The following is a 57,671-nucleotide window of genomic DNA, read 5'->3' on the forward strand; positions in this document are numbered from 1 at the left end:
ACCGACCAAATACAGAAACACCCCATACAGTTTTCCGGGAACCGTGTCCGGCACGTAATCGCCGAATCCGACAGTTGTGACAGAGGTCATCACCCACCAGAAGCCATTAAACGGATTGCCGAATTCCTCAGGTTCTATGTAGTAAATTGCAAAGGAGCTGCCCCCAATTACCAGGGCAGTGATTAAAAAAATAACAGCTGTATTCACATTAATTAAACGCTCAAAAAATTTATTAAAAAACATCCTGTGGCCTCCTCCCTGCTAAAGTACTATTACCCCTATTAATGTCCGGAAAATCTCAAACTTACAAAGTAAAATTTTTAGTAAAAACTTTATTTCTGCTTTGCTTTCCGCTATAATGATGAAAAGACTAAAGGAGGAACTTCCATGAATAGAGCAGTACTGGAAGAATTTGAACAACAGTATTCCCGCCAGGCAGAACGGCTGTTTTTTGCTCCCGGCCGTATTAATGTGATTGGCGAACATACAGACTACAATGGAGGGTTTGTTTTTCCGTGTGCTATTACAAACGGGACATATGCAGCAGCGGCAGGCCGGAACGACCGACAGCTGCGGCTTGTGAGCGGTAATTTTTTGGACAAAGGAGTGATAGCGCTACCATTGGACGACCTTTCTTTTCAGCCGGAAGATGATTGGGCGAACTATCCAAAAGGAGTATTTGCCGTTTTGGCTGCAGAAGGCTATTACCCTGAAACCGGCTATGATATTTATTTTTCCGGAAATATCCCAAACGGTGCCGGATTGTCTTCTTCAGCATCGATCGAGCTGGCCACAGCGGTTCTTCTCAATGAGTGCGAAGGATGGGGACTTTCCATGAAAACTCTCGTTCAGTATGCTCAGCAGGTGGAAAACAAGTATATCGGTGTTCAGACCGGTATCATGGATCAGTTTGCGATCGGTTTTGGTAAAGACGGGCACGCCATGCTGCTTGACTGTGCGTCGCTTGAATATGACTACGCCCCGTTGCCAACAAAAAAATATACTATTTTGATTATGAATACAAATAAGTCCCGGGAGCTCGCAGGCTCAGCCTATAATGAACGGCGGGCAGAATGTGAAGAAGCGCTGGCAGAAATGCAGCAGCACCGGCCTATTACAGGCCTTTGTGAGTTATCGGTAGAGGAGTGGAACCAGCTCAGCCATGAGATCAACAATGAAACGGTCCGGAAAAGAGCCCGGCACGTCATTTACGAGCATGACCGGACAAAACAGGCAGTGGAAATGCTGAAAGCGGAAAATTATGAAGCGTTTGGCCGGCTGCTCAATGAGTCGCACCGCTCGTTGAAGGAAGACTATGAAGTGACCGGCCTCGAGCTCGATACGCTGGCCGAAACGGCCCAGCAGCAGCCGGGTGTCATAGGCGCACGGATGACCGGGGCCGGCTTTGGCGGCTGTGCGATAGCATTTGTCGAACATGACCAGGCGGAAGAGGCAGAGAAGATTATTGCTGCGGTGTATGAAAAAGAGACCGGCCGTAAAGCTTCGTTTTATAAAGCTGCCGCTGGTGGTGGGGCCCGGGAGCTGGCAGGGGCCGGGCAAAAGTAGAAAAGGAGAGGTTCTATGGCCATCCAGGTGGATTCAGTCATCATGTCGCTCGTCGACTGGGCAGAAGAGAATAACCTAATTCATGCAGAAGATAAGGCGTATGCACGTAATCAGCTGCTGCGGGAACTTCATCTCGAAGCGATTGATGAAAATGCAGCAGCCGGGCCACAGCCGTTTGAGGAACTGCTCGGGCAGCTCACCTCTTATATGGTGGAGGCAGGGATCGTGGAAGATTTGCTCGACAAGCGGGAACAGGCTAAAGCAGATCTCATGAACATCTTCCTTCCGCTGCCTTCCGAGGTGCAGCGAATCTTTGAAGAAAAGTACCGCCGAGACCCGGCTGAAGCTACCGATTATTTTTACTGGCTGAGCCGGGCCTCCAACTATATTCAGATGGACCGCGTGGCCAAAAACGTTCACTTCCCATACGTGTCTTCCTATGGAACGGTTGATATTACGATTAATTTATCCAAGCCGGAAAAAGACCCGCGCGATATTGAAGCAGAAAAGCAGAAGGGTGCGTCGGTTTCGTATCCGAAATGTGTGCTGTGTAAAGAAAATGAAGGATACCCGGGGCGGATCGGCCATCCCGCCCGTTCGAATCACCGGTTAATCCGGACAGAGCTTGAAGGGGAAACCTGGTATTTGCAGTATTCTCCTTACATTTATTACCCGGAGCATTCCATTCTTCTCAGTGAATACCACCGGAATATGAAAATTAACCGGGCCACCTTTACCCGGCTGCTTGGATTTGTAGAGCAGTTTCCGCATTATTTTATGGGGTCGAACGCTGATCTTCCGGTAGTGGGCGGATCGATTTTATCCCATGACCACTACCAGGGCGGAAGGTACACCTTCGCCTTGGAAAAAGCGGAACCGGAGGCCGTATTTGAGGCACCGGCACATTCCGGTTTGACTATAGAAATTATTCATTGGCCGATGAGCGTTCTGCGGCTTCGCTCCGAGGATCAAACAAGCGTCATCGAGGCGGCGGAAGTTGTACGGGAAACATGGCAGGATTATACTGATACGGAGCTTGGGATAGAAGCTTACTCCAACGGTGAACCACACAATACAGTAACGCCGATTGCGCGGAAAAACGGCAGCGCCTGGGAAATGGATATAGTGCTGCGCAACAACCGGAAGACAGAAGAGCATCCATACGGCTTGTTTCACCCTCATGAAGAAGTGCATCATATTAAAAAAGAGAACATAGGCTTGATTGAAGTGATGGGGCTGGCCGTGCTCCCGGAGCGGCTGCTCGGTGAGCTCGAGCAGGTTGCTGCATTTGCTGCAGGAGCAGCAGAGACTGTCCCCGGCCAGCATGAGGCGTGGGCTAAAGAGCTGCGTGAACAGCTTCAGGGACGGCCAGAGGCTGAAGTACGACAGGGAGTCGAGCAGGGCGTCGGGAGAAAATTCATGGAAGTGCTGCACCATGCCGGTGTTTTCAAACAAACACCAGAAGGGCGCCGCGGGCTCCGCCAGTTTTTGCAGGCCCTCCCTTTAAAGCTAAAAGAATAGTAAAAGGAAGCTGATGACATGGCAACGATAAAGGATATTGCAAAGGAAGCCGGTGTGTCGATAGCGACTGTATCCCGGGTGTTAAACTACGATAATACCCTGTCAGTAGCGGAAAGCACAAAGCAGCGTATTTTCCAGACCGCAGAAGCATTGAATTATACGAAGCACGCAAAACGTAAACAGGCTGTACAGGCGCTTACCATCGTTTACTGGTACACCGAACAGGAAGAACTCGAAGACCTGTACTATCTGTCCATCAGGCTGGGTATTGAAAAGCGTTGCGAAGAACTGGGAATCCGGGCCAGGCGCCTGCTTCTGGAGGAGTTTCTGGAGCAGGAGACATCCGAAAGCGAGCCGGTTATTGCGGTAGGTAAATTCAGCCCAGCGCAGGCAGGTCTTCTTCAGCAAGTAAGCACGCAGCTTGTTTTTGTGGATTCCAGTCCGGGGGAAGAAATGTTTGACGCTGTTATTGCCGATTTCCAGCGTGTCACAGAAAAAATTCTTTCATACCTTTGGGAGCTTGGGCATACACGCATCGGTTATCTTGGAGGACGGGAAACCTATCCATCGGAAACAGCCATCATTCCAGACCCCCGCGAGGAAACATTTAAACAGCTGATGGATGCACAGGGCCGGGACGCAGCTCCGTGGATACGCACAGGACGCTTTACTGTGCAGGACGGCTATGAATTAATAAAAAATGAGCTGGCCGCCATGAATCCGGAGGCCAGGCCGACAGCGTTGTTTGTGGCAAATGACACGATGGCCGTCGGGTGTCTGCGTGCACTTCACGAAGAGCAGATCAGAGTGCCGGACGATATCAGCGTCGTGAGCGTCAACGACGTCAGTGTAGCAAAGTTTGTTTACCCGCCGCTGACATCCGTGAAGGTTTACACAGAAGTAATGGGAGAAACGGCAGTAGATCTTCTGCTCGAAAGACTTGATGGAAGAAGAACGATTCCCAAAACGGTTCTGGTAGCGACTGAACTGCAAAAAAGAGAAAGCTGCGGCAGAGCTTAAACCTTTTTACACAAAAACGTATTTCAATTACAGAAAAAAGGGTATAGAACTAAAGTAAGTTTGCCATTAATCAAAAAAGGAGCGTGTACGATGAGTGCGAAAAAAGTATTGATCGTGGCCGGCGATGCCGTAGAAGCGCTGGAAGTGTACTACCCGTATTTTCGGTGTATGGAAGAGGGGTATCACGTGGATCTGGCGGCGGCCAGTGTCAAAAAGCTGCATACGGTGATACACGATTTTGAGGACTGGGAGACATATACGGAAAAGCCGGGATACGGCATCGAAGCGAATGTTGCTTTTGAAAATGTGAAGGCCTCTGATTATGATGCGTTAATCATCCCAGGAGGAAGAGCGCCGGAGCACATCCGGATGAACAATGACCTGCTTGAAATCGTGAAGCATTTCTTTGAAAAGGAGAAACCGATTGCGGTAATGTGCCACGGGAGCCTCGTACTGACTCCGATCGCTGAGGTGGCAAAAGGAAGAAAGATGACCGCTTACCAGGCCTGCAAACCGGAAGTAGAAAGCATGGGCGCGGAATACGTCAATGAAATGGATTATGTGGACAAAAACCTGGTCTCCGGGCATGCGTGGCCGGATCTGCCTGCCATTATGCGGGAGTTTGTGAAACAGGTGAACGAGGCTCCGGTGACAACGTAAAACGAGTGCTATGCCAGCCGGCTTTCACAAACCGGCTGGTTTTTTGCGTGCTGGGAGGCAGTCGGAGACATGTTCGTGCTAAAATAGAGCTGGATTACATAAAAGAAAGAAGGCACGGAGATGATGGAAGCTCTTTTATTACTGCTGACAGGTGTCTTAGCTGCTACTTGCGGTTCACTGGTCGGCCTGGGCGGGGCGTTTATTATAGTGCCGATACTTGCACTGTTTTTTCCAATGCAGGCCTCGGATATTGCCGGAACTTCGATGGCTGTCCTATTATTTACTGCTATTTCAAGCACATGGACGTATTCGAAGCAAAAACGGATTGATTATAAAAGCGGAGTCTATTTTGCGCTCGCCATGATGCCGGGCGCAGTTTTTGGCGCGTGGCTGACCCAGTTTTTCGATACCGACACATTTTATACCGCTTTTGGTATCTTTTTATTCTGTATGGCCCTGTTTTTGCTGTTCCGCCCGAAAAACAAACAGCGAAGCGCCGGCAGGCCCACGACCAGGCGGACATTTACAGACCTTAGCGGCCATACATATGAATACTCGTACAATCGATGGATCGGCCTGTCGATTGCTCTCGGTGTTGGCGTTATTTCGACATCGTTTGGCGTGGGGGGAGGCTCCGTCATGGTACCGACGATGGTAATGCTGCTCGCTTTCCCTGCCCATATTGCAACAGCAACATCGATGTTTTTAATGGTGCTCTCGGCGGCAGTGGGGACAGGAGCCCATGCTTATTTTGGCCATGTGCAGTGGGAAAGTGTGCTCTGGCTGGCAATTGGTGCTTTAATAGGCGGCCAGGCTGGTTCTGCGCTTGCAGCAAAACTGCCGGGGGCAATTATTCTGCGTGTATTGGCTGCCAGTCTCATAGTTGTTTCACTAAGGCTGATCTTCGGCACAGCGTAAAAAATCCCGGCTCTTATATAGAGTCGGGATTTTTACTATTCACTGTTCGTTTTCGGTCTTAAAGTGCGATACGATTGTGTTTAATTCCTTGGACATCATATTCAGCGCTTCTGCGAGAGCGTCAATCTCTTCTACTGACTGAAGCTGCGTTTCCGAAGCGGAGGCTACGCTTTGAGAGGTGCCGGCATTGTGCTCCGAAATGGCCGAAATTTCATCGAAAGAAGCAGTAATTTCCTGTGAGCTTGCTGCCATCTGCTCCGAAGTAGCTGCTACGCTTTCAAGGCGTACACTTACTTCATTCGTATAATCTGAAATCTCCTGAAAAGCAGCCTTAGCCTGTTCAGTCATCTGCAGGCCGTCCTGCACCTCGCCAGTGACCTGCTCCATGGAAACGGCGGAATCCTGAATTTCAGTTTGAATTGTAGTAATGATTGAGGCGATCTGGGACGAAGAATCCCTGGACTGCTCAGCAAGCTTTCGGACTTCTTCAGCGACAACAGCAAATCCTTTGCCGTGCTCTCCTGCCCTTGCAGCTTCAATAGCTGCATTTAAAGCAAGCAGGTTTGTCTGCTCTGCAATGGTGGTGATGACGTTCAAGATGTTTTCAATTTCCCTGGAGCGGGCGCTCAGCGTCTGATTTACTTCATTGGAACGTTCGACGGACGTATGAATGGATTGCATCTTGTCCAGCGCCTCGCTCATAGTAACAAGACCATCGTTCGCTTTTTCTGTCGTTGAGGCCGCATGCTCGGAAATGGAGGTCGTACTGCCTGCCACTTCCTGAACCCCTTTAGAAACTTCTTCCATGGCTCCTGTACTTTCTTTGATGCTTACAGACTGTTGTTCGGAGCCGGACGCCACCTGCTGCAGGGAAGCATTGACCTCGGTGATAGCCTGGCTGGATTTATTGGAATTTGACAACAGCTGCTCTGATGAATCCTGAAGCAGCCGGGAGCTCATATCAAACTGGCCGATCAGCTCCTTCAGCCTGGTGCTCATCCGGTTAAAATGTGTGGCGAGCTGGCCGATTTCATCCTGCTGGTTCAGCTCAATGTCTTCTCCGGTTAAGTCATCATCGGCTACCTGCTTCACCCGTTCAGTAATTAAACGGATCGGTTTTGTAATACGGCCGGCGATTAGGAAAGCGGCACCGGTAATTAATAGAACCGCCGCCCCAATAATGGTAAGCACCGTCCATTTCAGGCCGTCGGTTGCTGCGAGAACCTCCTCCATTGGGGTCAGGAAGAAAATACTGTAGCCTGCGTCCTGAACGGGAGAGGCGGATACGAGTAATTGTTCATTGCTGTTGTCCAGCGTGGTAGAGGAAGCTTCTTCGTGTTCTCCGGCAAGCAAAGCCTGCCACTCACTGCTGATATCAGCCTGGCCGACCGGCTGGCCGATCAGATCCTCCTGCGGGTGAAGCTGAATCACATTTTGGTTATCGACGAGAATTGGCACAGCGCTGCTTTCATCACCGCTCCCAGCATAGCGCTCCATTAAAGCGTCGAAATTAACAGAAGCGGACATGACACCGGTGATATCCCCGTTAGAGGCAGTCACCGGAGAAGCCACAACCACGATACGGTTGCCGGTGGAATTGGAGGTGAGAACATCTGAAATCGTCGTTTCGCCGTTCATGCCATTTTTAAAATAGTCTCTGTCGCTAAGGTCAAGCTCTCCGATATTTTCTTCGGTAGTGTGCGCTTCCACGATGCCATCCGGTTCGGTGAATACGACCGTTTCAAACGTTTCGTCGCGGTCAATGATTTGATTCATCAGGCTGAGACGGGTATCTGTGTCACCGCTTTGCATGTCCTGGGTTCCCGCAGCGAGCACAATTTCATCGAGCCGTTTAACGAGCCAGCGGTCCATCCCCTCTGCGGCGGCTTCCGAAGCCATGGTCAGTTTTTCTTCTTCTTCGGCAACGACGACACTGCTGCTTTCCTGAAAGACAAAAAAAGCGACAGCAGCAGCCGGAAGCAGGCCAATCGCTAACAACCAAATAAGTAATTTTTTTCGAAGATTCAGCTGTAATAATTTTTCCTTCATGTTTATCCACTCCCCAATATGTAAACAAATACCTTCTCTTATTCATATCGGGCGAATGAAAAAAAAGTGAAGCTTTTCAGGAAGGTAGAAAGAGAGAATTACACGCCTCTGCCCACCTACAACAAGCAGCTTGCCGGTCAATCCTTCAGCTGCATGCGGTCGTTAAAATACGTTTTGTAGCCGAGCTGGGTAAATAAAATTACGCTGAGAGCTACGGCTCCGGTAATGCCCAAAAGAATGGCAATCTGGTAGCCAATCGCTGTCACCGGATTGACGCCGGAAATAATCTGTCCGGTCATCATGCCGGGCAAAAACACGATTCCTGCGCCGACCATGTTGTTAATCGTTGGAAGAATGGCTGCATCGAATGACTGATTTACAAGTTTACGGGTAGCCTGGTTCGGCGTTGCCCCGAGCATTAGTGCAGCTTCCACCCGGGAGCGCTGGCTGTGCAGGTGTTCAGTGAGCGTCTGGACCCCAAGTGTAATACCAGTCATGGAATTGCCGATAATCATGCCGGCAATTGGAATAAAGTAACGCGGATTAAACCACGGTGCAAACTGGATAACGACAAAATTGAAGTAAAGCAGGCTCAGAATGGTGCCGATGCTCATCGATACAGCAATCGCCCGTTTCATTTCCCGGCTCAGAGGACCACGGACGCGCTGGAAAATATTCCAGATTGCAAAGCTGAGCATAAAAAGGACAATCAGCGATGTGAGCCAGGGGCTCGGGTTTTCAAATAAAAACATGAGCACGTATCCCATTAACAGCAGCTGAAACGTCATACGGAGCGAAGAAATCAGTATTTCTTTCTCCCGGGGGATTTTCCGCCAGCGCACGATGACGAGCAGAAGAACGATAAACACGTAGGCGGCAAGAATTTGCCAGAACGACAGCTCGATAATAGAGGTGTTTTCAGTCATGGTTTCAAGCCTCCCCCTCTGGTAAATGAATCTGACTGGATGGTATGGTCGGCAAAATGGTCAGCCATCGCCGCTGCATGGCTGACGAAAATAACGCCTTTGGCAGCACGCCGGGCCTCGGCCAGAAATCGTTCCATGACGTTCCATTCCATATCTTCATCAAGCGCCGACGTCGGCTCGTCCAGCAAATAGACGTCGGGCCCGGCAAGAAGCAGCCGGGCGAGGGAGAGACGCTGCTGTTCTCCGCCGGACAGATTTTCGGCAGAGTCACTGAGCTGTTTATTCAGCATGCACTGTTGCGCCGCAGCAGTGAGCTTTTCTTCAGAAACTTCCTCCCTGCCGCTGAATAGTCTTCCGGCCTGAAGGTTTTCAGCTACTGTTTCCCCGAACAGCACCGGCTGCTGCGGAAGCATCATCACCTGCCTGCGCAATTCTGTGGGCTCCCAGGCGGAGAACGGTTTTCCATGGTAGGAAACAGTGCCGCTGTCCGGGCTGACCAGGTAATTGAGCAGACGCAGAAGTGTTGATTTTCCCGAACCGCTTGGGCCCGTGACAGCGGTGATGGTGTCCGCGGGGATGGTCAGCTGTTTCGTGTTAATAATGTTTTTATACTTTACGTTGTCCAACTGAAACATAAAACGGCCCCCTTTCATTAATTTAGATTATTGCCGGGAAATAATCGATGCGTAAATAAAAAAGCACTCATGAATATTTCCATGAGCGCTTGGACAGAATGCCTGCTCAGACAAAATCGAGAATATATACGAGGCCGGTATATGCACTCAGCACAAACATACAGCCGAGAGCAAAAACGCTGAGCGGCGAGCGTCCGCGATGAAAGCTCTGCACCATCAAATATAAAAACCCGATGGATAACAGCACACTTAAAATGGTGATGGGATGCAGCTGCAGCTGGAAGGAAGCACTGTCGGGCACGGAAGCAGGGTAGAGCACATGAAATAAAAAGGCCGGGTTTTCATAATGCAGGCTGCCGCTTGGCTCCTGTTCGGTCATAAAAGCAGTAATAACAAAGATAAGTACGGCCGTCAGACTTTCTGCCCGCAGCCATTGTCGTGGATTATAATCTGTGACCTGCTGCAGGCGCCTGCGGATAAATATGCCATTAAAAAGTGCAAACATAAGGATAACTATATAAAACAAATGCTTCCAGACAAGGGCTTCGCCGTAAGGAAGAGCCCAGGAGCCGATAAATGGGTCTGTCAGCAGCTGCCCCATGATTACGCCAGTAAAGGCAATGATGATGACACACATGATAGCGATCAGTGTGAACCATTCCAAAAAAGAAGCCCATTGTTTATAGGAAATGGCAAACCAGCTGACCATTAAAAGCGTGCCAATCCACAGGCTCACCGCAAGCAGATGGAAAAAATGAAGCGTCCCGCCGATGAGCGGGATAGCGTTGGCGGCGTGGCCGGAGGCACCTAAAGCTCCGATCATACCCATGATAAGAACCAGGCCAACGATGGCAGAAGCTCTGGACATTCCGGTGGAATGAAAAAAAAGAATGAATATCCCGAGGAGGAAAAAGCTCAGGACAAACAGCACTACCCAGCTCTGGCCTACTTCGTACTGGAACAGTATGCGCTCGAGGGCGCCAAAAAAAGGCATGTCTCTACCTGCAGCCACCGTATGTGCGAGCATTGCGATAGGCACAAAAGAAACGACAGGAAGCAGGGCTGCGGCAACCGCCGGAACGAAAAATGGAATAGAAAGAGCCGGCCGGTGCGTTGCAGGGATAAGCTGAAGCACAAGCGTACCGGCGAGCACAGCAAAAAACAAATACTGCAGAGCGTTACCTGCTGCAAGAATCATGTCCGGCGCTTAAGGCGGAACAGGAATAGGGCCACAATGGCGACTACGAGACCGAGGCCGATTACTCCAATGGTTATGCCGAACCCGGAGCCGGCTTCTTCTTCATTAATGGCACTTTCGGTTTCACCGTCGGCGTTTTCCTCCGCTCCTTCCGCGTTGTTTTCAGAAGAGGAGGCATCATCAGAGGTGGCCGTTTCTTCTTCGGATGCTTCTTCTACAGTAAAGGAAGAGCTGTCCTCCATAATGTGGCCGTCTTCGCTGACAATATCAAAAGATGCTTCGTATTCTCCCGCATCGAGCGGATCTTCCATGGTCACATTCAATTGGTCTTCGGGCTCGATGAAAACGTCAGCAGTTTCCACATCATTTCCTTCTGCGTCTTTGACCGTGACTCCGTTGTAGTCTTCAATAGGGCCGTCAAAATAAAACGTGATTTCTTCCGGTGCTTCCACGGTGGCTCCTTCTTCAGGCTCGGAGCTTTCGAGGTGTGTATGGGCATCGGCCACTGCAGGAGAGAGCAGAAAGCCGGCGGCTAGGCAGGCAATTAATCGGCGCATAAATTTTCCTCCTTTTATATAAACGAGACCGTGATTATTAACTTCTTCTCCCTTTATACCAAAGAATAAGTTCGAAAAGGAGAAAAAGATGTGAATAATTTACGAAAATCGTTTTTCAGGCAGAAAAAAAGCAGGGCAAGGAATTTCTTTGCCTGCACAATTCAGGAGGAGGAAAGAAGCTGCAAAAATCCTTCGGCCGTTTCTGCTTTTAACAGTCGCTGGATTAACTTGGGCTGTTCAATAACCCGGCCCAGCAGCTCATACATTTCCTGCAGGTCTTCGGTGCTGTCTTTTTTTACATTCAGCAGGCAGACAAGCTGGACGGGACGCTCACCCCAGCGGACAGGTTTGTCGAGCGTGCAGAAGGCTAAAAAGGTTTCTTCGGTCTTTGGCGTAACTGGATGAGGGATGGCCACAAGATTCCCGAAGGCTGTCGGAGCCACGTTTTCCCGCTCAAGAACAGAATCAAGAAAACCATCATCAATTAAATTCCGCTCATCCAGCTCCCGTTCGAAAAATTGGAGTATTTGCTCTGTGGTGGAAAATGATTGATGCAAAAAGACGAGTGATTCCCGTAAATACATACGGATGGCGGGTTCTTTGGAAATAAACCCTTCAATAATACGAAGATCCGTTTCGCTTAAAATCGTATTGACCTGAAGCACGGGCACCGGCAGGTCATCATAAATGGGGACCGAGCTGATGATGACGTCGATATGATCAAAATCCATCTCCCGCAGACGGTAATATTCTGTCGTCCCCTGAATGTGAAGCCGCCTGCCGAATGTTGCCTGAAGCCGGTAGTAGAGGAGTTGGGCGCTTCCCCGGCCAGAGGCGCAGACGATCAGACAGCGTGCAGGAGCTGTTTCCATTTTACTGCGTTCCAGCGCGGCACCGATATGGAGGGCCAAATAGCCGATTTCGTTTTCATCAATACGAATATCGTAATGCTCTTCGAGAGCGATGCCGGCGATGACCCCGGCTTCAAAGGCGAGCGGGTAGCCAGCCTTAATATCAGCAAGCATCGGATTGCGCACATTCATATTGTAACGGAATCGGCTGATCGCAGGCTGCAGATGAAGGGCCAGGGCAATGACGAGCTCCTGGTCGTGCTGGAGTGTTAAATGCAGTTCCCTATCGATATGCTGGAGCAGAAAAGCGACCATTTTGTAGGTATCCGTATCAAGGGAATTTTTTACTGCTTCTGCTGTTCCTGCTTCATTGTCAAATAGACGGGTGCCAAGCAGATGAAGCGTAATATAGGCAATCTCTTCCTCCGGGAACGACACCTCCCAGGTTTGGTTGATTTCTGTGACCATATTTTTGGCTACCTGGTATTCACGCTTTTGCGTCAGTTCGTCAAATTCTGCGTGATACATCGATACGTAATACTCGTCCTGAATGCGCTGGTAGGCAATCAGGATATGGTTGAATAAATTGTGCAGGGCAATATCGGATAGGGATATATGCTGCATTTTTATCTGCTTTAAAATAATGCTCCAGATGCTTTTTCGTTCTTCTTCGGAAAGATGGAGAAACGGCAACGACTGGTCGTGGCGAGGCTGTTCGTTCTGGCGGTCAAAGATATACTCCGCGATACAAAACCGCATGCGCATCTCGCTTCCTTGAAGATGGAGACCGTCATTGGCCGTCCGCTCCAGGGCAATACTGTAATTCTTTAAAATGTCCCGTACCTTTTTCAAATCGTTCTGCACGGTGGACCGGCTGACAAACATTTCATCGGCGAGCTCATCCAGCTTGATGAAGGAACTGGCGAGAAGAAGCCGCTGTATCAAATACGCAACCCGCTCTTCAGGAAGATTAGGGAGAGTCTGCGAGTCGGGAGCTGCCGGCTGTAAATACTCCTTTACATATGCCCGGAACTTATCATTGTCTATAATTTTCAGCTGGTATCCTTTCCCCTTAATGGCTTCGATTTTTGCCCCATGGGACTCGAGCGTTGTCTGAAGTCCTTTGATGTCCTCCCGGATAGTCCGGCTTGACACCTCGTGCAAAGAAGCCAGATAGCTTCCAGTCACCGGGATACCGCTTGCAACTAATTCTCTTAAAATACTGTTGCTACGTGTAGTCATGTCTCTTTAACCCCCTTAAGGTAAACATGTATGTAAGCGCTATAGAAATTTTCATTATCTACAGCGCACAAGTAGGGATACTATAAAAGTAGCACAAAAGAAGCAGGAAAGAAGTACAAATCATTTCCGCTTCCTAGCGGAAGAACCTTCCCTATCTATGAAAGCGCTCTTTTATTATATTGAATATATCAACCGCACATCATTTTATCTTAATTGGAGGAATATCAATGAATATTTTATTAGCATGCTCCGCCGGAATGTCGACAAGCCTTCTTGTTTCAAAAATGAAAGAAGCCGCTGATGAGCAGGGGGTTCAGGCAGAAATATGGGCAGCAGCCCAGGATAAAGCACCGGAAGAAATTAAAAAGGCTGATGTACTTTTGATCGGTCCGCAGATGCGCTTTATGAAGAAAAAATTCGGCAAGGTTGCCGACGAGCAGGGGATCCCGCTTGATATTATTGATGCCGTTGCTTACGGACGTGTAGACGGAAAAGCTGTACTTGATCACGCCATGAAGCTGTTAAACGAGCAAAAATAGGGAGGAAGACACATGAATCGTTTTATGGAGGTATTGGAAAATATTCTGATGCCGATCGCGGAGAAATTAAATAACAACCGTCATTTGACGGCTTTGCGCGACGGGTTTTTGATTGCCCTGCCGTTAATCATTTTTGGCTCTATTTTAGTTGTTATCGCTAATTTTCCTTTTCTGGACCAGCTGATTGGGGAAGACGCCTATGCAGCCTATCAGGCAGCGCTTGGCCCGGCGTCGGCATCCACGCTCAGTATTATGGGGCTTTTTGTTATCATCGGTATAGGGTATAAATTAACAGCTTCTTACGGCGTGGAAGCACTTTACGGCGGGGTTGTAGCCCTTGCTGGTTTTATCATACTAACACCGCAGACCTTCGAGGGTGTAGAAGGGGTTATACCAACATCCACCCTCGGAGCCGAAGGCATGTTTGTTGGCATACTGACCGCGTTCCTCGCGGCTGAGCTGTACCGCTACTTCGTACAAAAAAACTTGACGATTAAAATGCCGGCCGGGGTTCCGGAGGCAGTGTCAAGATCGTTCAGTGCGCTGATTCCTATCGCTCTGACCTTATCAGTTTTTCTCGCTATCCGTATTTTGTTCAGCCTTACCCCGTTTGATTCTGCCCAGAACTTTATTTATACCGTTTTGCAGGAGCCGTTAACCGCGCTTGGCAGCGGACTCCCGGCGACGATCATTGCTGTTCTGATGATCCAGATCTTCTGGTTTTTCGGCCTGCACGGGCAGATTCTGGTTAACTCTGTGTTCGACCCAATCTGGTACGCGCTGAATGAACAGAACTTGAGTGCCTTCCAGGCAGGAGAAGAACTGCCAAACGTGGTCACCAAACAGTTCATTGATACCTTTATTGTAGGGATGGGCGGTTCCGGGATGACGCTTGCGATTGTGCTCTGGCTGTTTATGCTCGCCCGCAGTAAACAGGCGAAACAGCTCGGCAAAGTCGGCGGCCCTCCAGGGTTCTTTAACGTCAATGAACCGATTATTTTCGGTCTGCCGATCATCATGAATCCGTTAATATTAATCCCGTGGCTGGTAGCTCCGGTCGTTATTGCAGTCATAACGTATGTAACGATGTCGATCGGCCTGGTGCCAAAGCCGGCAGGTATCATCGTTCCATGGACCACCCCGATTTTCTTAAGTGGATTTCTAGCTACTGGAAACGCCTGGCAGGGAGCTGTGCTGCAGCTGTTTAACCTGGCCGTGGTGTTTATCATCTGGTTCCCGTTCCTTCGGATTCTGGACCGCCAGTATTTCCGGAACGAAGTAGAAGCAGAAAAAGAAACGACAAATGCAGACAACAAGCAAAAAAGCGGTTAAATCAGGATAGGAGTGGAAACTATGGAAGCGTTAACAGAAACGGCGTTTCAAATTATATTATACGCTGGCAACGGCAAAGCAAACGCCATGGAAGCGATCCAGGAAGCAAAGGCCGGCAATTTCGACCGTGCAGAAGAACTGATCAAGGAAGCAGGGGAAGAGCTCGGGAAAGCACATTCCTACCAGACCAACCTGCTCACGAAAGAAGCAAGCGGTGAGGATTTTTCCGTCAACGTCATGCTGATTCACTCGCAGGATCATTTGATGACCTCCATGACGGTCCGAGACCTGGCGGAAGAGATTGTAGAAGTCTACCGTACGCGTTAAGTATCCTGGGGACCCGGCAGAAAGAGAAAAGCCGGGGCCCTGCTTTTTGTGATAAACATACAGGAACGATTATTCTAGGAGGTACTAACCATGGCAGAACAGTTCACGTTTCCAAAAGGATTCTGGTGGGGGGCGGCCACATCCGCCACGCAGATTGAAGGCGCCGCGAAGGAAGGCGGCAAAGGAAAGAATATTTGGGACCAGTGGTTTGACGAAGAGCCGAATCGCTTTTTTGACGGGGTGGGCCCTGGCACCACATCCGATTTTTATCATCAGTACAAGGACGACATCGCCCGGATGAAGAACATTCATTTTAATTCCTTTCGCCTGTCGATCTCCTGGTCCCGGCTGATCCCGGACGGCTCCGGAGAAGTGAATCAGGAAGCGGTCGACTTTTATAACAACGTTATCGACGAAATGATCGACAAGGGCGTAGAACCGTTTGTCTGTTTATATCATTTTGATATGCCGATGGCGATGCAGGAGATGGGCGGCTGGGAAAACAGAGCTGTAGCGGAACACTTTGGCCGTTACGCCAGCATCTGCTTTGATCTGTTCGGCGACCGGGTAAAAAAGTGGTTTACCCACAATGAACCGATTGTTCCGGTGGAGGGCGGCTACATGTACGACTTTCACTATCCTAACGTGGTCGACATGAAGCGGGCGGCCCAGGTGGGCTATCATACGCTTCTCTCTCACGTGTTTGCGGTGAAAGCTTTTCGTGAAAAAGACCGAACCGGCGGGGAAATCGGCGTTATTTTGAACCTGACCCCTTCCTATCCAAGAAGCAGCCATCCGGCAGATCTGAAGGCTTCCCGGATTGCCGATTTATTTTTTAACCGGAGCTTTCTCGATCCCACAGTGCTCGGGGAGTATCCTCAGGAGCTGATTGACCTGCTCGGAGAGCACGGAGTGCTTCCGGATACCGAGAGCGGAGACAAAGAACTGATTAAAGAGGGGAAAGTCGACCTGCTGGGCGTGAACTATTACCAGCCGCGCCGGGTCAAAGCGAAGGAAAACCTGCCGAACCCGGGTGCTCCGATACTACCCGAATGGTTTTTTGACCACTACGAAATGCCTGGCCGGAAAATGAACCCTTATCGTGGATGGGAGATTTACCCGAAAGGTGTATACGACATTATGATCAATCTCCGTGATAACTACGGAAATATTCCGTCGTTCATTTCTGAAAACGGGATGGGGGTCCAGGACGAGGCCCGTTTTATGGAAAACGGCATGATTCAGGACGATTACCGTATTGAGTTCATCCAGGACCATCTTGAATGGCTGCACCGGGCTATCGAAGAGGGGGCTAATGCCAAAGGGTATCATCTCTGGTCGTTTATCGACAACTGGTCGTGGATGAATGCCTACAAAAACCGCTACGGCTATTTTTCCGTCAATATCGACACGCAGGAGCGTACGCCGAAAAAGAGTGCCTACTGGATCACTGCCGTCCACAAAAATAACGGATTTGAAAAATAGCATTACGGGCCGTCTGTCTATCCGCAGGCGGCCTGGTCTGTATAGAAACACGCAGAAAAAAGGAGCGAGACGATGAAGAAAGGTATTAAGATTGTAACGATCGGCGGGGGCTCGAGCTATACGCCTGAGCTCGTGGAGGGATTTATTAAAAGGCATCACGCACTGCCGGTGAAAGAGCTGTGGCTCGTGGATATTCCGGAAGGAAAAGAAAAGCTGGAGATCGTAGGAAAACTCGCCCAGCGTATGGCAGCTGAAGCGGGTATCGATATGACCGTGCACCTTTCCTACAGCCGGGAGGAAGCGCTGCCGGGCGCGGACTTTGTCACCACTCAGTTTCGGGTTGGCATGCTTGAAGCCCGGGCGAAGGATGAGCGGATCCCGCTTTCCTACGGCGTGATCGGCCAGGAGACGAACGGGCCGGGCGGGCTGTTTAAAGGACTGCGGACCATTCCAGTTATTATTGACATTGTGCATGACATCGAGCGGCTGTGCCCGGATGCGTGGCTTGTGAACTTTACGAATCCGGCTGGCATGGTGACAGAAGCGGTGCTGCGCTATACGAACCATGAACGCATTGTCGGCCTCTGCAACGTCCCGGTGGGAATGCAGATGGGAGTGGCTGAAGCGCTTGGAGTAGACGGCGACCGTGTACGTATTGATTTTGCCGGACTGAACCATATGGTTTACGGACTTAATATCTATCTCGATGGCAACGATATAAAGCAGCAGGCGCTCGAAGCAGTAGCGGATCCGGCGAACGTTTCCACCATGAAAAATATTGCGGCACTCGGGTGGGAGCCCGAATTTATCCGGGCTTTGCAGGTGCTGCCATGCCCGTATCACCGGTACTACTATAAAACAGAAGAAATGCTGGCCGAGGAACAGGCAGCTGCCGAGGAAACCGGCACCCGGGCTGAGGTCGTCCAGGGGGTGGAGGAGGAGCTGTTTGCCCTCTATGCTGATGAAACGCTCCGGACAAAGCCGGAGCAGCTGGAACAACGCGGCGGGGCCTATTACAGCGAAGCGGCCTGCAGCCTGATCAATTCAATCTATAATGACACCCGGGATATTCAGCCAGTCAATACGAGGAATCGTGGCGCTGTTGCCGGTATACCGGCGGAGTCAGCGGTGGAAATCAGCTCCGTTATTACCAAAGATGGCCCGAGGCCGATTGCTGTTGATGAGCTGCCGGTAGCTGTCCACGGACTGGTGCAGCAGATCAAATCGTTTGAACGGGTCGCTGCCGAAGCGGCGGTAACGGGAAATTACGAAACAGCTCTTCTGGCCATGACGATTAATCCTCTCGTTCCGTCTGATACAAAAGCAAAGCAGATACTTGATGACATGCTCGAAGCCCATCGGGAGCATCTGCCGCAGTTCTTTCAAAGCGAAAAGGTATGAAGCAGTGAAGGTCTCCTGAAGCGGGGGCCTTTTTTGTTAGAGAAAAGTTCCTGTTTTTAAAGATAAAGCACAAAAAGAACAAATGTTCGTGTATACTGAAACAAAGGGAGGCGTTATGGATGAAAGAAAACAAGTTGACCCCGGGGTCGAATATGCGCTGGGAATCCAGCCGGATGATTCTGCCGGAACACCGGGAAATGTGGCTGCGTCATCAAAAAGAAGACCGGATGAAGTTCAGGCCCGTTTGGGATGAGCAGCAGCTTGAAGAGTTTTCCCGCCGTCTTCAGGACGCTCTGGTGTCCGGCTCGACAGTAACGCTTCACGTGTTTGACCCTTATGCGGAAATAAAAATGAGGGGAAAGATCCTCCATCTTGATGCATTAAATAAAACAATAAAAATGAAAGCAGGCGGGGGCATCCAGTATGTAGGCGTGCAGGACATTATGGATGTGGAAACGTAAAAGCACGTTTTTGAAATAGGCGTAAGGGAAAGGAAGACAAGAAAAGAAACCAAAAGGGAGCGAATGAAATGAAGGATAAAAAATTCAGCAGAATTTCCTTAACGTCTTCCCTGGGAGGCGTCGGACTGATTGCTGTATCTGTCATTGTGTCTGCCGTATTTTCTCTTCCCGACAACAGCCCCTTTGTGCCGTTATTTGGGTCGCTGCTGACGATTGGCATTCTGTTGCTTGCGCTCAGTGCATTCATGAGCATGATTGCTTTTTCGCGCCGTGAGCCGGGATGGATGAAGCTGAGCGGCTGGATTATTATGGCAGTGCTGCTGCTCTGGTTTATGGTCAGCCCGGCACTTACCGGTGTGGTGTAGATCTTCAAAAAACGCTGGTTGCGCACGGTACTGGTTCATGGTGTAATGTAGAAAAAGATGTAGAGGACGGATGCTTAATGAGTACACCAGATTTTCGGGCCCGCTCGCCGTGGGCCTCATTAACGGATGTAGACAAGGTGCACGTGTCTCCAGTTTCGCCCGGCTCGATTCAGACCTCTTTAACAGTGCCGGGCAGTAAAAGCTTTACAAACCGGGCGCTGATTATGGCAGCACTGGCAGAAGGCACGTCCACGCTGGCCGGAATTTTAAAAAGCGATGACTCGTACTGGTGCCTTGGCGCTCTGCGTGCGCTTGGCGTGAAATCCGAAGTGGACGGAGATACGGTCACCCTTCACGGATGCGGGGGCCGGTGGCCCGAGGAGGAAGCCGAGCTCTATATTGGCGCAGCCGGCACCACGGCCCGTTTTCTTCCAGGCCCGCTTGCAGCAGCCGGAAACGGCGTTTACAAGGTTGAAGCGAGCAAGCGAATGAGCGAACGACCAGTAGAGCCGTTGATGGAAGCCCTTGAGGAGCTCGGGGCAGACGTTCATTACATAGATAAAAAAGGATTCTATCCGCTTGAAATTCACGCGGGCGGGCTGCCTGGAAAAGAAGTAACCATTTCCGGTAAATTATCGAGCCAGTTTATCAGCGGCCTGCTGCTGACGGGCGCTTGTACACAGGAAGGCCTGCGTATCCGAATCCCGGATTACATTGTGCAGCATGCCTACGTGCACATTACGCTCGATTTAATGAATCAGTTCGGCGTCCCGGTCACGTACAATGAGGATTTAACCGACATGCAGGTGCCGGCAAAGAATTTTCAAGGCCGGAGCATGGCGCTTGAAGCAGACGCTTCGACGGCCAGTTATTTTATGGCATTGGCAGCGCTGACAGCCGGAACGGTCCGTATTAATAATTTAACAATGGACACGAACCAGCCGGATATAGGTATGGTGGACGTGTTTGAAAAAATGGGCTGCCATGTGGAAAAAGGCAGCACCTACATCGAAGTTACAGGCCCGGAACAGCTGTCAGGCGGGTTTGAGCTCAGCATGAAGGAAATGTCTGATCAGACGTTGACTGTTGCGGCGCTCGCTCCGTTTGCTGACGCGCCGATTACCATCCGGGATGTGGAGCATATTCGTCACCATGAATCCGACCGCATCCACGCAGCGTGTACAGAGCTTCAGAAGATGGGCATCCGTGTGGATGAATACTCGGATGGGCTGAAAGTATATCCGGGCACCCCGATCGGCGTATCGCTTCATTCGTACGATGATCACCGGGTAGCTATGGCGCTTTCGCTAGTGGGAGCGAAGGTGCCCGGAATCTATATTGAAGACCCGGGATGCGTGTCGAAAACATGTCCAACCTTCTATGATTTGTTTGAAGCAGCCGGTGTTCCGATTAAATTTTCATAAAAAAGAAGCCCTCTCTGTTTTTGGAGAGGGCTTTCGTGCATGGCATTAAGAGGCAGCAAGCTCCCGGCAGGCTTTTTCACAGCGGTAGCAGGCATCTGCGCAGTCTTTGCAATGCTGGTGGTCGTGCTTGGCGCATTCATCCCCGCATGCTTTGCACGCCTCTGCACACAACTGAGCGGTCTCCTTCATCAATGGACTGCTGGACTGGATGGCTTTAGCCGTCAAGGCGCAAATATCTGCACATTCGCGGTCGAGACGTATGCATTCGGCCATCATTTTCACGTCGTCCTCCTGCAGGCAGTCGTTAAAGCATTGATTACACTGCTTCATACATTCGATGCAGGCTTCGAGGCATTCCTTCTGGGCAGCGTTCATCTTTATCATCCTTTCTAGTATCAGGTGTTGGTATAGGGGTTCCCGGAAGGGGTATTTATTCAAACGTAAAATACAAAGAAGCAGACAGGCTTTGCCTGCTTCTTTAGATCATTATTTATAGGGATGCTGCTGGTAAAAGAAGTTTGGCGTGTGCATGATATTGCGGTAGGAGCTGTGAAAAATATGAGTAGCAGCAGGGGATACCGGCGGAATCAGCCATGTCCAGTCGCCGGTTACTTCCCGGCCCGCTTTTTGTTCCTGGTGCTCGAATCGTTTAAACTGCGAAGAGGCCGTGTGATGATCCACCATGCTGACGCCTGCTTTTTTGTACGAATGAAGCACGGCCCGGTTCAACTCGACAAGCGCCCGGTCTTTCCATAAACTGCCCGCGTACGTCCGGTCGATGCCAAGCACATCTGCAACCCGTGGAAGCATATTGTAGCGCTCCTCGTCTGCGAGGTTCCGGGCGCCAATTTCCGTTTCCATGTACCAGCCGTTAAACGGGGCGGCCGTATACGTGATACCGCCGATTTCCATTTTCATATCCGAAACAATCGGCACGGCATACCATTTTAAATTGAGTGTGGAAAAAGCATTGCTATCCGGATGGGCAATCGGAACTTCGAGTACTTCTTCGGCTTTTAACGGAAACCACTGGGGGGCGCCTTCGTTTACCTGAATAACCAGGGGAAGAAGGTCAAATGATGTTTCTGCCCCTTTCCACCCCAGTGATTCACAGTATTTTGTGAAAGCAGCGGACTGCGGGTCGCCAATGATTTCCCCGTCCTGCTCATAGCCGGCGTATCGGATCAGCTGGTAGTTCCATATGCGCATCCGCTCCAGCCCGTTTTTGACAGAAGGAAAGACAGAGATCGTGGGAATAATTTTCCCGCCGTTTTCTGCGTAACGAATATGGTGGTGGAGCGCTTCAGCCGCCTCCTCTCCAGTACGCACGTTCCGGTAGTCAAGAACCTGCAGGCTTTTCCAGAAGAACCGCCCGATGCAGCGGTTGCTGTTGCGCCAGGAGACCTTCGCTCCGAATGATAGCTCTTCGAACGTATGTTCATAATGTCCGGTGGCTTCAATCTCCTGCTCTACCTCCTGCCAGCGCGCCTGAAATGTTTCCAGGGGCTGGTCTGTTTCCCGGTAATACTGCTCCAAAAATGTGTATGCGTCCTGTTTTAATGCTTTGATATTGGTCATTATTTGTCTGCACCTCAGCTTTTGCCTTTTTTTCAGTATAAAGGTATTAGCTGCTATTATCGAAAAATCAATCTTACAAAAACAATTTCCCGGGTAATAAATAGCTGTAGCACCGACAGATAAACTTGTGAGTTGACACGTGCTTTAAGGAAGCGAATACTGTAAGCGAAGACTGAAGAAAAGTGAGTGATAGCAATGAAGGCAGTAATTACCACAGAAACCGGCGGGCCAGAGGTACTGCAGATTCAGGACCGTGAAGCACCGAAGCCGGAGATGGATGAGGTGCTGATCAAGGTAAAAGCAGCAGCTGTGAACCGGACCGATATTTTAAACCGGGAAGGTAAGGCTGGATATATTGAAAATCCGGTGCTCGGCATCGAAGTGGCAGGCGTGGTGGAAGAAGCAGGCACTGAGAACCCTTTTTCACCGGGCGACCGGGTAATGGGGCTGGTAAATGGCGGCGGCTACGCGGAGTATGCTGTCATGCGGGCTGACCGGGTAATGCGAATCCCGGAAGCATTCACGTATGCCGAAGCAGCCGCCGTGCCGGAGGTGTTCTTAACGGCCTACCAGACGCTTTATTGGATCGGGCACCTGAATCAGGATGAATCCGTCCTAATTCATGCCGGCGGGAGCGGTGTAGGCACGGCGGCCATTCAACTGGCCAGCCAGCTTTCCTCAGCCCGTGTACTCACCACTGCCGGATCAGCGGAAAAGCTGGAATTTACCCAAAAGCTCGGCGCAGAAGTACGCATTAACTATAAAGAACAGAATTTTGACGAAGAAGTGCTTGCAGCTACTGACAATCAGGGCGTCAACGTAATTTTGGACTTTGTCGGAGCCTCCTACTGGGAGCAGAACCTGAAGAGCATTCAAACCGACGGGCGCTGGGTGTTGATTGGCGTGCTTGGCGGGGCAAATGTGCCAAACGTAAACCTGATGAAGCTGCTGATGAAGCGCGTGCAGCTGACCGGGACGCTGCTTACGCCGCGGAGCGATGAGTATAAAGCCGAATTGAGCAGGGATTTCGTGAAGCACGCAATGCCGCTTCTTGAGGACGGCTCCATCCGCCCTATTGTCGACACGGTGTTTTCATTTGAACAGATTGCGGATGCGCACCGCCATATGCAGGACAATAAAAACATTGGAAAAATCATATTGGAATGGTAAAAAAAGAGCCTGCGTCCAGGCTCTTTTTTTAGCTCTTTATTTCCACTGGAGCTCTGCCCCGCCGGTCCGGGTTACATTCCGACGTGAAGCGAGATCCTGGACGAGCTGCAGAAGCGCGTAGTCCTTCTGCTTTGCTTCAATCATCCCGTCAATGGGCTCGCCGATCTGCTTTAAGGCCTGCAGAAACGGAAGATTGAACTCCGGATCCACGTAATCGGCATGGCTGCGAAAGGCCTCAGACGATTTCGGCGAGGAAAGATGAACCTTCGGCCGGCTGTCGGTATGTGCCCACGTATCGATAAATCGGGGCAGCAGCTCCTCTAGACGTTCATTCTCGGAATGATTAGCCTCGAAGTGATGATAATCAAACATCATTGGGATTTTTTCCTGTTCACAGACAGCGAGCACGTCTTCTGCTGTGTAGGTTTTATCATCATTTTCCAGTGTCATCCGTGCTTTAATCTTTTCCGGCAGCTGCTTTAGATTTTCGTGAAAACGCGCTACTGCCGCTTTTTTATCCCCGTAGGCTCCCCCGACGTGCAGGTTAATCCACGCTCTTTGTTCCAGCCCCATTGCTTCAAGCATATGGTAATGGTACTCCATATCCTGCACGGCATTGGCAGTGACTTCCGGTTTGTCGCTTGTGAACAGCGTGAACTGATTCGGATGAAAGCTGGAACGGATATTGTGTTCACGCACGAGTCTGCCGATTTCTCCGTACAAATCTTTAAAAGGGGTTATATAATCCCAGGCAGCGTCGTCATGAGTAGCAAGAGGGGCAAGCGAGGAAGAAAAACGGTACAAAGGAATATCGTGGGCGATATTGTAATGAAGCATGCGGATGGTGTGCTCCAGATTTAAACGAGTGACCTCCCGCAGCTTTTCTTCTCCGCTGTGCCGGTCCATTTTTTTCCAACGCGTCAGTGTCATTGTTTTCCCCGGAGAAGCGTCCCAGAGAGCCAGAGCCTGGGAGACGTATCCGAGCCGTAAAGTGATCATACATACTGCCTCCAATTTCATTTCTCTGTTACACATACCCAAAAACTTATGGCCGTAGTCTTCAAAGCAGAAAATCCATTAAATAATCGTGACTTAATTGAACGAATATAGTAAAATAGTTTAAACGATAATGATTAAAAAGTTCAATTTAGGGGTGCGAACATGGATGAGCTGGTAAAATTAGAGAGTGTTTCAAAATATTTTGGCAAGCACGCAGCGCTTGAGCATGTGGATTTGACGATCCGACGCGGAGAAACAGTAGGATTTTTAGGCCCGAACGGTTCTGGGAAGTCTACGACGATCCGAGTGATGCTTGGCTTGCTGAAAAAAAGCGGCGGTGAAGTGAAGCTGTTTGGCAAAGATGCGTGGACCGAGGCAGTAGATATTCATAAACGGATAGCTTACGTACCCGGTGACGTAAACGTCTGGCCGAATCTAACCGGCGGCCAGGTGATCGATGTTCTTGGGAAGCTGCACGGTGATTTTAATGAAGAGAAGCGCCAGCAGCTGATTGAGCGTTTTCAGCTTGATCCGCGGAAAAAAAGTAAAACGTATTCAAAGGGTAACCGGCAGAAGCTTGCCCTTATTACAGCATTCGCCTCGGAGGCGGATTTATATATATTTGACGAGCCGACCTCGGGTCTGGATCCGTTAATGGCTTCCATCTTCCGGGAATGCGTGCGGGAGCTGCAGGAGGAAGGAAAAACGGTGCTCCTTTCAAGCCATATACTCGCAGAGGTGGAGGAGCTGTGTGACCGTGTGAGTATCATTAAAGAGGGAAAAATTATCGAAACCGGCACGCTTGAGGAGCTGCGGCATTTAACGCGTATTTCTATTACGGCGGAAACGAAGCAGCCGGTGACGTCTTTACCGGGGCGCAGCGATGTCCACCAGTGGGAAGCAGACGGGGCAAAGGTACACTTTTATGTAGATGCGGAAGGCCTTGCACCGGTCATGCAGGAGCTCGCGGGGGCAGGCGTGGTTTCATTGGAATCAAGGCCGCCGACGCTTGAAGAGATTTTTCTTCGCCATTATGAATCGAAGGCAGGGGAAGGACGATGAACATGTCAATGTTCATAGGAACGGGAAGGCTGTTTCTGGTAATGCTCCGGAAAGAAAGAGTGCGGCTGCCCATTTGGGCCGTTTCAATTTCAGTGCTGTTTCTGCTCAGTATTCTGAGCTTTCCGGAAACGTATCCCACGCAGGAAGACCGGCAGGGACGGGCCCTGCTTTTGGAAAGTCCGGCTCTGCGGGCAATGGCTGGTCCGGGGTACGGCCTTGAGAATTATACGTTCGGCGCGATGATTACGAATGAAATGTTTTTATACGTGGCGGTGGCTGTTGCATTTATGAGCATCTTCATGATCGTCCGCAACACAAGGGCAGAAGAAGAGAACGGACTTTCTGAGCTTATAAAAGCGGGCGTTGTGGGCCGGATCAGTGTAACCACTGCCGCTTTTTTGCTGATGGTGCTTGCGAATCTTTTTGTCGCTGCTGTTGTGATTTTTGGTATGCCATATACGATAGAGGGGCTCAGCTGGAACGGGTCGTTGGCGTTTGGACTTGGGGTCGCTGGCGTTGGAATTATATTCGGTGCTGTCAGTCTGTTTATGGCACAAATGAGTGAAAGTGCCGGAGCGGCAACCGGTATCAGTTCTGCATTGCTTGGACTGGCGTTTTTGCTTCGGGCCATTGGTGATGTAGCCGGGGTGGATGCATGGCGGTGGATGTCTCCAATTGGGTGGGGTCAGGCGATGCGGGCTTTTGTGGATGAGCGCTGGTGGCCGCTCGGCTTGTTTGCCGGCGGCATTGTATTACTTGCAGCGGCAGCTATGTATATAGACTACCGCCGGGACGACGCAGCCGGGGTCTTACGCGTCCAGGGCGGGAAGGCCCGGGCGGGAAGCGGATTAACGCACCTGCTTGGGCTGCAGAGCTTTTTGTTTCGATGGGTTTTTCTTAGCTGGGCAGCCGGTGCGGCGCTGTACGGAGTGGCGATGGGGGCTGTAAGTGAAGAAGCTGCTGACTTCTTTGCAGATAATCCAATTGGGGAAGAATTTCTCGTGCAGGCAGAAGGAGCTACGCTTGCCGAATCACTATTTGCCACCTATATGGCATTTCTCGCGATGCTCGCGGCGGGCTATGCTCTGCAGGTAATGACCAGAATGACCCGGGAGGAAAAGAGCGGCCGGGGAGAAATTTTGCTGGTTCAGTCTGTACCTCGTCCGCGGTGGATGCTTGATTATCTTCTCATTTCCTGCACAGGAAGTTTCATGCTGCTCGTGATCAGCGGCATCGGCGCCGGAACGCTTTACGGCTACTACACTGACAGCGCAGAAGGCGCGTGGAAGGTATTTTTCGCTGCTATCGCGCAGACGCCGGCTGTCTGGGTATTCATTGGACTGGCAGCCTTGCTGATGGGCCTGTGGCCGAAAGCTCTGTCACTCGTGTGGCTTGTGTATACGGCGTTTACCCTGATCGGGTTGATTGGACCGCTGCTTCAACTCCCGGATTGGGTGAATGACGTTTCGCCATATGCCCAAATCCCGGGCGTGCCTGCAGAGGACTGGACAGCATGGTCGACGGTAATTCTTTTCTCGGTATTCGCTGTTTTTACGGTCGTCGGAATGTATACAATTAGAAAAAGAGATTTGATCATTTAAAGAGAGGAAAGAAATGGGGAAATAAGCAGTGACATATAACAAAAAACGACGGTCTACGAGAAAAAAGGAAGATCTGGTCGAAACCGCGCACCGTCTGTTTTTGCAGGAAGGGATAAAAGTGGTCACTATTGGGCAGCTGTGCGCGGAAGCCAGTACAAGCAAAGCCACATTTTATAAATACTTTACAGACAAAGAAGGCATTTTAAGCGAAATGCTCGATGGAGTGATGCAGGAATCCAAAGCTAAGATGGAAGCACTGATTGAGCAAAGCAGAAAGCACGGGATGACCGAGGATATGCTTTTGAAGATATTTGATATGAAGGAGTACGAATCGTTTTTTCAATCGAGCTTTCTTACGGAATTAATGCAGGATTATCCGCATGTACTGTCCGATTACAGCAGCCGGGGCGAAAAAATAGTCATGCCGGTGTTCCGGGAGCTGGTGGAGGTGGCAAAAGCACAGGGGATTCTTCGGGAAAATATAAATATTGATTTTTTTATGTCGTACGCGATCTCGCTTCGGCAGATGATTGCCTACCGGATTCAGCAGGGGGAGGATGTGCAGGGCGGCATGACGCTTGAAGAATACCAGACCCATTTTTACGATTTGTTTTTGTACGGTATCGTCAAAAGATAAGCGACAAGGCTGCCGGGTCCCGGCGGCCTTTTTTTAACAGCTGATATTTGCACTGGCGGCCGGTTCACTTTTTCTGCTACAGTAAAAGACAAAATAACCAATCGTATTAAAAATGATTGGATATGTATCACAAGGAGGCGGAAACGGTGAACATAGGAGAAACGCTGCAGCGCCCGGTTTGGAAAGATGCAACACTGCTTGCCGGAAAAGACGGGGAGATCCGGGAGATCCGGCAGGTGAACATGATGGACGCGCCGGATATTGTCGATTATCTGCAGGAGGACGATCTGCTGGTGACGACCGGGTATCATTACAAAGACCGTCCCGAAGAATTGAGTTTGCTCATCGAGCGGATGGACGCTGTGGGATGCGCGGGCATTGGCCTCAAAATTGAGCGGTTTCTGCAGAAGCTGCCAGAGAGCGTGATCGAAAAAGCAGATGAACTGCAGTTTCCTATTATTGCCCTGCCGGAAGACATCGGTCTCGGGGCGATGGTTAATGATATGCTCAATGATATGCTTTCGGTACGGACAAGAGAATTGCGCGAAGCGTTAAATATTCATCAGCGGCTCACTGATCATGTTATGCATGGAAAAGGCCTGACAGCACTTCTTGAAGAAGTATGCGACTACATAGGCTTTCCAGTGCTGCTGCTGGATGCATATGACCGTTCGATCTATGCAGACGAAGAAATGAAGAGCGTACAGGCAGTGCTCGAAGCGCATCGGCGGGCAAAACAGGACTTATTTTTAAATGGCAGTACGTACAGCAGCTTTTGCGTGTGGGACACAGGGCGGACGTATACGCTGTTTCCGGTGCGAACGCACGAAAAGCGCAGCGGCTGCCTGGTAATTGGCGGCGAAATTCCTATTTATGATAACGGTCTTGTACTTATCATAGACCAGGCCGTGAACGTTATTGGATTCGAACGCATGAAACAGAGCGCCATCGCTCAATATGAACGAAGAGCCCGTGATGAATTTTTTCAAAATTTCATTAATGGAGGTTATTCATCCGACGAAGAAGCCCGAAACCGTGCGGAAGAAATGGGTCTTCCCAACAATCGTAATTACGGCTGCGCAGTCGGCATGCTTGATTCCGAGCCGCGGCTTCCAGTCACCTACACCCAGCAGCAGCGGGAAATGGATCATATGTATGAATACATTGAAGGCGAATTGGACAAATGGCGCACTCCGGCCTGGTTTTTTAAAAAAGAGCGACAGTGCGTTATTTTATGGGAAGTAGAGCAGTTGCAGACAGAAGCAGAAGAAGCTTCGATTGAAGCTCTGGAGCAGCTGCAGGAGGGAATTCAATTGTTTTTTGGGCGCTCGATCTCCTTTGGCATTGGAAATACAGCGAGATCGTTTCTTGATATTCCGGGGTCCTACAAAGAGGCAGAAAACACCCTGTATAACAGCCAGCTCACCGGGGAACGAAGCTTTATCCGCTCCTATTACACAAAAGATATCGCCCAGCTGCTCCGCCTGCTGCCTACCGAAGAACTGGCCTCGTTCAGCCACTCGGTGCTGCAAGAACTAACTGAGGGAAGCCAGGAGGACCAGGGGCTCGTGCAGACGTTATCTGTCTATCTTGAGTCGCACTGCCACGTGGCTGATACGGCAAAACGGCTCTACATTCACCGCAATACGGTGCTGTACCGCCTGGAAAAATGCGAGGAGCGTTTAGGGGTATCATTGAAAAATCCCGAAACGACGATGCGGCTGCGCTTGGCGCTAAGGGTCCAGAACGTTCTCTCCTCGGAGTAATGTAAGATAATCTGCGCAGAGGGCGTTGCTTTCTTGAAGATTATGGACAGAATAACTAAATATTTTTCAAAATTTTATATAAAACGCCTGATGAATCGTGTCCGGGCCTCCTATAAGATGGATAGTAAGATATCAATAAAAGGAGGAACACCTAATCATGGCTAACGGAACCAACGGGCTTCGGACTTTTTCATTGGGACTTCAGCATGTGCTTGCAATGTACGCCGGAGCGATACTCGTTCCGCTTATCGTAGGGCGCGCATTGGAGCTTTCAGCAGAACAACTGGCATACTTAGTAGCAATCGACCTGCTTTCCTGTGGTATAGCGACCCTGCTGCAGCTGTGGAGGGGAAAACATATCGGTATCGGGCTTCCTGTGATGCTCGGGGTATCATTTGTAGCAGTGACACCAATGATTAGTATTGGCACCAATTACGGCGTGACAGCTATTTACGGATCGATTCTAGCAGCCGGGCTGTTTGTCGTTATCTTCGCTAGATTTTTTGGAAAATTACAAAAGTTGTTCCCGCCGATTGTCCGCGGCACAGTCGTAACAATTATCGGGCTTTCGCTTATTCCTACCGGCATTAAAAATATGGCTGGCGGCGAGGGAAGCGAAAACTTCGGCTCCCTTTTCAATCTGCTTTTATCCGTTGGAGTACTTGCGGTGATTATTCTTTTATTCCGGATGTTTACCGGGTTTATGCGATCGCTCGCAGTGTTGATCGGAATTGCCGGCGGCACGGCAGCCGCAGCGGTGATGGGGCAGGTCTCCTTTGGTGAAGTGATGGAAGCCTCGTGGTTCCATTTTCCGCAGCCGCTGTACTTCGGCATGCCGACATTTGAACTTGGGCCGATTATCACGATGATCCTTGTATGCAGCGTAATCGTTGTTGAAACGACCGGCGCTTACTATGCGGTCGCGCGCATCACAGATCGTGAGCTGAACGAAGACGATTTGGTCCGGGGCTACCGCTCCGAAGGGCTCGCAGTCATTATCGGCGGCTTGTTCAACGCTTTTCCCTACAGCACTTTTGCCCAGAATGTAGGCCTGCTGGAGCTGTCAAAAGTAAAAACGAGAAACGTAATTTTCTCTGCGGCGGTGACGCTGATCGTTCTGGGCCTAATTCCGAAGGTTGCCGCTCTGGTTGTCATCATTCCAACGCCGGTGCTTGGCGGAGCGACCGTTGTGATGTTTGGCATGGTTGTCGTGGCTGGCCTGCAGATGCTCCGCGATGTCGATTTTAACGAACAGTCGAACCAGCTGGTGGTTGCCTGCTCTGTGTCGCTTGCACTGGGGGCTACAGTAGTGCCTGAGCTGTTTTCAAGCCTGCCGGAAGGGCTCGCTATTATCTTCGGGGACGGTATTATCACTGGTAGTTTAGCCGCAATTTTCATTAATCTCTTATTTAACACACAGTGGAAGGGGGAACATGTATATAATGAAGAAAAACAAAGCAAAGCTTGAAGGAGGAGTAGTGTATGCTAACTATTGAACAAGTAAACCAATTATCCCGCCGGGAATTTATCGACACTTTCGGAGGAGTGTATGAAAATTCTCCATGGGTGGCTGAAGCAGTTGAGCCAGTGAGGCCAATGGAATCTGTAGAAGACCTGCATCAGCGTATGGCAGGCGTAGTCATGACGTCCGGAGAAGAAAACCGGCGGGCCTTGATCCAGGCGCACCCTTCCCTTGGAGAACAGAAACCGATGAGTGCAGAATCCACCTCCGAGCAGGAAAGTGCGGGTTTAACGGAAATGGAAGAAGAACAGCGGGAAGATCTGCGTATATGGAACGAGCGTTATCAGGACAAATTTGGCATGCCGTTTATTATGGCGGTAAGAGGAAAAACTACAGAGGATATCCTGGAGGCAGTACGAACGCGTATGGAGCATTCCCAGGAGGAAGAAGAGCGCCAGGCTGTCCGGGAAATTCACCGAATAGCTCTTTTGCGGCTCGAGGCTATCATTGAAGGAGAACAAATGGAAACGAAAACTGAATCAAAAGATAGAGTCGGAACAGAAGAGGTCCGGACTGGAGAGCAGAGCGGCCCTTCTGCAGCACTTGCGGCGGAGCCGGCCAGCATATCGCAGACGGCCACAAGAACAGGAAGTAAAAAACGGAGAACAATGAGCTACGGCAAAGGCGATGTATTTGCCTACCGGACCTTCTCCATACCTTTCACAGATATCACGCCAATACCGGAATCTCCCTACGAAGGCACAAATAACACCATCTTTGGCTTGAATGTTTCTGTTAATATCACCGGTGAAGCCTTTCTGCCTAGTTTTACTGAAGGAGATAACAGTATGGTCATCGCCACAGATTCGATGAAAAACTTTATCCAGCGTCATCTGGGCAGCTACGAGGGCGCTACAGTGGAAGGGTTCCTGGCTTATGTAGGGGAAGCGTTTCTCGAAAAATATGATCATGTCGAAACTGCGGAAGTGTACGCCGACCATCTTCCATTTGAAAAAGTGAACGTAGACAATACGGGATACAAAAGTGGCGTAGTATTTAAGAAGTCTCGTAACGAAAATACGGCAGCGATGGTGAAAGTAGGGCGGACATCGTTTGGGGCTCCGGAAATTATCGACCAGGAGAGTTATGTAAAGGATGTCCAGCTCGTTAAAGTAGTAGACAATTCATTTGTCGGCTTTATACGGGATGAATATACGACGCTCCCCGAAGATGCCAACCGCCCGCTGTTTATTTATTTGAACATTGGCTGGATCTATGAAACGCCGGAGACGGCCTTTGGCCAGAACGGCCCGGGCTACGTAGCAGCTGAACAGGTGAAGGATATTGCAGCTGCTGTCTTCCACGAAACACAGACGGCTTCGATTCAACAGCTGATTTATTACATTGGGCGCAGAGTGCTTGAGCGGTTCCCGCAGCTTCAGGAGGTTTCCTTCGAATCACAGAACCATACGTGGGATACTGTCGTCGAAGACATTCCGGGAAGTGATGGTAAGGTTTATACGGAGCCGCGACGGCCGTATGGGTTCCAGCGCTTTTCTGTACACCGGGAAGACCTGAACCACGGGGGAGAGGAATAAATGGGACTCACTACACATGTGCTTGATCTGGCATCCGGAACCCCAGGCGCTGGTATAGCGTTAACGCTGTACCGCCTGGACGGCAGCCGGAAAATTAAAGAGGCCGAACGGGTTACCAATACAGATGGCCGGGTGGATGAACCTCTGCTGCAGGCAGATGATATTCAAACATCCGCATACGAGTTGGAATTTCAAACAGGGAACTATCTCCGGCAAAAAGGATGGACGAAGGAAGAGCCGCATTTTCTGGAAACGGTGGCTCTCCGCGTCACGCTTTCGGTGGACGAAACGTCCTATCACCTTCCGCTCCTGTTATCTCCCTACGGCTACCAGACATATAGAGGAAGCTGATCCAGAGCCAGACCAAGGAGGGAACGTATGGCTGTTCAATCTTCAAACATAATGCAGGATCAAATCGATCAGCTGCTGCAGTGGCTGTCCGGATTTGGGAAAACAGAAGACGGCGGTGTGACAAGGCTGTTATACGATGACTCATGGCAGCAGGCACAGGAAGCAGTAAAGGGAAAAATGGAGGCCATGGGCCTTGAAGCCCGCTATGATGTTGTGGGAAACGTATTTGGACGCTTTGAAGGCACAGAAACAACGGATAGGGTCATCATGACCGGCTCTCACATTGATTCGGTCGTAAACGGTGGTAAATATGACGGTGCGTACGGCGTGGCTGCTGCTGTACTGGCCGTAGAAAGGCTAAAGCAGGCCTACGGGAGACCGAAACAGAGCATTGAAATTGTATCCTTCTGTGAGGAGGAAGGCAGCCGCTTTCCGATCACGTTCTGGGGATCGGGCCATATCACTGGGAGGCTGCCAGAAGGTGAAACGGAGGCCCTAAAGGATGCAGACGGTATTTCTATCGGCCAGGCGATGCGGGCATGCGAATTTGAAGCCCCGGCATCACTTCCGCTCAAGCGTGAAGACATAGACTCCTTCATTGAGCTTCATGTAGAGCAGGGAGGCACACTGAAAAAGTCGAATGCTTCGGTGGGAGTAGTGTCAGATATTGTCGGGCAGCGCAGGTACCACATTACCGTGGAAGGAGAAAGCAATCACGCCGGAACCACTCCCATGCCGGAACGCAAGGATGCGGTAGTGTTATCAAGTGAACTGATTACAAATATTACCGCCATGGCCAGGCGGAAAGATGAAAGCATGGTGGCCACGGTAGGCAAAATGGAAATTACGCCAAATGTACCGAACGTGATCGCTTCTAAAGTCGTTTTCAGCCTGGATGTCCGTCATCACAGCAATACGCTGCTCGATGAATTTGAACGGGAGCTTGAACAACTGTATACCACCACGGGAAAATCGTTTGGCATGACAGTTTCTTCAGATTGCTGGATGGAAGTGGAGCCGGTGCCGATGAGCAAAGATGTATATGAAACGATGTACAAAGCTGCTGAAAGCCTTCATATTCCCTCCCGGCTGATGATTAGCGGGGCCGGGCACGATGCCCAGGTCATGGGCAGCTATTATCCGACCGCGATGTTGTTTGTGCCAAGCGAAGCCGGTGTAAGTCATTCGCCAAAGGAATATACCAAATCCAGTGATTTAGAGCAGGGAGTAAAAGTGCTTGAAGAAACCCTGTTTCGTTTAGCGTATTAGAAAGGAGAGTAAGTATGGACTATCATCACGAAATCCAGCCGCCGCTCCGCACGATCATGACTCCGGGCCCGGTGGAGGCAGATCCCCGAGTGCTCCGTGCCATGAGCACCCCGGTGGTCGGACAGTTTGACCCGGCTTTTACAAATATTATGAATGAAACGATGGAACTGTTGCGCCGCATCTTTCAAACCGAAAATGAATGGGCCTTTCCGGTGGACGGTACTTCCCGTTCTGGTATTGAAGCAGTGCTTGCGAGCGCGATCCACCCGGGGGACAGCGTGCTCGTGCCTATTTACGGTCGGTTCGGTTATTTATTGACCGAGATCGCCGAACGGTACGGCGCAGAGATCCACACGCTTGAAAAGGAATGGGGCACGGTCTTTTCCCCGGAAGAAATCATCGAGGAAATGGATCGAGTGCAGCCAGATATCGTCGCGATGGTGCACGGCGAAACGTCGACTGGCTGCATTCAGCCTCTTAAAGAAATCGGGCACGCCTGCCGGGCACGCGGAATCTATATTGTGGTGGATGCAGTGGCAACGATCGGTGGAGTGCCGGTTAAAACAGATGAATGGTGTCTCGATGCGGTCATCGGCGGTACGCAGAAATGCTTCAGCGTCCCGTCCGGAATGGCTCCGCTTACGTACAATGAGCGTCTCGGGCGCCGCTTTCAGGCACGTAAAAAAGTGGAGCGGGGAATTGCGACAGAAGCGGATAAACAGCCGGAGGCACCGATGATCCGGAGTAATTATTTTGATCTGAGCCAACTGCAGGACTACTGGGGCCCGCGCCGTTTGAATCACCATACCGAAGCAACGTCGATGGTTTATGCGCTTCATGAAGGCGCAAGGCTGATCGTCAACGAAGGGCTTGAGGCCCGTTTCGCCCGGCACCGCTATCACGAGGAAGCGCTGACGGCTGGTTTAAAAGCAATGGGTCTGTCGCTATTTGTAGAAGGTGAGTCGAAGCTTCCAGTCGTCACCTGCATCAACGTGCCGGAAGACATTGATGCAGATGAGGTACGCAAAATACTGCTCGGTCAGTTTGGAATTGAAATTGCTTCGTCCTTCGGACCTTTGCACGGGAAAATCTGGCGCATCGGCTCCATGGGCTATAGCTGCCGGAAGGAAAATGTCCTGGCCGTGCTCGGAGCACTCGAATCCGTGCTTTTATACGCCGGAGCCCCGGTAAACCCCGGCACTTCCCAGCAGGCAGCGCTCTCCTTTTACATGCAGAAAGAAGATACAAAAGCAGCGGCTGAAGTATAGGGGGACACTTAAGAAATGTATGATCTGCTGATTAAAAATGGAACCGTCGTCCGCCCCGGTGGGACAGAAGCAACCACAGTGGCGGTCACGGACGGAAAAATAGCAGCCCATGGCGTTTTTGATGAAGCCAAAGCACAAAGCGTAGTAGACGCTGATGGAATGCTCGTAATGCCGGGAGCGGTGGATATTCACGTTCATTTCAGTGAGCCTGGGCGGGACTGGGAAGGCTTTGAAACAGGGTCCCGGATGCTTGCAGCGGGTGGCATTACTACTTATATGGATATGCCGTTAAACGGTATTCCTTCTACAATCACCACCGAAAACGCAGAAGAAAAAGCAGCTCTCGGCCAGAAGAAATCTATTTTGGATTTTGGGCTTTGGGGCGGGCTGGTGCCTGGCGGAATAGAGCATATTCCAGCTATGGCAGCACAGGGGATACGTGCGTTTAAGGCCTTCATGTCGCCGAGCGGCAACCCGGAGTTTGAACGGGCGGATGATGAAACGCTCTTCCAGGGAATGCAGGTAATCGCGGAACACGGCGGGATACTTGGCCTTCATGCAGAAAGTGCACCGGTAGTGAGTGTGCTCAGCCGGCAGCTTGAGGAAGAGGGGCGTACGGAAGCGGATGATTATTTAGCCTCGAGGCCGGTAGAAGCAGAGCTTGAAGCAGTGCAACGTGCCCTTGTTTTTGCGAAGCAGACAGGCTGTCCGCTGCACTTCGTGCATATCAGCTCTGCTGAGGCGGTGGAGGTGATTCAACGTGCGAGAGCAGCCGGGCAGGACGTGACGCTCGAAACCTGTGCCCACTATTTGATGTTTGACCACGAAGCGCTGCGAACGCACGGGGCTGAAGCAAAATGCGCGCCGCCATTACGGGAGGCCCCGGTGCAGCAGGAACTGGTGTCCAGGTGGAAGCAGGGAGACATAGATATGGTGACCTCCGATCATTCCCCGTGTCCGGTGAAGTTGAAGGAAGGTGGACTGTGGCAAGCGTGGGGAGGTATTTCGAGTGGTCCGTACACGCTGTTAAGCGTGCTCGAGCTCACGGCGAAGCACGGCCTGCCGTGGGAACAGGCAGCAGGTTGGACCGCAGAGAAGCCCGCGGAGCGTTTTGGCCTGCATAAGAAAGGGAGCCTCGAAGAAGGGAAGGATGCAGACCTTGTGCTGGTCGATCTTCATGAAGAAACGGCAGTAGGGCGCGAAACGATGCATATGCGTCATAAACACAGCTTGTTTGAAGGACATCGTTTTCCGTACCGGATCCATTCGGTATGGCAGCGGGGCCTGGAAATTTATAACGGAAAAACTGATACATTTACAAAAAGAAAAGGAAAGTGGCTGCAGGAATAATAATCCGGCAGCCACTTTTTCAGCGCAGAAGGCGGTTAATGAATTTACGTGCTGCACGGTTGGCGGAGCGGCGCGCAAGGCGTTTTCCCAGGGAGCCGTTTTTGGCTGCCTTTACATCACCGGAAACACGGTTTGCCTTTAAAATCGTACGTGCGAGCTTTTGAAAAGCCATCTGAACACTCCTTTCCATGAAACAATCGTTGTATAGTATATATCCTTATTTGCCCAAAAGTAAGCTTCCAAATGAATGTTCATTTGGAAGCGGAAAAACTTATTTCAACAGCCACTCGTGATCCGGGTCATTATGGAACTTCCACTTGCGCACCGGTCCGGCCATTACATTCAAATAATAAGCCTGGTAGCCTGCCGGAGCCGCCACCGGGTGGTAGCCTTTGGGCACCATCACGACATCGTTGCTGTTTACTACCATCGTTTCATCAAGGTCCCTCGGATCATCGTAAACGCGATGAATCAGGAATCCGCCTTGTTCGGGGTCCACTTTATGAAAATACGTTTCTTCGAGATAGGACTCGTGCGGAAGGTTTTCAGTATCGTGTTTGTGTGGCGGGTAGCTCGACCAGTTCCCTTCCGGCGTATATACCTCCACCACCAGCACGCTCTCGGCTTCTTCAGAGTCCGGAAGGATATTATGCACTCTCCGGGACATCGAGCCGGAGCCGCGGTCTTCTGTTCCTACATCATCCGGGCCGATCAGGCGGGCGTTATACTTTCCGGTTGCCGGGGCCTTACAGACGGCGAGTTCAATATCTGTATTCGCCTTTACTTCAAAGCGGTCCTTAGCCGGGACATATACCGAATACGGCGGAATTTTTTCGAACACGCTCATGCGTTTTCCAAGATTTTCAAAGGAGTCATTGTTAGTCTGGACGTCTGCCTTACCGCTCAAAAGCACGAGGCATGCTTCGTTATCGCCAGTGTCAGCCTGAATGCTTTCACCCTCCTGCACACGGTATACCTGGAAGCCGACATATTTCCAGCCGGCGCTTTCCGGGGTGACGTCGTGAATTTTTTGTGCAGTGATGTCTGGTTTTACAACTAAATTTGGCATACATAAACTTCCTTTCTAAGAGATTTCAATTGTTTCGGATTCTACATCAGCAATATATACGGTTTTCTTTTCTTTCCAGGCCTGTGCTGCAGCCAGGGCAGCCGTCTGGGCGGCAATGCCGTCATCACCGGTGCACACAGCCGGAGTGCCGGACTGCACGGATTCAGTAAACATCGCAATCTCGCGCTCGAACGCTGTCTGATACCGTTCCAGAAAAAAGTGCACCGGCTTTTCCGATTTAATAAAATCGTCCTGCCACCATTCCACTTGATGGGTCGGCTGGTTTGGCACCGTGGCTGCCCCATTGGAGCCAAACAGCTCAAGACGCTGGTCATAGCCGTAGACCGCGCGCCGGCTGTTTTCAATCACGCCGACGGCCCCGCTCTCAAACGTTAAAGAAATAACAGCCGTATCAATGTCACCGTAATCATTGAACCGTTTGTCGATCAGCGCACCGCCGTGCACGGAAATCGCTGCAATATTTTCTCCCATAATATAGCGTGCCATATCAAAGTCGTGAATGGTCATATCCACGAACAACCCACCGGATGTTGCCACATATTCCATTGGAGGCGGGGAAGGATCGCGTGAAATGATCTGCAGCATTTCAGGCGTGCCAACCTGGCCGTTAAGCCGCATCATCCGCACCTGCTGGAAGGAAGGGTCAAAACGGCGGTTGAAGCCAATCTGAAACACGAGCCCTGCTTCTTTGGCCGCCTTGACGACCCGGCGTGATTCTTTAATGTCAAAGCTGATTGGCTTTTCGCAAAAAATGTGTTTCTTGTTTTGAATGGCCTTATCAATCAGAGAAATATGCTCTGAGGTGGCAGCGCATATGAGAACGGCATCAATTTCAGGGTCATGAAGAATATCCTCGGCACTGGAAGTTACATATTGCGGAGAGAAAGCCTGCTCGATCGTTTCTAGAGCAGAGGCGTTGATATCTGCGACTGCCCGGAGGACAGTGGCAGGAAGGAGGTGAAGATTTTCAATGTGCAGCCGGCCGATGCGGCCGGCGCCGATAACACCTATATTAACCATATGCGGGGCCCCCATAAAATGTAGTTTGAAGAAAGCGCTTAACTTTAATGTGAATTATACATTAATGAATCGCTTACATCAATCAAAGAATGAGATTTCTCAGAAAACATATAGCAGTCGTATGCCTCTAAATGTAAATTAAAGAAAAATCAAAAAAATACTTTACATCTGAATGCGCTTTCTTTAGAATCAAACGTATAGAGTAGGAAAGCGCTTAACCATAAATCGATTAAAACAACGAAGGGTGGTTATGTTTTAATGGAATTTCCAAAAAACCGTTCAAGGGATCTGGTTGGCATGGGCCGGCTGACGATTGACATGAACGCGAACGAAATCAACCGTCCGATGGAAGAAACGCGGACGTTTACGAAATATGTGGGAGGCTCTCCGGCCAACATTACGATTGGAGCCTCGAGACTGGGTCTTAGCACCGGCTTCATCGGCAAGGTAGCAGACGATCAGATGGGTAATTTTATTCGCAGCTACTTTGAAAAAAACAACATTAATACGGAAAATGTAAAAACAGACAATACGGGGGCGGTCACCGGGCTTGCCTTCACGGAAATCATCAGTCCGGAGGACTGCAGCATACTACTGTACAGAGACAACGTGGCGGACTTGAAAATCAGTCCGCTCGAAATTTCCGAGGAATACATTAAAAATACATCCGCGGTCATGTTTTCCGGTACGGCGCTTGCTGCGAGCCCTTCCCGGGAAGCGGTCTTCCTGGCGGCAGAATATGCGCACAAGCACGGAACGAAGGTGCTGTTTGATATTGACTTTCGCCCGGCAACGTGGAAATCCAAGGAAGAAACCGCCACGTACTACAACCTGCTGGCTGAAAAAAGCCATCTAATTATTGGCACAAGAGACGAGTTCAATATGATGGAAAATATGGAGTCCGAAATGGACGGCAGCGACGATAAGACCGCTGCAAAATGGTTTAACCATTCGGCAGAAATTGTGCTGATTAAACACGGGGCCGAAGGTTCATTTGCCTACACGAAGGACGGAGACTATTTCACCGGGAAAACCTTTGAAACCGAAGTGCTGAAAACGTTCGGGGCCGGAGATGCCTACGCCTCCTCCTTTGTTTACGGTCTGATGCAGGGGTGGGAAGTTAATCGGGCGATGGATTTTGGCGGAGCGTCCGCAGCCATTGTCATTTCCCGGCACAGCTGCTCAGAAGCAATGCCGAACGCAGAAGAAGTACAGAAATTTATTGATGAAAGTGTGAGAAAAGGCACCATAAAGTCTTAAGAAGGCAGGGTGCTCAGGTATAATCATATGAAATACTTCAAAAAGCAATTCTACAATCCGTTTATATAGAAAGGACGATGAAGATATGCAGGAACAAGCAGTAACGACCTTAAAAAATTTTATCGGCGGCGAATGGGTGACCTCCCGGTCCGCCACCGACCAGGTGTACAATCCGGCCACCAGTGAGGTGATCGCCCGCGTCCCGCTTTCCTCGAAGGACGAAGTGAACGAGGCCGTGGAGGCGTCGAAAGCGGCGTACCGCGACTGGTCGACCAAGCCCGTGCCGCAGCGCGCCCGTATCCTGTTTGCCTACCAGCAGCTGCTCGTGAGCCACTGGGACGAGCTCGCCGAGATCATTACGCTCGAAAACGGCAAAAACCTGAAGGAGGCCAAAGGCGAAGTGCAGCGCGGCATCGAATGCGTGGAATTTGCCGCCGGGGCCCCGACGCTCATGATGGGCGACCAGCTCCCGGACATTGCGACGAACATCGAGTCCGGGATGTACCGCTACCCGATCGGCGTCGTCGGCGGGATCACCCCGTTCAACTTCCCGATGATGGTGCCGTGCTGGATGTTTCCGCTCGCGATCGCCTGCGGCAACACGTTCGTGCTGAAGCCGTCCGAGCGGACGCCGATGCTCGCGAACCGGCTCGCCGAGCTGTTCGAGGAAGCGGGCCTCCCGAAGGGCGTCCTGTCCGTGGTGCACGGCGCGCATGACGTCGTGAACGGCCTGCTCGAGCACGGGGACGTGCCGGCGATTTCCTTTGTCGGCTCCCAGCCGGTCGCGGACTACGTGTACAAAACCGGGACGGCGCACGGCAAACGCGTGCAGGCGCTCGCCGGGGCGAAAAACCATACGCTCGTGATGGAGGACGCGGACCTCGATAACGCGGCCTGGCAGATTTTAAACGCCGCCTTCGGCTCCGCCGGCGAACGGTGCATGGCCGCCTCCGTGGTGGCGGTGCAGGAGAGCGTCGCCGACGAGCTGGTGGCCAAGATCCAGGCGTATGCCGACGACGTCACCATCGGCAACGGCCGCGAGAAGGACGTGTTCCTCGGGCCGGTGATCCGCGAGGGGCACCTCGAGAAAACGAAGGCCTACATCGACAAAGGCGTCGAGGAAGGCGCGACGCTCGTGCGCGACGGCCGCGAGGACGAGGTGGCCCGGGAGGGCTACTTTATCGGCCCGACGATCTTTGACCACGTGCAGCAGACGATGACCATCTGGCAGGACGAGCTGTTTGCGCCGGTCCTGTCCATCGTGCGGGTGCCGGACCTGACCGCCGGCATCGCGTGGGCGAACGAGTCCCGCTTTGCGAACGGCGCGTGCCTGTTCACAAGCTCCGGGCACCACGTCCGCGAATTCCGGGAGACGATCGATGCCGGGATGCTCGGGGTCAACGTGGGGGTGCCGGCGCCGATGGCGTTCTTCCCGTTTTCGGGCTGGAAGGATTCCTTTTACGGCGACCTGCATGCGAACGGCAAGGACGGCGTGGAGTTCTACACCCGCAAGAAAATGGTGACCGCCCGCTGGTAATCGCACAGCTTCAGCCCAATAGCACAACCCCAGGACTGTCTTCTCTTTCCTTTCTATTCTGAGAGAAGAGAAGGCAGTTTTTTCTTCTATAAAACGACAACAGGAAGGGGATTTTTATGCCCGTATTAACAACAGCACAGGCAATCGTACGTTTTCTGGAGCAGCAGTATATTGAATGGGACGGCGAAGAAATTCCGTTTGTAGATGGAATGTTTACAATATTTGGTCACGGCAACGTTCTCGGTCTCGGCCAGGCTCTATCTGAAGCAAAACGGCTCCGGGTCTACCAGGGAAAAAATGAGCAGGGCATGGGACATGCAGCAATATCATATGCTAAGCAGAATAATCGCAAACGTATCATTGCCTGCACGTCTTCTGTAGGACCTGGCTCTGCCAACATGGTAACAGCAGCGAGCGTAGCGACGGTAAACAACATCCCTCTGCTCCTTTTTCCGGGAGACATCTTCGCAAGCCGCCAGCCGGACCCGGTACTGCAGCAGGTGGAACAGCCTCATGACTTAACGCTTTCCACTAACGACGCGTTCCGCCCGGTAAGTAAGTTCTGGGATCGTATTACACGACCTGAGCAGCTGATGAGCTCCTTGATTCAGGCGATGCGTGTGCTGACAAATCCGGCAGACACCGGGGCAGTTACTGTGTCCGTGCCACAGGACGTTCAGGGGGAGGCCTATGACTTTCCGGAATCATTTTTCCAGAAGCGTGTTCACCGCATCTCGAGAAAAGTGCCGGATGAGCGTTCGGTAAAGGAAGCAGCGGCTTTAATCCGGAGCAAAAAGCGTCCGTTCATCATTTGCGGCGGGGGTGTCCGCTATTCCGAGGCAGGAGAAAGCCTGAAAAAAATGGCCGAGGCCTGGAACGTGCCGATTGCAGAAACGCAGGCCGGCAAAAGCGCGGTGGAAAGCACGCATGAATGGAATGTCGGAGGTCTTGGTGTAACCGGTAACCTGGCAGCGAACACGCTCGCTCCGAAGGCGGACGTCATTATTGCAGTAGGCACACGCCTGGCTGACTTTACGACCTCCTCGAAGCAGTTGTTCCGGGATGAAAATGTCGAATTTATTTCAATCAACGTATCGGAATTTCACGGAATAAAAATGGATGCCTCGCCGTTAATCGGTGACGCGCAGGCTGTAATCGATGCTCTTGTAAATGAGACCGGGGGCTACACGTCTGAATTTAAAAACGAGACCGAAGAGGCGAAGGCCGCGTGGGCCAAAGAAAAAGAACGCCTTTATTCTGTGCGCTATACGGAAGAAGGCTTTACGCCAGAAATTGCCGGTCATCTTGACGAGGAGCTGCAGGAGTACCGTAAAGTGCTGGGCACGGACCTGGCCCAGACAACCGCGCTCGGCGTTGTGAACCGGGAGATCGATGAAGACGCTGTAGCCGTTGGAGCGGCCGGAAGCCTGCCTGGTGACATGCAGCGCCTGTGGGAGTCGAGCCAGAAGTACCGGTACAACATGGAGTACGGCTATTCCTGCATGGGCTATGAAATTTCCGGAGCGTTCGGGGCCAAGCTCGCAGAGCCCGATAAAGAAGTATACGCCATGGTCGGAGACGGCAGCTTTTTGATGCTGCACTCGGAAATGATTACAAGCGTGCAGGAAAACAAAAAGATTAACGTGATGCTGTTTGATAATTCCGGCTACGGCTGTATTAACAACCTGCAGATGGGCAATGGCATGCAGAGCATCGGAACCGAATTCCGTCATCGGGATGAAACAGAGGATGAAATGTGCGGAAGCGTCATGCACATTGACTATGCCAAGGTAGCTGAAGGCTACGGCTTGAAAACGTACCGGGTGACGACAGAGGAAGGATTGAAAGAAGCTATTGCTGATGCGAAAAAGCAAACAATGTCTACGCTGATTGACGTAAAGGTACTGCCGAAAACAATGACCGGGGATTATGAATCCTGGTGGCACGTCGGCGTTTCGGAAGTTTCTGAACGAGAAAGTGTACGGGAAGCTTTTGAAGATAAAGAAAAGCAGCTGCAGCAGGCCCGCAAATATTAGATGGTTAAAAGCGCTCAAATCCCTGGCTTTGAGCGCTTTTTCGTATAGAAAGCCAGCTTTTTGATAAATCGCTTACATTTTTTCCGTTTACCCCTTGAATTACCCGAAAGGAAACGATAGTATAAACATAAGTTAAGCGCTTACTCAAAAACAATTATAATAACCATAAATAATAGTGCAGGAGGTTTTGGAACGTGAAAAAAGTTAAGGTAGGAATACTGGGAGCTGGGCACATTGCCGCTGTTCATGCTGCTCTTTTAAAAGAAGACGAGCGGGTCGAAATCATTGGTATCGCCGATATTTTTGAGGATAAAGCGAAAGAACTAGCCGCAGAAGCCGGCCCGGACGTGCGTACAGCGGGCTCCATCGAAGAGCTGATTGCGCTAGGCGTGGATACTGTCTATGTCACCACGCCAAACACGATGCATGTCAGCCCGGTTCTTCATTGTTTAAAGAATAATGTAAACGTATTCAGTGAAAAGCCGATGGCGACCTCGGAAGAAGAAGCAAGGCAGATACGTGATGCCGCACGGAAATCCCAAGCCTGCTATAACCTCGGCATGAACCGCCGCTATGCCTATGTGTACAAAAAAATTAAAAGCTACATGGATTCCGGACAGCTTGAGGCGTACTCTGCCCATTTCAAAATGAACCGGGGAGAGCTGCTGCATCCTGCCTGGACGTCTGATCCGGCGAAAACCGGAGGCTTTTTATACGAAACACCATTTCATTTGATGGATCTGTGCCGGTTTTATTTCGGTGAGGTGGAAAAGGTGAAATGCGAAGCAACACGGGCTGTGTCCGAGAGCGAACTGGATAACTTTGCGATCCTTTTGACCTTTGAATCCGGAATGGTCATGACATTCAATACATTTGCCCACTCGGGATGGAGCTTCCCGTTTGAAGCAATTGAAATTTACGGAAAATACAGTACGGCAACGACCGCAGAACTCGAAACTGTGAAAATTGCCTGCGGCCTTGAAGGAGAAATTGATTCCTCTGACTACCACTTGATGCCTGTCAGCAAAAAATGGGGTTATGAAGAAGAAGACCGCCTGTTCATTGACGCCTTAGTCAACGGTACAGAACCACCGGTAAATGCAGAGGAAGCTTACAAGTCAACCTTCCTGCTGACAAGCATTTATGAAAGCGCTAAAACCGGTGAAGAAATAAATATTGCCGAGCAATTAAACAAAGTTCTTTCTTAGAGTAAAGAAAAAAGGGGTGGCACAGAAGCCCTAGAGAAGAGCAGATAAAAGACAGGCGGGCAATAAACACACAGGAGGTGCACAAATGGCACAAAATGATATTAGAGTAGCGGTGCTCGGACTTGGGCGGCTGGGATTGTTCCATGCAAGCAACATGATGAACAAAGTGAAAGGAGCCGAGCTGACGGTTGTTTGTGATCCACTCGCCGAACATGCCGAAATGGTGGCTGAACAGCTTGGGGTGGGACGCTGGACATCTGATCCTGAGGAAGTGTTTGCTGACGAAAACGTGGATGCAGTGGTAATTGTGACGCCGACAAGCACCCATGCTGACATGATTATAAAAGCAGCACGCAGCGGTAAGCAGATTTTCGTGGAAAAACCGCTGACCTCCACTGTGGAAGAAGCGGACGAAGTCATCAAGGTGATAGAAGAGACCGGCGTTGTCTGCCAGGTCGGCTTTATGAGAAGGTACGATCCTGGTTTTCATGATGCCCGTGAACGCATCGATGCCGGCGAAATCGGAAAGCCGATTTATTTTAAAGGCTTTTCAAGAGACAGCGGCTCCCCGCCCGCTTCTTTTATAAAAAACAGCGGCGGCATATTTCTAGACTGCTCGATTCATGACTATGACATGGCGCGGTATTTGATGGGCTCTGAAATTTCTTCTGTTTCCGGACATGGCCGTATTCTTATTAATTCATTTATGGAGGAATACGGAGACGTCGATCAAGCCATCACGTATTTGGAATTTGAAAACGGAGGCGCCGGGGATGTGGAAGCAAGCAGAACCTCCCCGTATGGCCATGACATCCGGGCAGAGATCATCGGCACTGAAGGGGCCATTTTCGTCGGATCGCTGCGGAACAGTGATGTGACGGTTCAAAGCAGCACCGGAAGCAACCATGAAATTGTGCCAAATTTCCAGACAAGGTTCCGGGAGGCATATGTTCTTGAGCTTGAGCAGTTTATTAAATGCGTTAAAGGCGACGAAGAGCCGAGGGTTACTTCACTGGACTCCAAGATCAATATGCAGGTAGCGCTTGCGGCCACCGAATCGTTTAAAAACAACGGCGAACGCATTTACATGAAGGATGTGCACCAGGACAAGGTCTATACCGACTAAAGCAGAGGCAGAAAGTATAATAACACTATTAAAAGAGGGGTGCAGCAAATGGCGGGACTTGGAAATTACGAGTTTCATCTCGGAATTGCAGCTATCAGCTGGGTAAATGATGACATTCCAGGGCTTGGAGACCACTATTCGTTAGATCAGATTCTAGGCGAAATGAGGGAGATCGGGTACGAAGCGACTGAAATGGGGCGCACCTTCCCGCGTAATCTCGAGGAATTAAAAGCGATTCTCGGGAAACACGAGGTCACGCTTGCCAGTAAATTTGTCGGAACCCAGTTTTCCAATCTGCAGCATAAAGAGCAGGAAGTCCGCGATTTCGAGGAATGGGTCCGGTTTTTAAAAGACATGGAATGCGAATATGTGATTGTCTGTGAAATGGGCAACTCGATGCACTGGGATAAAGACGATCCAGACAAAGCAAAAATTACGGCACCGTCAGAAGCGCAGTGGCAGAGCATGGTGGAGGGACTGAATGAGGCTGGGCACATCGCGAAAAAATACGGCCTGGAGCTCGTGTATCATCCGCACGCGGGTACGATTGTAGAGCAGCGGGAAGACGTGGACCGTTTAATGGCAGAAACCGATGAAGATGCTGTGTCACTGCTGTATGATACCGGCCACGCTTTTTTTGGCAACTATGATCCAATGGATCAGCTGACCCGTTACTACGACCGTATTAAGTATGTACACTACAAAGATGTCCGTGAAGACATTTGGAATAAAACAATTAAAGAGAATCTGACGTTTCGGGAGGCTGTGCTTGAAGGGCTGTTTACCGTGCCCGGAGATGGCTGCATTGATTTTGAGCCTGTCCTTGAAGAATTGATGAAGCGGGGCTACCGGGGCTGGACAGTAGTAGAAGCAGAGCAGGACCCGGACGTTGCCCCTCCGTACAAATATGCAAAAATGGCGAAGGATCATTTGGATGAAACGATGGAAAAAGTTCAGGAAAAATACGGGGAAAAAGCCGGCAGATAAGCGAGCGAAAGCATTTCGAATATATCGGAATGCTTTTTTCTGCTGCTGGGAGGACTTTCATAAAGGCTTTCAGGTTACAGGCTTACATGAGAAATGTGAAAAGAAAAGGCTCTCCCGGTGGATAGGAAAGAACGGAGGAATTATAATAAACGAAACGACAAAAATGAGGAAGATAAAATGAGACCAACAATTTATGACATCGCAGAACGGGCAGAGGTTTCGATCGCTACGGTGTCAAAGGTGATCAACAACAAAGGAAAAATAGGAGAAAAAACAAGACAGCGGGTGCTCGCCATTATGGATGAGCTCGATTACCAGCCAAGCACAGTAGCTTCCGCTCTTACCGGAAAGCAGACGAATACGATTGGCCTGCTGGTTCCTGATATTGCGAACTCCTTTTTCGCCGAGCTTGCAAGAAGCGTAGAGGATACAGGACATGCAAGCAGCTTCAATGTCGTTATATGTAATACCGACAATAATCCGGAAAAAGAAATTCAATATTTATGGTGGCTGAATCAAAAACGGGTGGATGGCATTATTCTGGGCACAGGGATACAGAATTCGAAAGCGCTGCAGGATTTTATGAAACAGAAGATACCCCTGGCGCTGGTGGCAAGAGACGCCTCGACAATTGACGTGGACACAGTGCTTGTCGATGACTACCGGGGCGGATACGAGGCGACGAAGCATCTGCTCACGGCCGGCCACATCCGGATTGCTTTTGTTGTAGGCGAAATGAACAACTCGAGTGATACCGAACGGTTAAAAGGATTTTACGAAGCGTATGACGAACACGGAGTAAGCCGGGAAGAAGCGGTAATTGTAAAAGACAATAATTCAATTGGCGATGCTAAAAATTCTATGCGTCAGGCTCTGCAGAATGATCCTGCCATCACCGCAGTGTTTGCTTTGAACGACTTTCTGGCAATCGGCTGTATCCAGGCAGGCAAGGAAGCGGGACGCCGGGTGCCGGGGGATCTGTCGGTTGTCGGCTTTGACGATACATTTATTGCTACGTTGAGTGACCCGCCGCTGACTACAGTAGCGCAGCCTATTCTTGAAATGGGGCGGCTGGTAACCCAGATGCTGATCGACCGGATCGGAGGTAAAAACGAAACGACGCGGACTATTATACTAAACCCCGAACTGCACGTCCGTGAGACGACCGCAGGCATAAAAGAAGCAGAAAGGGATGTGACTGGCTCATGAAATATAACATGCTCGGAAAAACCGGTGAAGAAGTCTCTGTCGTAGGTGTTGGAACCTATCAGTTTGGCGGGGAATGGGGCAAAACTTTTACCCAGAAAGAAGTAGACGGACTGTTTGAAGCGGCAAGGACGGAAGATATTAACTTTATTGATACGGCCGAATGCTACGGAGACCACCTCGCAGAAGAATTAACCGGCGCCGCCATTCAGAAAGACCGGGATCAGTGGTTTGTGGCCTCCAAATTTGGCCATCATTTTCACGGACCAAACGACCGGACCCGGCACTATAACCCGGAAGATGTGCAAAAGCAGCTCGAAGCCTCCCTGCGGGCGCTCCGTACAGACTATATCGATCTTTATCAATTCCACTCCGGAACAGACGAAGAATTCCAGAATGACAAGCTGTGGACGATGCTTGATAAACAGAAAAAAGCCGGCAAAATTCGCCATATCGGCCTTTCGGTAAAGAAAAAGGATTATATGGACCAAATCAGGCAGGCGGAAGCTGTCGGTGCAGAAACGATACAGCTGGTATATAACCGGCTGGATCGCAAAACTGCAGAGGAAGCATTTCTGGAATGTGACCGCCAGCATCTGGGGGTTATTGCCCGGGTACCAATGGCGAGCGGTTACTTAAGCGGAAAATATACACCAGGGGCCTCCTTTGCAGAAGATGATGTTCGCCATCGCCACCCGCAGAATGAACAGGAAGCCGCTCTTCAGGAGGCGCTGCGGCTAAAGGAAACTCTTCCAGACGACGTCCCCCTCCCGCAATGGGCACTTGCCTGGTGTTTATCCAATTCAAGCGTTCATGCAGTCATCCCTGGCTGTAAAACGCCGGAACAGCTGGTAAGTAACGCTAAAGCTGTTGATCTTCTTGATAATAAAGACATCTCCCTGTTTACTGTTTAATTGGAGCAATCGATGCCTTTTCCTTCGCAGGAAAGGGCGTTAATTATATAAGGAAAGAGAACCGGTGAAAAAGTCTTTCAAAGCAAAGCTGTTGTTTCTTTCGGGAAGCATGCGGGAATAAGGAAGTAGCAATTCATAAACAGGAAGGGTGATGGGGCGTGGCAGAAGTAGAGTACTGGAAACAGTTTGTAGCAGAACCGCGTACGCTTGAAGCGTCAAAAACAGAAGTGACAGACGTATTGAAGGTTTGGAAAGACGGGGAAAAAGATACGGTGGTGATGGTGGATGAAGACAGCCGTCCGATAGGTGTTCTCGATGAAGCAAAGGTATGGAATCACATTTATAAAGAGAAGAGCCTTAATAAAAAAATTAAAGACGGGTGGATTTTAGAAGTTTCCCAGATTACTGAAGGCCAAATTCCGGAATCATGGGAGCAGCAGTATCCGCCAATCGCCGTTGTAAACAAAAAAGGAAAAGTAACTGGAGTCTGGACGGAAAAAGCTTTAAAAGAGCTACATACTTCTGAAACGTCCTCCTCGCCCACCTTCCGTCCATCCATTGCTTCTTTCCGGCGTATCATAGGAGAAAATGAAGAGGTTCACCGTGCCATTCAGATAGCAAAACGGGCAGCGAAAACGAAAACCCCCGTCTGGCTTTCCGGAGAAACAGGAACAGGCAAGGAATTATTTGCCCAGGCCATTCACCAGGAGAGCGGCAGAACAGGGGAATTTATAGCGGTGAACTGCGCCTCCATCCCCGATGCCCATCTTGAAGAAGAGCTATTCGGAAAAGAAGTACCCATGCAGCCTGAGTACGGGGCTGTCGGTTTACTCGAGGCAGCTCACGAAGGTACGTTGTTTCTCGATGAAGTAGGCAATATGTCCATGGCTATGCAGGCAGCCCTGCTTCGCGTGCTTGAAGATTCATATGTGCGTAAAGTCGGCAATGCTGCTCCGATTCCGGTGAACATGAAGATTATCTCTGCTACTAATGAAAATATCGAACAGCTGGTAGAGGAGGGCAGGTTCCGCCGGGATTTATACTACCGCCTGCACGTAATAGCAGTAAGCCTGCCGCCGCTTCGGGACCGGATTGAAGATCTTCCGCTTCTTGTGGAATACTATAATACACACTTTTCCACCGAATTGGGCGTGAAGCCGCTAAAAATAACGAATAAAGCCATGGAAGCCATGAAGCAGTATGGATGGCCGGGCAATATCCGGGAATTGATGAACGTTATTGAACAGCTCGCTGCTATGCACGACGGAGGAAAAATACGCACCGAAGACCTCCCGCTCCCTTCTGTAACAGCACGCGAGTCTGCTGCTTTGGCTCAGGAAACCAAAACTGAACGTACGGGGGCTGCAAACTGGAAAGATCAGAAATCGGCCCAGGAACAGGCGATGATTAAGCAGGCACTTGAAGAAGCAAACGGAAATAAAACAGAAGCTGCTAAAAAACTTGGGATTCACCGGACCACCTTATACAAAAAAATGCGCGACCACCAGATGTAATAAAAAGAAGCAGGAGCGCTCCTGCTTCTTTTTATATGGAAAATTATAGAGAGCTACGCCTTATTTTCTTCGTAGACGTAAACTGATGAAAGCCGGAAATATAAAAACAACGCCCCAATGGTCAGGAGTATAATAGCTGCTGTAATTTGATATAAATACTGGTAGCCGACCGCATTCACTAACAGGCCGAGAACAAAGGACCCGAGGGCGATGCCGGAGTCGAACATGATAAAAAATGTAGCAGTAGCGTGCCCGCTTCGATGCGGCTGGGCTGCCTGAATAGACATCGTTTGAAAACCGGGGAGAAGCGTGCCGTATCCGAGGCCGATCAACGCAGCAGATAACAGCAGCATCCAGCCGGTTGTAGTGAAGCTGAGCGTTACGAGGCCAATGGCAAAGATCAACAGACAGGGGTACAGTACCGTCCCCGGTCCGCGCGTGTCAAATAACGGTCCGGCCACCGGCCTCGAAGCGATGACCACAGCAGCGAACACAAGAAAAAAGAAACTTGATACTTGAATCAGGTTCATTGCTTCAGCAAACAGAGACATATACGAAATAACGCCGGCATAGGAAAAAGAGGCAAGCAGTCCGATCGACGCGATTGGAAGCGCCCGCAGTTCAATAAAGTCATGAATGGACAGCTTCTTTTTACCTGGCTGCGGAGATGCCGGGATGCCCGGATCGCGGGCAATGGCTGCACACCAGACCCCGATAATCATAAATACGCCAAGGAGCGTAAACAAAAGGGTGAAGGGGGCAAACTGGATCAGCGTAAGCCCGATGAACGGACCGATGACGACCGCGACATTCATGGAGGTCGTAAAATAACCGAGGCCCTCTCCGCGGCGCTCGTTCGGAATGACGTCGGCAGCGATAGCTCCCGTAGCTGTACTTAGGACACCAAAAGGAATGCCGTGGACAAATCGCAGCAGCAGCAGGCCGCTGTATGTATCAACAAAAAGATATAAAAAAGTACAGACAACAAATGCAGCAGCACCCCAGACCAGCGCCCGTTTACGTCCGATTTTCTCCATAATTTTTCCGGCAAATACCCGGGTGATAATCGTAGCAACGAGCATTATCGTAACGACGAGTCCGCCCTGGGCGCTGGTGCCTCCGAGACTGCCTGTGACAAAGAGGGGCAGCGTCGTTAACAGGGAATAGAATACGGTGAAAACCATGAAGTTGGTGATTGTTATACTGATGAAATCCTTCGTCCAGATGGGATGATCATGACGGCTCATCGTTCCAGGCTCCTTTCGTTCGTCATTTTTTGAAGCAGGGAGTAAAGAGCTTCCCGTTCCCGGGCTGAGAGCTGATCAAGAGACCGCTTTTCTGCTTCGGCGACTTGTTCCTTAATGCCCGGAAGCGCCTGCTTCGTGTCAGAGGTAAGATGAATAATCTGCGTACGGCGGTCTGTGCCGGGGCGTTTTTCAACCCAGCCGTTACGCTCCATTGTGGCGATCGTACGGGTGATCGTCGGGGCTTCCACCTGCAGGTATTTCCGCATATGTGCCTGGGTGGCCGGCCCGCCTGTATCGAGCATATACATAATCATATACTGTGCATGGGAGAGGCCAAACGGGGCAAGGGTGTCGTTTAACGTGTTCGAGAGCATACGCGAGCGCTGATGGATCATATGGATAAGCTGGTCTGATTCCATAGAAAGAAAGCTCCTTCTGAATTTAATTAGCATGCTAACCAATTTCAACTGTACCAGTATACGAATAAACATTAAGAAGGTAAACCCTGGAAGCGGTTGCTTGCACTAAAAAAATTAAATAAAGCGTTTGCAATTTGAAGGTGTATCTTTTAGAATGAAATAAATCGTTTTACTAAAACGTTTTATCAGGAGGGTAGCTATGCGTAAAAATGTAACGCTGCGTGATGTGGCAAAAGAAGCAAATGTCTCCATAAGCACCGTTTCCCAGTTTATGAACGGCCGGTTTACATACATGGGCGAAGAAACAAAAGGGCGCATCGAACAGGCCATCGCTCAGTTAAACTACCGTCCGAATGCTATTGCCAGGGGGCTCAAACAGCAAAAAACAACAACAATCGGCGTTATTATCGCAAACGTAGTACATCGGTTTTCCACTCTGGTGGTCAGAGCGATCGAAGATATGTGCATTAAATATAATTATCACGTCATCATTTGTAATGCGGATGACGATGAAACGAAAGAAAAACAGTACATTGATATGCTGATGGCAAAGCAGATTGATGGAATGATTATTATTCCGAGCAGCCAGGACCGGAAAAATTATGAAGACATTCTAAGCTATCAAATTCCTTTAGTATTTCTGGACCGAACGGTAGAGCAGTCAGAAGCCCCTTCTGTCGTTGTAAATAATTACAAGGCTTCGTACGAAGCGGTGAGGCATTTAATCGACAGAGGGTACCGCAACATCGGTTTTATCGGCCCGGAGCTGAAAATGAATACGAGAAAAGAACGGTTCCGCGGCTTCGAAGAAGCGCTGCGGACAGCGGGCATTGCTGAAAATGAAAAGCTTATGTACCACGGAGAAGTAAACGGAGCCCAGAAGGCTTTAAGCGCCATGCTGAGCCGGCAGCAGAAGCCGGACGCGCTGTTTATCTCCAACGACCGCATGCTCGTAGAAGCACTGACATTTGCTAAAACATACGCACTCAATATTCCTGAAGATCTTGCCCTGGTGACATTCGATGAAGTGGAATACGCTTCTTTCTTTTCTCCCTCGCTGACTACTATTGAGCAGCCAGCTTACCAAATGGGGGAAGAAGCAGCGGAGCTTTTACTGAAGCAGGTAAACGACGGAGTGCCGGCAGAGGAACTAAGCCGGGAATATGTACATCGGACAACTTTTCATGTAAGGGATTCTACTGAAATAAAAGCATAAAAAAGGAGGTTTTAAGCAATGAAAAAAGTAAGCGTTACCATGATGGCACTGGCAGCTGGAGTGATTGCCGGCTGCAGCAGCGACAGCAATGATAACACGGCCGGCGCTGAAGAAAGCGTTCATTTAGTAGCAGCCACTCAGCTTGATAATCAGAGTCCCTATGCCGTTGGCTTAAGGGAATTTAAAGAAGTGGTAGAAGAAGAAAGCGATGGCAGTGTAACGGTGGAAGTACACACGAATGGTTCGCTCGGCGGGAGTGAGGCAGAGCTTGCCCAGAGCGCAGAGACCGGCTCGGTGGACCTGGTGGTGGCCTCCCCCGGTTACCTGGCCCAGAAGGTAAAGGAAGTAGATTTTTTCTCTATTTTGTATCTCTTTGAAGACCGGGAGCACTGGGAACGGGTGGTAGATGGTGAAGTAGGTGACGAAGTGGCCCGGGTGACGGAAGAAAAATCAAATTTTAAAGTGCTTGATTACTGGTCGGCAGGCACACGTAATTATTACGGCACCCAGCCGGTAGAAACGCCGGAGGATCTGGAAAATAAAACGGTCCGGACCCAGGATTCGCCGGTGGTGACAAACACATGGCAGGCACTTGGGGCCCAGCCGACGAGTGTAGCCTGGAATGAAATGTACCAGGCGCTTCAGAACGGCCTGACGGACGCGGCAGAAAATGATTTTACCAATATTTATTTAGCAAGCCATTATGAAGTAGCAGATCATTTATCCCTCACCGAGCACGACGTTACGACGCGGGTGTTTTTCACCACCCAGGATGTTTATGATGGCATGAATGCTGAACAAAAAGAAGCAGTCGATAAAGCTGTCCGGGAAGCTACTGAAACGGCGCGTGCTACTGATCAGGAATTAGCCAGCGATTACAGGGAAAAGCTGCAGGAAGAAGGCATGGAGATCAATGAGGTAGATAAAGAAGCCTTTACAAAGCAGACGGAAGAGGTACGTAAAGAAGCAGTCGATAACCTGGGGATGGAAGAAGAATATGAGAGAGTCCAGGAATTAAAGGATGAATAGGAGGGCGAGAACATGAGAGCCTTTATCGATCAAATACAGCGAGTGTTTTTGTGGGGAGGGGCAGCCGCTTTTTCCATTTTCTTTATATGTGTCGCTATGCAGGTAATGACCCGCTATATCCCCGGCATCGCCTTCCTGTGGTCGGCGGAAGTGGCCACCTATTCCTTTATATGGATGGTGCTGCTGGGAGCAGCAGCAATGGTGAGAGAGCGCCAGCATTTTACCGTAAGCATTCTCCTGGAAAAGCTTTCCGGTAAGTATCTGCTTGCGCTGCAGATAGTCATTCATTTCTTTTTAATCCTGTTCGGCCTTGCATTTGTAATCCACGGAGTGCAGATTACAGCCCAGTTCACCAGCTGGACGCTGAACTACCTCCCGGGAGTAAGTCAATTCTTTATTTGGCTTCCAGTACCGGTTGCCGGGGCAGGCATCATGCTGTTTGCATTTCAGAATGCGATGGACCACTGGAAGCACTACCAAAACATCGTGGAGGTGAATAAAAAATGATAACCGCTATTGGACTAATACTGCTCTTTTTAATATTAATGGTTCTGGGCGTCCCAATTGCGTTTGTGATTGGCATTGTCAGCTATGTCGGCTTTCTCGTCATGGGAACCGTGCCGCTTGAGTCTGTCATCCAGCAGATGTTTGTCGGATTGAACTCCTTTATTCTGCTCGCTGTGCCGCTGTTTATCTTTGCGGCAAATATCATGAACCGGGGAAAGATTTCCGAGAGGCTCATTCAATTTGCAGTTTCGCTTGTTGGCCACATCCGCGGGGGCCTGGCTCACTCCAACGTAGTGGTTTCTATGTTTTTCGGAGGCATATCAGGGGCATCTACGGCGGACACGGCCGGGGTAGGGAAAATCCTGATCCCTAACATGAAAAAAGAAAAGTACAGCACAGAGACGTCGGTGGCTGTAACGGCCGCATCTTCCACGATGGGGATGATTATCCCGCCATCTATTCCAATGGTGATTTACGGGAGCCTGGCCGGAGTATCGATTGGCCAGATGTTTATCGGCGGAATTATTCCGGGACTGTTGATTGGCATTGGCTTAATGCTGTTTATATTAGTGGTTTCTAAGAGAAATAATTATCCGAAGCATGACCGGCTCGACACAAAAGCGATTGTTAAACATGGTATCCGGAGCTTTCCGCCGCTCCTTACGCCGATTATTATTTTAGTCGGCATCATGGGCGGGTTCGTCACACCAACTGAAGCGTCGATCATTGCCTGCATTTACTCGTTTATTCTGGCGTACTTTTTTTATAAAAGCATCCGCCTGCGGGACCTTCCGGACATTGTTATTGAAACATTAAAGCTCAGCTCGCTAACGCTGTTTGCGCTGGCTACCGCTACCTCGCTTGGGAGGCTTATCAGCTATAACAATATTCCGGCCCACATTTCATCGTTTTTCCAGGAGTCGGTGCCGTATGCGTGGCTGATGATTATCCTGATCATCTTATTGTTTTTATTTGTCGGCATGTTTATGGACACGGTCCCTTCGATCATTTTATTTGTTCCTATTATTCTGCCGGCGGCGTCAGAGCTCGGTCTCGACCCGATCCATGTCGGCATTGTCGTTCTCATGTGCCTCGCTGTAGGCCTGGTGACACCGCCGTACGGACTGTGCCTGCTGCTTGCAAGCGCGATCGGCGGGCTTTCCATCAGCCGTTCCTTTAAAGCGACAATTCCGTACATCGGCATGATTATGATTGTAATTTTAGTAATCGCATTCGTACCAGGCATCTTCATGTGGCTGCCGAATGCATTTGAATAAGAATGGAGGCAGCAAAGATGCAGGACGTCCTTACAATTGGAGATGCAATGATTACCATGAACCCGAAGCAGCGGGGACCGATGCGGTTTACGACGGAATTTGAAAGAAGAATAGGCGGGGCCGAGCTGAACGTGGCTGTCGGCTGTGCCCGTCTCGGCCTTCAGACGGGGATGATCACCCGCCTAGGCCGCGATGAATTCGGCCGCCATATTCTGAACACGCTGCGCGGTGAAGGGATTGACATGTCGGGAACAGCACTTGAAGAACACTACGCCACTCCCGTGAATTTTAAGGAAACACTTGAAAACGGAAATGGACGTACGTTTTATTACCGTTTCCCGTCGCCTACAGAGGAACTAACAGTACAGCACATTAAAGAACAGCTGAGCAAACAGCCCAAGGTGTTTTATATGACCGGGGTGTTCGCCTCGCTACGGCCAGAAAACGTGGAAATGCTTCGGGAAGCGGCCCGCTTTGCAAGAGAGCAGGGAACTCTTACAGCCATGGATCCGAATATCCGTTTAAAGCTGTGGAGCAGGGAAGCGGCTGGAGAAGCGATCCGGTCACTGCTTCCATACGCTGATATTATGCTGAGCGGCAAAGACGAAGCAGACATATTGTTTGGCGGCCAGTCCATCGAAGAGCATATCGCTTCGTTCCAATCGTATGGCATTGACCGCATCATTATTAAAAATGGAAGCGAAGGCGCAGCGGGGAAACACGGAAGCAGCAAAACCGTGTATCAACCGGCGGAAAAAGTTGAAAAGGCAGCCGATACCGTAGGTGCAGGAGACGGCTTTAATGCTGGCTTTTTATACGGGCTGCTGCAGGGCTATCCGCTGGAAAAGGCGTTGAAAATTGGCTCGGTGGCGGGAGCAAAAGTGGTACAGGTAGCAGGCGATAACGAAGGGCTGCCGCTGCTGGAAGAAGTGGAAGCAGCGCTTGGAAACGAAGAACGCGTGGAGCGTTAAAGGAGGAGCTAATGAAAATTCAGCTGGCGTTGGACCGGTTGCCATGGAACGATTGTTTTAAGATCGTTCATCAAACTGAAGCATACATTGATTGGATTGAAATAGGCACTGGGGTTATTAAAGAATACGGTATGGACATTGTCCGGCAGATGAAAAAGGAATACCCGGATCAATTGCTGGTGGCAGATATGAAAACGTGTGACGCAGCAAGGGCAGAAACAATCCAGGCCTTCGAAGCAGGCGCAGACGTCACAACAGTAATGGCTTTTGCTCCGGATGCTTCGATTCAGGCTGTGCTTGAAACTGCTGGAGAATACGGGAAAAAAGCTTTTGTGGATTTGCTGAATGTGCAGGACAAACAGCGTCTCGATGAACTCGACAAGTTTGGTGTCCGCAGCGCTTCCCTGCACATAGGTAAAGATATGCAGCGGGAAAATGCCGGTGACAACGACTATTATAGGCTGCTGCAGGCATTTCCGCACTGGGAGGTGTCGGCGGCCGGGGGGCTGCAGGCGGAAA

The 57,671-nt window shown here is 50.3% G+C and carries 54 protein-coding genes (2 of these 54 running past the window's edge); 39 read left to right on the plus strand and 15 right to left on the minus strand.

The features are described from left to right. A protein-coding gene (locus B5066_RS03575) for a potassium channel family protein (protein WP_079474587.1) crosses the window boundary here: on the minus strand, window positions 1-243 show its start. It extends 795 nt beyond the left edge of the window; the window shows 243 of its 1,038 coding nt (coding positions 1-243); it begins with the start codon at window positions 241-243; the stop codon falls past the left edge of the window. Window positions 244-387: 144 nt separating this feature from the next. On the opposite strand from B5066_RS03575, the gene B5066_RS03580 reads away from it, so the two are divergent. The 5 genes from B5066_RS03580 to B5066_RS03600 all read left to right on the plus strand — a co-directional run bounded on the left by B5066_RS03580 (window position 388) and on the right by B5066_RS03600 (window position 5,685). Then, complete coding sequence (locus B5066_RS03580; protein WP_079474588.1) at window positions 388-1,566, plus strand: galactokinase; 1,179 nt, start codon at window positions 388-390, stop codon at window positions 1,564-1,566. Window positions 1,567-1,581: 15 nt separating this feature from the next. After that, the gene (locus tag B5066_RS03585; RefSeq protein WP_079474589.1) at window positions 1,582-3,087 is read left to right on the plus strand and encodes a UDP-glucose--hexose-1-phosphate uridylyltransferase; all 1,506 of its coding nucleotides are present in this window, start codon (window positions 1,582-1,584) and stop codon (window positions 3,085-3,087) included. An 18-nt stretch (window positions 3,088-3,105) separates the two neighbouring features. Further along, the gene (locus B5066_RS03590) at window positions 3,106-4,107 is read left to right on the plus strand and encodes a LacI family DNA-binding transcriptional regulator (protein ID WP_079474590.1); all 1,002 of its coding nucleotides are present in this window, start codon (window positions 3,106-3,108) and stop codon (window positions 4,105-4,107) included. Between the two features lie 90 nt (window positions 4,108-4,197). Continuing rightward, complete coding sequence (locus B5066_RS03595) at window positions 4,198-4,767, plus strand: DJ-1/PfpI family protein (RefSeq protein ID WP_079474591.1); 570 nt, start codon at window positions 4,198-4,200, stop codon at window positions 4,765-4,767. A gap of 120 nt (window positions 4,768-4,887) precedes the next feature. Further along, window positions 4,888-5,685 (plus strand): sulfite exporter TauE/SafE family protein, encoded by a 798-nt coding sequence (locus tag B5066_RS03600; protein ID WP_233133238.1) that lies wholly within the window; start codon window positions 4,888-4,890, stop codon window positions 5,683-5,685. A gap of 39 nt (window positions 5,686-5,724) precedes the next feature. Here B5066_RS03600 and B5066_RS03605 read toward each other — a convergent pair whose 3' ends face one another. The 6 genes from B5066_RS03605 to B5066_RS03630 all read right to left on the minus strand — a co-directional run bounded on the left by B5066_RS03605 (window position 5,725) and on the right by B5066_RS03630 (window position 13,143). Continuing rightward, window positions 5,725-7,734: a methyl-accepting chemotaxis protein gene (locus tag B5066_RS03605; protein ID WP_079474592.1), complete on the minus strand. Its 2,010-nt coding sequence runs from the start codon at window positions 7,732-7,734 to the stop codon at window positions 5,725-5,727. A gap of 137 nt (window positions 7,735-7,871) precedes the next feature. After that, entirely contained in the window at window positions 7,872-8,660 is a 789-nt protein-coding gene (locus tag B5066_RS03610; protein WP_079474593.1) for an ABC transporter permease, read from the minus strand. After that, window positions 8,657-9,295, minus strand: a complete 639-nt coding sequence (locus tag B5066_RS03615) for an ABC transporter ATP-binding protein (RefSeq protein ID WP_079474594.1) — start codon at window positions 9,293-9,295, stop codon at window positions 8,657-8,659. The genes B5066_RS03610 and B5066_RS03615 overlap by 4 nt, the downstream gene beginning before the upstream one ends. Before the next feature lie 106 nt (window positions 9,296-9,401). Continuing rightward, window positions 9,402-10,493 (minus strand): copper resistance D family protein, encoded by a 1,092-nt coding sequence (locus tag B5066_RS03620; RefSeq protein ID WP_079474595.1) that lies wholly within the window; start codon window positions 10,491-10,493, stop codon window positions 9,402-9,404. After that, window positions 10,490-11,050 carry a copper resistance protein CopC gene (locus B5066_RS03625; RefSeq protein ID WP_079474596.1) on the minus strand — a complete coding sequence of 187 codons (561 nt, stop codon included), beginning with the start codon at window positions 11,048-11,050 and terminating at the stop codon, window positions 10,490-10,492. Before B5066_RS03625 ends, B5066_RS03620 begins: the two co-directional genes overlap by 4 nt. 161 nt (window positions 11,051-11,211) lie before the next feature. After that, window positions 11,212-13,143 (minus strand): BglG family transcription antiterminator, encoded by a 1,932-nt coding sequence (locus B5066_RS03630; RefSeq protein WP_079474597.1) that lies wholly within the window; start codon window positions 13,141-13,143, stop codon window positions 11,212-11,214. A gap of 227 nt (window positions 13,144-13,370) precedes the next feature. Between B5066_RS03630 and B5066_RS03635 the strand changes: the two genes are divergently transcribed. The 8 genes from B5066_RS03635 to aroA all read left to right on the plus strand — a co-directional run bounded on the left by B5066_RS03635 (window position 13,371) and on the right by aroA (window position 20,477). Further along, window positions 13,371-13,682: a PTS sugar transporter subunit IIB gene (locus B5066_RS03635; protein ID WP_079474598.1), complete on the plus strand. Its 312-nt coding sequence runs from the start codon at window positions 13,371-13,373 to the stop codon at window positions 13,680-13,682. 12 nt (window positions 13,683-13,694) lie between these two features. Beyond that, a complete protein-coding gene (gene celB / locus B5066_RS03640) occupies window positions 13,695-15,014 on the plus strand; it encodes a PTS cellobiose transporter subunit IIC (RefSeq protein WP_079474599.1) in 1,320 nt (439 codons plus the stop codon). A 21-nt stretch (window positions 15,015-15,035) separates the two neighbouring features. Further along, entirely contained in the window at window positions 15,036-15,341 is a 306-nt protein-coding gene (locus B5066_RS03645; protein WP_079474600.1) for a PTS lactose/cellobiose transporter subunit IIA, read from the plus strand. A 90-nt stretch (window positions 15,342-15,431) separates the two neighbouring features. Next, window positions 15,432-16,826: a glycoside hydrolase family 1 protein gene (locus B5066_RS03650; RefSeq protein ID WP_079474601.1), complete on the plus strand. Its 1,395-nt coding sequence runs from the start codon at window positions 15,432-15,434 to the stop codon at window positions 16,824-16,826. A gap of 72 nt (window positions 16,827-16,898) precedes the next feature. Then, window positions 16,899-18,227 carry a 6-phospho-beta-glucosidase gene (locus B5066_RS03655; protein WP_079474602.1) on the plus strand — a complete coding sequence of 443 codons (1,329 nt, stop codon included), beginning with the start codon at window positions 16,899-16,901 and terminating at the stop codon, window positions 18,225-18,227. Window positions 18,228-18,346: 119 nt separating this feature from the next. Further along, the gene (locus B5066_RS03660; RefSeq protein ID WP_079474603.1) at window positions 18,347-18,688 is read left to right on the plus strand and encodes a YolD-like family protein; all 342 of its coding nucleotides are present in this window, start codon (window positions 18,347-18,349) and stop codon (window positions 18,686-18,688) included. A gap of 68 nt (window positions 18,689-18,756) precedes the next feature. Beyond that, window positions 18,757-19,053 carry a DUF3995 domain-containing protein gene (locus B5066_RS03665; RefSeq protein ID WP_079474604.1) on the plus strand — a complete coding sequence of 99 codons (297 nt, stop codon included), beginning with the start codon at window positions 18,757-18,759 and terminating at the stop codon, window positions 19,051-19,053. Between the two features lie 77 nt (window positions 19,054-19,130). Next, on the plus strand, window positions 19,131-20,477 hold the full coding sequence (gene aroA, locus B5066_RS03670; RefSeq protein ID WP_079474605.1) for a 3-phosphoshikimate 1-carboxyvinyltransferase: 1,347 nt from the start codon (window positions 19,131-19,133) through the stop codon (window positions 20,475-20,477). 45 nt (window positions 20,478-20,522) lie between these two features. Here aroA and B5066_RS03675 read toward each other — a convergent pair whose 3' ends face one another. Both B5066_RS03675 and B5066_RS03680 read right to left on the minus strand, forming a co-directional pair. Continuing rightward, window positions 20,523-20,852 (minus strand): four-helix bundle copper-binding protein, encoded by a 330-nt coding sequence (locus B5066_RS03675; RefSeq protein WP_079474606.1) that lies wholly within the window; start codon window positions 20,850-20,852, stop codon window positions 20,523-20,525. 111 nt (window positions 20,853-20,963) lie between these two features. Further along, a complete protein-coding gene (locus B5066_RS03680) occupies window positions 20,964-22,055 on the minus strand; it encodes a nitric oxide synthase oxygenase (protein ID WP_079474607.1) in 1,092 nt (363 codons plus the stop codon). A gap of 195 nt (window positions 22,056-22,250) precedes the next feature. Between B5066_RS03680 and B5066_RS03685 the strand changes: the two genes are divergently transcribed. Next, window positions 22,251-23,225: an NAD(P)H-quinone oxidoreductase gene (locus B5066_RS03685; RefSeq protein WP_079475050.1), complete on the plus strand. Its 975-nt coding sequence runs from the start codon at window positions 22,251-22,253 to the stop codon at window positions 23,223-23,225. A gap of 36 nt (window positions 23,226-23,261) precedes the next feature. Here B5066_RS03685 and uvsE read toward each other — a convergent pair whose 3' ends face one another. Continuing rightward, a complete protein-coding gene (gene uvsE, locus B5066_RS03690) occupies window positions 23,262-24,221 on the minus strand; it encodes a UV DNA damage repair endonuclease UvsE (RefSeq protein WP_079475051.1) in 960 nt (319 codons plus the stop codon). Window positions 24,222-24,386: 165 nt separating this feature from the next. Here uvsE and B5066_RS03695 point away from each other — a divergent pair, with 165 nt between their 5' ends. The 10 genes from B5066_RS03695 to allB all read left to right on the plus strand — a co-directional run bounded on the left by B5066_RS03695 (window position 24,387) and on the right by allB (window position 36,588). Continuing rightward, the gene (locus tag B5066_RS03695) at window positions 24,387-25,286 is read left to right on the plus strand and encodes an ABC transporter ATP-binding protein (protein WP_079474608.1); all 900 of its coding nucleotides are present in this window, start codon (window positions 24,387-24,389) and stop codon (window positions 25,284-25,286) included. Beyond that, entirely contained in the window at window positions 25,283-26,887 is a 1,605-nt protein-coding gene (locus tag B5066_RS03700; RefSeq protein WP_079474609.1) for an ABC transporter permease, read from the plus strand. The genes B5066_RS03695 and B5066_RS03700 overlap by 4 nt, the downstream gene beginning before the upstream one ends. Before the next feature lie 28 nt (window positions 26,888-26,915). Beyond that, on the plus strand, window positions 26,916-27,524 hold the full coding sequence (locus tag B5066_RS03705; RefSeq protein WP_079474610.1) for a TetR/AcrR family transcriptional regulator: 609 nt from the start codon (window positions 26,916-26,918) through the stop codon (window positions 27,522-27,524). Between the two features lie 146 nt (window positions 27,525-27,670). Continuing rightward, on the plus strand, window positions 27,671-29,290 hold the full coding sequence (locus tag B5066_RS03710) for a PucR family transcriptional regulator (protein ID WP_158219089.1): 1,620 nt from the start codon (window positions 27,671-27,673) through the stop codon (window positions 29,288-29,290). 157 nt (window positions 29,291-29,447) lie between these two features. Further along, window positions 29,448-30,758, plus strand: a complete 1,311-nt coding sequence (locus tag B5066_RS03715) for a nucleobase:cation symporter-2 family protein (RefSeq protein WP_079474612.1) — start codon at window positions 29,448-29,450, stop codon at window positions 30,756-30,758. A gap of 14 nt (window positions 30,759-30,772) precedes the next feature. Next, entirely contained in the window at window positions 30,773-32,350 is a 1,578-nt protein-coding gene (pucL, locus tag B5066_RS03720) for a factor-independent urate hydroxylase (protein ID WP_079474613.1), read from the plus strand. Further along, window positions 32,351-32,701, plus strand: a complete 351-nt coding sequence (gene uraH, locus B5066_RS03725; RefSeq protein WP_079474614.1) for a hydroxyisourate hydrolase — start codon at window positions 32,351-32,353, stop codon at window positions 32,699-32,701. A 27-nt stretch (window positions 32,702-32,728) separates the two neighbouring features. Then, window positions 32,729-33,970 (plus strand): allantoate deiminase, encoded by a 1,242-nt coding sequence (allC, locus tag B5066_RS03730; RefSeq protein WP_079474615.1) that lies wholly within the window; start codon window positions 32,729-32,731, stop codon window positions 33,968-33,970. Window positions 33,971-33,984: 14 nt separating this feature from the next. Next, on the plus strand, window positions 33,985-35,238 hold the full coding sequence (locus B5066_RS03735; RefSeq protein ID WP_079474616.1) for a pyridoxal-phosphate-dependent aminotransferase family protein: 1,254 nt from the start codon (window positions 33,985-33,987) through the stop codon (window positions 35,236-35,238). 15 nt (window positions 35,239-35,253) lie between these two features. After that, window positions 35,254-36,588, plus strand: a complete 1,335-nt coding sequence (allB, locus tag B5066_RS03740) for an allantoinase AllB (protein ID WP_079474617.1) — start codon at window positions 35,254-35,256, stop codon at window positions 36,586-36,588. A gap of 19 nt (window positions 36,589-36,607) precedes the next feature. On the opposite strand, the gene B5066_RS16665 is transcribed toward allB, so the two are convergent. The 3 genes from B5066_RS16665 to iolG (B5066_RS03750) form a co-directional block, all read right to left on the minus strand. After that, window positions 36,608-36,760, minus strand: coding sequence for a hypothetical protein (locus B5066_RS16665; RefSeq protein WP_179124021.1), 153 nt, complete (start codon window positions 36,758-36,760; stop codon window positions 36,608-36,610). Between the two features lie 99 nt (window positions 36,761-36,859). Continuing rightward, window positions 36,860-37,657: a 5-deoxy-glucuronate isomerase gene (gene iolB, locus B5066_RS03745; RefSeq protein WP_079474618.1), complete on the minus strand. Its 798-nt coding sequence runs from the start codon at window positions 37,655-37,657 to the stop codon at window positions 36,860-36,862. Window positions 37,658-37,672: 15 nt separating this feature from the next. Then, complete coding sequence (gene iolG / locus B5066_RS03750; RefSeq protein WP_079474619.1) at window positions 37,673-38,698, minus strand: inositol 2-dehydrogenase; 1,026 nt, start codon at window positions 38,696-38,698, stop codon at window positions 37,673-37,675. 258 nt (window positions 38,699-38,956) lie between these two features. On the opposite strand from iolG (B5066_RS03750), the gene iolC reads away from it, so the two are divergent. From iolC to B5066_RS03795, 9 genes are all read left to right on the plus strand, one after another. Next, window positions 38,957-39,958: a 5-dehydro-2-deoxygluconokinase gene (gene iolC, locus B5066_RS03755; RefSeq protein WP_079474620.1), complete on the plus strand. Its 1,002-nt coding sequence runs from the start codon at window positions 38,957-38,959 to the stop codon at window positions 39,956-39,958. An 85-nt stretch (window positions 39,959-40,043) separates the two neighbouring features. Beyond that, entirely contained in the window at window positions 40,044-41,495 is a 1,452-nt protein-coding gene (locus tag B5066_RS03760; protein ID WP_079474621.1) for a CoA-acylating methylmalonate-semialdehyde dehydrogenase, read from the plus strand. 116 nt (window positions 41,496-41,611) lie between these two features. Beyond that, complete coding sequence (iolD, locus tag B5066_RS03765; protein ID WP_079474622.1) at window positions 41,612-43,531, plus strand: 3D-(3,5/4)-trihydroxycyclohexane-1,2-dione acylhydrolase (decyclizing); 1,920 nt, start codon at window positions 41,612-41,614, stop codon at window positions 43,529-43,531. 194 nt (window positions 43,532-43,725) lie between these two features. Next, on the plus strand, window positions 43,726-44,739 hold the full coding sequence (locus tag B5066_RS03770) for a Gfo/Idh/MocA family protein (protein ID WP_079474623.1): 1,014 nt from the start codon (window positions 43,726-43,728) through the stop codon (window positions 44,737-44,739). Between the two features lie 85 nt (window positions 44,740-44,824). Beyond that, window positions 44,825-45,865: an inositol 2-dehydrogenase gene (iolG, locus tag B5066_RS03775; RefSeq protein ID WP_079474624.1), complete on the plus strand. Its 1,041-nt coding sequence runs from the start codon at window positions 44,825-44,827 to the stop codon at window positions 45,863-45,865. 48 nt (window positions 45,866-45,913) lie between these two features. Next, a complete protein-coding gene (gene iolE, locus B5066_RS03780) occupies window positions 45,914-46,852 on the plus strand; it encodes a myo-inosose-2 dehydratase (RefSeq protein WP_079474625.1) in 939 nt (312 codons plus the stop codon). Between the two features lie 177 nt (window positions 46,853-47,029). Next, on the plus strand, window positions 47,030-48,061 hold the full coding sequence (locus B5066_RS03785) for a LacI family DNA-binding transcriptional regulator (RefSeq protein WP_079474626.1): 1,032 nt from the start codon (window positions 47,030-47,032) through the stop codon (window positions 48,059-48,061). Beyond that, window positions 48,058-48,972: an aldo/keto reductase gene (locus tag B5066_RS03790; RefSeq protein WP_079474627.1), complete on the plus strand. Its 915-nt coding sequence runs from the start codon at window positions 48,058-48,060 to the stop codon at window positions 48,970-48,972. Before B5066_RS03785 ends, B5066_RS03790 begins: the two co-directional genes overlap by 4 nt. A gap of 158 nt (window positions 48,973-49,130) precedes the next feature. Further along, window positions 49,131-50,486 (plus strand): sigma-54 interaction domain-containing protein, encoded by a 1,356-nt coding sequence (locus tag B5066_RS03795; RefSeq protein WP_079474628.1) that lies wholly within the window; start codon window positions 49,131-49,133, stop codon window positions 50,484-50,486. 53 nt (window positions 50,487-50,539) lie between these two features. On the opposite strand, the gene B5066_RS03800 is transcribed toward B5066_RS03795, so the two are convergent. After that, window positions 50,540-51,733 carry an MFS transporter gene (locus B5066_RS03800; protein WP_079474629.1) on the minus strand — a complete coding sequence of 398 codons (1,194 nt, stop codon included), beginning with the start codon at window positions 51,731-51,733 and terminating at the stop codon, window positions 50,540-50,542. Then, complete coding sequence (locus tag B5066_RS03805; RefSeq protein WP_158219211.1) at window positions 51,730-52,152, minus strand: MarR family winged helix-turn-helix transcriptional regulator; 423 nt, start codon at window positions 52,150-52,152, stop codon at window positions 51,730-51,732. The genes B5066_RS03800 and B5066_RS03805 overlap by 4 nt, the downstream gene beginning before the upstream one ends. Before the next feature lie 199 nt (window positions 52,153-52,351). Here B5066_RS03805 and B5066_RS03810 point away from each other — a divergent pair, with 199 nt between their 5' ends. The 6 genes in view from B5066_RS03810 to hxlA are tightly spaced (at most 18 nt apart) and all read left to right on the plus strand, a layout consistent with a single transcriptional unit that may run on beyond the window. After that, complete coding sequence (locus tag B5066_RS03810) at window positions 52,352-53,368, plus strand: LacI family DNA-binding transcriptional regulator (protein WP_079474631.1); 1,017 nt, start codon at window positions 52,352-52,354, stop codon at window positions 53,366-53,368. 18 nt (window positions 53,369-53,386) lie between these two features. Further along, window positions 53,387-54,397, plus strand: coding sequence for a TRAP transporter substrate-binding protein (locus B5066_RS03815; RefSeq protein WP_079474632.1), 1,011 nt, complete (start codon window positions 53,387-53,389; stop codon window positions 54,395-54,397). 12 nt (window positions 54,398-54,409) lie between these two features. Next, window positions 54,410-54,904 carry a TRAP transporter small permease gene (locus tag B5066_RS03820; protein ID WP_079474633.1) on the plus strand — a complete coding sequence of 165 codons (495 nt, stop codon included), beginning with the start codon at window positions 54,410-54,412 and terminating at the stop codon, window positions 54,902-54,904. Then, window positions 54,901-56,181, plus strand: coding sequence for a TRAP transporter large permease (locus B5066_RS03825; RefSeq protein WP_079474634.1), 1,281 nt, complete (start codon window positions 54,901-54,903; stop codon window positions 56,179-56,181). The genes B5066_RS03820 and B5066_RS03825 overlap by 4 nt, the downstream gene beginning before the upstream one ends. 17 nt (window positions 56,182-56,198) lie before the next feature. Next, window positions 56,199-57,152 carry a sugar kinase gene (locus tag B5066_RS03830; protein WP_079474635.1) on the plus strand — a complete coding sequence of 318 codons (954 nt, stop codon included), beginning with the start codon at window positions 56,199-56,201 and terminating at the stop codon, window positions 57,150-57,152. Between the two features lie 11 nt (window positions 57,153-57,163). Then, window positions 57,164-57,671, plus strand: the 5' portion of a protein-coding gene (gene hxlA, locus B5066_RS03835) for a 3-hexulose-6-phosphate synthase (protein ID WP_079474636.1). Its footprint extends 119 nt past the window's final position; 508 of the gene's 627 nt are visible here — the first part of the coding sequence; it begins with the start codon at window positions 57,164-57,166; the stop codon falls past the right edge of the window.

The organism is Marinococcus halophilus (assembly GCF_900166605.1).
GTDB classification, from domain to species: domain Bacteria; phylum Bacillota; class Bacilli; order Bacillales; family Marinococcaceae; genus Marinococcus; species Marinococcus halophilus.

Coding starts and splice junctions, on each gene's coding strand:
- B5066_RS03635 (WP_079474598.1), top strand. CDS start 13,371: ATGAATATTTTATTAGCATGCTCCGCCGGAATGTCGACAAGCCTTCTT.
- B5066_RS03815 (WP_079474632.1), top strand. CDS start 53,387: ATGAAAAAAGTAAGCGTTACCATGATGGCACTGGCAGCTGGAGTGATT.
- B5066_RS03580 (WP_079474588.1), top strand. CDS start 388: ATGAATAGAGCAGTACTGGAAGAATTTGAACAACAGTATTCCCGCCAG.
- B5066_RS03660 (WP_079474603.1), top strand. CDS start 18,347: ATGAAAGAAAACAAGTTGACCCCGGGGTCGAATATGCGCTGGGAATCC.
- B5066_RS03700 (WP_079474609.1), top strand. CDS start 25,283: ATGAACATGTCAATGTTCATAGGAACGGGAAGGCTGTTTCTGGTAATG.
- B5066_RS03615 (WP_079474594.1), bottom strand. CDS start 9,295: ATGTTTCAGTTGGACAACGTAAAGTATAAAAACATTATTAACACGAAA.
- B5066_RS03585 (WP_079474589.1), top strand. CDS start 1,582: ATGGCCATCCAGGTGGATTCAGTCATCATGTCGCTCGTCGACTGGGCA.
- B5066_RS03610 (WP_079474593.1), bottom strand. CDS start 8,660: ATGACTGAAAACACCTCTATTATCGAGCTGTCGTTCTGGCAAATTCTT.
- B5066_RS03680 (WP_079474607.1), bottom strand. CDS start 22,055: ATGACCAATATCAAAGCATTAAAACAGGACGCATACACATTTTTGGAG.
- aroA (WP_079474605.1), top strand. CDS start 19,131: ATGAGTACACCAGATTTTCGGGCCCGCTCGCCGTGGGCCTCATTAACG.
- B5066_RS03830 (WP_079474635.1), top strand. CDS start 56,199: ATGCAGGACGTCCTTACAATTGGAGATGCAATGATTACCATGAACCCG.
- B5066_RS03595 (WP_079474591.1), top strand. CDS start 4,198: ATGAGTGCGAAAAAAGTATTGATCGTGGCCGGCGATGCCGTAGAAGCG.
- uraH (WP_079474614.1), top strand. CDS start 32,351: ATGGGACTCACTACACATGTGCTTGATCTGGCATCCGGAACCCCAGGC.
- B5066_RS03760 (WP_079474621.1), top strand. CDS start 40,044: ATGCAGGAACAAGCAGTAACGACCTTAAAAAATTTTATCGGCGGCGAA.
- B5066_RS03735 (WP_079474616.1), top strand. CDS start 33,985: ATGGACTATCATCACGAAATCCAGCCGCCGCTCCGCACGATCATGACT.
- B5066_RS03800 (WP_079474629.1), bottom strand. CDS start 51,733: ATGAGCCGTCATGATCATCCCATCTGGACGAAGGATTTCATCAGTATA.
- B5066_RS03605 (WP_079474592.1), bottom strand. CDS start 7,734: ATGAAGGAAAAATTATTACAGCTGAATCTTCGAAAAAAATTACTTATT.
- allC (WP_079474615.1), top strand. CDS start 32,729: ATGGCTGTTCAATCTTCAAACATAATGCAGGATCAAATCGATCAGCTG.
- iolC (WP_079474620.1), top strand. CDS start 38,957: ATGGAATTTCCAAAAAACCGTTCAAGGGATCTGGTTGGCATGGGCCGG.
- B5066_RS03590 (WP_079474590.1), top strand. CDS start 3,106: ATGGCAACGATAAAGGATATTGCAAAGGAAGCCGGTGTGTCGATAGCG.
- iolG (WP_079474619.1), bottom strand. CDS start 38,698: ATGGTTAATATAGGTGTTATCGGCGCCGGCCGCATCGGCCGGCTGCAC.
- B5066_RS03715 (WP_079474612.1), top strand. CDS start 29,448: ATGGCTAACGGAACCAACGGGCTTCGGACTTTTTCATTGGGACTTCAG.
- B5066_RS03655 (WP_079474602.1), top strand. CDS start 16,899: ATGAAGAAAGGTATTAAGATTGTAACGATCGGCGGGGGCTCGAGCTAT.
- iolG (WP_079474624.1), top strand. CDS start 44,825: ATGGCACAAAATGATATTAGAGTAGCGGTGCTCGGACTTGGGCGGCTG.
- B5066_RS03790 (WP_079474627.1), top strand. CDS start 48,058: ATGAAATATAACATGCTCGGAAAAACCGGTGAAGAAGTCTCTGTCGTA.
- iolD (WP_079474622.1), top strand. CDS start 41,612: ATGCCCGTATTAACAACAGCACAGGCAATCGTACGTTTTCTGGAGCAG.
- B5066_RS03810 (WP_079474631.1), top strand. CDS start 52,352: ATGCGTAAAAATGTAACGCTGCGTGATGTGGCAAAAGAAGCAAATGTC.
- allB (WP_079474617.1), top strand. CDS start 35,254: ATGTATGATCTGCTGATTAAAAATGGAACCGTCGTCCGCCCCGGTGGG.
- B5066_RS03650 (WP_079474601.1), top strand. CDS start 15,432: ATGGCAGAACAGTTCACGTTTCCAAAAGGATTCTGGTGGGGGGCGGCC.
- B5066_RS03645 (WP_079474600.1), top strand. CDS start 15,036: ATGGAAGCGTTAACAGAAACGGCGTTTCAAATTATATTATACGCTGGC.
- B5066_RS03825 (WP_079474634.1), top strand. CDS start 54,901: ATGATAACCGCTATTGGACTAATACTGCTCTTTTTAATATTAATGGTT.
- celB (WP_079474599.1), top strand. CDS start 13,695: ATGAATCGTTTTATGGAGGTATTGGAAAATATTCTGATGCCGATCGCG.
- B5066_RS03600 (WP_233133238.1), top strand. CDS start 4,888: ATGATGGAAGCTCTTTTATTACTGCTGACAGGTGTCTTAGCTGCTACT.
- B5066_RS03785 (WP_079474626.1), top strand. CDS start 47,030: ATGAGACCAACAATTTATGACATCGCAGAACGGGCAGAGGTTTCGATC.
- iolB (WP_079474618.1), bottom strand. CDS start 37,657: ATGCCAAATTTAGTTGTAAAACCAGACATCACTGCACAAAAAATTCAC.
- B5066_RS03695 (WP_079474608.1), top strand. CDS start 24,387: ATGGATGAGCTGGTAAAATTAGAGAGTGTTTCAAAATATTTTGGCAAG.
- B5066_RS03620 (WP_079474595.1), bottom strand. CDS start 10,493: ATGATTCTTGCAGCAGGTAACGCTCTGCAGTATTTGTTTTTTGCTGTG.
- B5066_RS03805 (WP_158219211.1), bottom strand. CDS start 52,152: ATGGAATCAGACCAGCTTATCCATATGATCCATCAGCGCTCGCGTATG.
- pucL (WP_079474613.1), top strand. CDS start 30,773: ATGCTAACTATTGAACAAGTAAACCAATTATCCCGCCGGGAATTTATC.
- B5066_RS03665 (WP_079474604.1), top strand. CDS start 18,757: ATGAAGGATAAAAAATTCAGCAGAATTTCCTTAACGTCTTCCCTGGGA.
- iolE (WP_079474625.1), top strand. CDS start 45,914: ATGGCGGGACTTGGAAATTACGAGTTTCATCTCGGAATTGCAGCTATC.
- B5066_RS03685 (WP_079475050.1), top strand. CDS start 22,251: ATGAAGGCAGTAATTACCACAGAAACCGGCGGGCCAGAGGTACTGCAG.
- B5066_RS16665 (WP_179124021.1), bottom strand. CDS start 36,760: ATGGCTTTTCAAAAGCTCGCACGTACGATTTTAAAGGCAAACCGTGTT.
- B5066_RS03630 (WP_079474597.1), bottom strand. CDS start 13,143: ATGACTACACGTAGCAACAGTATTTTAAGAGAATTAGTTGCAAGCGGT.
- B5066_RS03625 (WP_079474596.1), bottom strand. CDS start 11,050: ATGCGCCGATTAATTGCCTGCCTAGCCGCCGGCTTTCTGCTCTCTCCT.
- B5066_RS03675 (WP_079474606.1), bottom strand. CDS start 20,852: ATGAACGCTGCCCAGAAGGAATGCCTCGAAGCCTGCATCGAATGTATG.
- B5066_RS03820 (WP_079474633.1), top strand. CDS start 54,410: ATGAGAGCCTTTATCGATCAAATACAGCGAGTGTTTTTGTGGGGAGGG.